Source organism: Nostoc sp. (assembly GCF_036917575.1).
Lineage (GTDB): Bacteria > Cyanobacteriota > Cyanobacteriia > Cyanobacteriales > Nostocaceae > Nostoc.
In genome coordinates this window covers 1-57671 of the sequence record NZ_JBALDC010000055.1, presented here as the reverse complement: position 1 = coordinate 57671, position 57671 = coordinate 1, and the positions used below count along the sequence as shown (strand labels likewise).

The 57671-nt window shown below is 41.1% G+C and carries 52 protein-coding genes and 3 pseudogenes (1 of these 55 running past the window's edge); 21 read left to right on the top strand and 34 right to left on the bottom strand.

All coding sequences use genetic code 11. From position 1 onward, the window contains the following. Positions 1 to 415, top strand: the final stretch of a protein-coding gene (locus V7K79_RS16900) for an SGNH/GDSL hydrolase family protein (protein ID WP_335049160.1). Its footprint begins 551 nt before the window's first position; 415 of the gene's 966 nt are visible here — the last part of the coding sequence; its start codon lies beyond the left edge, outside the window; its stop codon occupies positions 413 to 415. A gap of 10 nt (positions 416 to 425) precedes the next feature. On the opposite strand, the gene V7K79_RS16895 is transcribed toward V7K79_RS16900, so the two are convergent. Beyond that, on the bottom strand, positions 426 to 1319 hold the full coding sequence (locus V7K79_RS16895) for a lysophospholipid acyltransferase family protein (RefSeq protein WP_335049159.1): 894 nt from the start codon (positions 1317 to 1319) through the stop codon (positions 426 to 428). Between the two features lie 484 nt (positions 1320 to 1803). On the opposite strand from V7K79_RS16895, the gene V7K79_RS16890 reads away from it, so the two are divergent. Together V7K79_RS16890 and V7K79_RS16885 are read left to right on the top strand one after the other, a co-directional pair. Continuing rightward, positions 1804 to 2484 carry a glutathione S-transferase family protein gene (locus V7K79_RS16890; protein ID WP_335049158.1) on the top strand — a complete coding sequence of 227 codons (681 nt, stop codon included), beginning with the start codon at positions 1804 to 1806 and terminating at the stop codon, positions 2482 to 2484. 199 nt (positions 2485 to 2683) lie between these two features. Then, the gene (locus V7K79_RS16885; RefSeq protein ID WP_335049157.1) at positions 2684 to 3559 is read left to right on the top strand and encodes a CmcJ/NvfI family oxidoreductase; all 876 of its coding nucleotides are present in this window, start codon (positions 2684 to 2686) and stop codon (positions 3557 to 3559) included. A gap of 288 nt (positions 3560 to 3847) precedes the next feature. Here V7K79_RS16885 and V7K79_RS16880 read toward each other — a convergent pair whose 3' ends face one another. The 3 genes from V7K79_RS16880 to V7K79_RS16870 all read right to left on the bottom strand — a co-directional run bounded on the left by V7K79_RS16880 (position 3848) and on the right by V7K79_RS16870 (position 5989). Beyond that, complete coding sequence (locus V7K79_RS16880) at positions 3848 to 4471, bottom strand: class I SAM-dependent methyltransferase (protein WP_335049156.1); 624 nt, start codon at positions 4469 to 4471, stop codon at positions 3848 to 3850. Between the two features lie 47 nt (positions 4472 to 4518). Next, entirely contained in the window at positions 4519 to 5013 is a 495-nt protein-coding gene (locus V7K79_RS16875) for an anthrone oxygenase family protein (protein WP_335049155.1), read from the bottom strand. Positions 5014 to 5557: 544 nt separating this feature from the next. Continuing rightward, positions 5558 to 5989, bottom strand: coding sequence for a nucleoside deaminase (locus V7K79_RS16870; RefSeq protein WP_335049154.1), 432 nt, complete (start codon positions 5987 to 5989; stop codon positions 5558 to 5560). Between the two features lie 16 nt (positions 5990 to 6005). Here V7K79_RS16870 and V7K79_RS16865 point away from each other — a divergent pair. Continuing rightward, a pseudogene (locus tag V7K79_RS16865) lies at positions 6006 to 6206 on the top strand (nucleoside hydrolase); the annotation flags it as partial. A 5-nt stretch (positions 6207 to 6211) separates the two neighbouring features. Beyond that, positions 6212 to 6349 carry a hypothetical protein gene (locus tag V7K79_RS16860; RefSeq protein WP_335049153.1) on the top strand — a complete coding sequence of 46 codons (138 nt, stop codon included), beginning with the start codon at positions 6212 to 6214 and terminating at the stop codon, positions 6347 to 6349. Positions 6350 to 6358: 9 nt separating this feature from the next. On the opposite strand, the gene V7K79_RS16855 is transcribed toward V7K79_RS16860, so the two are convergent. From V7K79_RS16855 to V7K79_RS16845, 3 genes are all read right to left on the bottom strand, one after another. Next, on the bottom strand, positions 6359 to 6694 hold the full coding sequence (locus tag V7K79_RS16855) for a hypothetical protein (RefSeq protein WP_094351362.1): 336 nt from the start codon (positions 6692 to 6694) through the stop codon (positions 6359 to 6361). Between the two features lie 8 nt (positions 6695 to 6702). Beyond that, positions 6703 to 7086: a hypothetical protein gene (locus V7K79_RS16850; RefSeq protein WP_335049152.1), complete on the bottom strand. Its 384-nt coding sequence runs from the start codon at positions 7084 to 7086 to the stop codon at positions 6703 to 6705. A 220-nt stretch (positions 7087 to 7306) separates the two neighbouring features. Then, complete coding sequence (locus tag V7K79_RS16845; RefSeq protein ID WP_335049151.1) at positions 7307 to 7858, bottom strand: NUDIX hydrolase; 552 nt, start codon at positions 7856 to 7858, stop codon at positions 7307 to 7309. 131 nt (positions 7859 to 7989) lie between these two features. Between V7K79_RS16845 and V7K79_RS16840 the strand changes: the two genes are divergently transcribed. The 4 genes from V7K79_RS16840 to cutA all read left to right on the top strand — a co-directional run bounded on the left by V7K79_RS16840 (position 7990) and on the right by cutA (position 12183). Then, complete coding sequence (locus V7K79_RS16840) at positions 7990 to 9042, top strand: dipeptide epimerase (protein WP_335049150.1); 1053 nt, start codon at positions 7990 to 7992, stop codon at positions 9040 to 9042. After that, complete coding sequence (locus V7K79_RS16835; protein ID WP_335049149.1) at positions 9026 to 10081, top strand: DUF1611 domain-containing protein; 1056 nt, start codon at positions 9026 to 9028, stop codon at positions 10079 to 10081. The genes V7K79_RS16840 and V7K79_RS16835 overlap by 17 nt, the downstream gene beginning before the upstream one ends. Positions 10082 to 10321: 240 nt before the next feature. Continuing rightward, the gene (mnmE, locus tag V7K79_RS16830) at positions 10322 to 11716 is read left to right on the top strand and encodes a tRNA uridine-5-carboxymethylaminomethyl(34) synthesis GTPase MnmE (RefSeq protein WP_335049148.1); all 1395 of its coding nucleotides are present in this window, start codon (positions 10322 to 10324) and stop codon (positions 11714 to 11716) included. Positions 11717 to 11874: 158 nt separating this feature from the next. Next, entirely contained in the window at positions 11875 to 12183 is a 309-nt protein-coding gene (gene cutA, locus V7K79_RS16825; protein ID WP_335049147.1) for a divalent-cation tolerance protein CutA, read from the top strand. 132 nt (positions 12184 to 12315) lie between these two features. Here cutA and V7K79_RS16820 read toward each other — a convergent pair whose 3' ends face one another. From V7K79_RS16820 to V7K79_RS16810, 3 genes are all read right to left on the bottom strand, one after another. Next, on the bottom strand, positions 12316 to 13752 hold the full coding sequence (locus V7K79_RS16820) for a DICT sensory domain-containing protein (protein WP_335049146.1): 1437 nt from the start codon (positions 13750 to 13752) through the stop codon (positions 12316 to 12318). A 272-nt stretch (positions 13753 to 14024) separates the two neighbouring features. After that, positions 14025 to 15527 carry a UDP-N-acetylmuramoyl-L-alanyl-D-glutamate--2,6-diaminopimelate ligase gene (locus tag V7K79_RS16815; RefSeq protein WP_335049145.1) on the bottom strand — a complete coding sequence of 501 codons (1503 nt, stop codon included), beginning with the start codon at positions 15525 to 15527 and terminating at the stop codon, positions 14025 to 14027. A 53-nt stretch (positions 15528 to 15580) separates the two neighbouring features. Next, the gene (locus V7K79_RS16810) at positions 15581 to 15910 is read right to left on the bottom strand and encodes a glutaredoxin family protein (protein WP_335049144.1); all 330 of its coding nucleotides are present in this window, start codon (positions 15908 to 15910) and stop codon (positions 15581 to 15583) included. 231 nt (positions 15911 to 16141) lie between these two features. Here V7K79_RS16810 and V7K79_RS16805 point away from each other — a divergent pair, with 231 nt between their 5' ends. The 6 genes from V7K79_RS16805 to V7K79_RS16780 all read left to right on the top strand — a co-directional run bounded on the left by V7K79_RS16805 (position 16142) and on the right by V7K79_RS16780 (position 22257). Further along, a complete protein-coding gene (locus V7K79_RS16805; protein WP_335049143.1) occupies positions 16142 to 17155 on the top strand; it encodes a homogentisate phytyltransferase in 1014 nt (337 codons plus the stop codon). Between the two features lie 3 nt (positions 17156 to 17158). Beyond that, positions 17159 to 17632, top strand: coding sequence for a tetratricopeptide repeat protein (locus V7K79_RS16800; RefSeq protein WP_335049142.1), 474 nt, complete (start codon positions 17159 to 17161; stop codon positions 17630 to 17632). Between the two features lie 553 nt (positions 17633 to 18185). Continuing rightward, on the top strand, positions 18186 to 19412 hold the full coding sequence (locus V7K79_RS16795) for a tetratricopeptide repeat protein (RefSeq protein ID WP_335049141.1): 1227 nt from the start codon (positions 18186 to 18188) through the stop codon (positions 19410 to 19412). A 65-nt stretch (positions 19413 to 19477) separates the two neighbouring features. Beyond that, a complete protein-coding gene (gene cobA / locus V7K79_RS16790) occupies positions 19478 to 21067 on the top strand; it encodes a uroporphyrinogen-III C-methyltransferase (RefSeq protein WP_335049140.1) in 1590 nt (529 codons plus the stop codon). A gap of 45 nt (positions 21068 to 21112) precedes the next feature. Then, a complete protein-coding gene (gene coaE, locus V7K79_RS16785) occupies positions 21113 to 21709 on the top strand; it encodes a dephospho-CoA kinase (RefSeq protein ID WP_335049139.1) in 597 nt (198 codons plus the stop codon). A 242-nt stretch (positions 21710 to 21951) separates the two neighbouring features. After that, entirely contained in the window at positions 21952 to 22257 is a 306-nt protein-coding gene (locus tag V7K79_RS16780) for a hypothetical protein (protein WP_335049138.1), read from the top strand. A gap of 521 nt (positions 22258 to 22778) precedes the next feature. On the opposite strand, the pseudogene V7K79_RS16775 reads toward V7K79_RS16780, so the two are convergent. Beyond that, a pseudogene (locus V7K79_RS16775) lies at positions 22779 to 23636 on the bottom strand (putative 2-dehydropantoate 2-reductase); the annotation flags it as partial. A 168-nt stretch (positions 23637 to 23804) separates the two neighbouring features. On the opposite strand from V7K79_RS16775, the gene V7K79_RS16770 reads away from it, so the two are divergent. After that, positions 23805 to 24206 (top strand): fasciclin domain-containing protein, encoded by a 402-nt coding sequence (locus V7K79_RS16770; RefSeq protein ID WP_335049137.1) that lies wholly within the window; start codon positions 23805 to 23807, stop codon positions 24204 to 24206. A 202-nt stretch (positions 24207 to 24408) separates the two neighbouring features. Continuing rightward, on the top strand, positions 24409 to 24738 hold the full coding sequence (locus V7K79_RS16765; RefSeq protein WP_335049136.1) for a hypothetical protein: 330 nt from the start codon (positions 24409 to 24411) through the stop codon (positions 24736 to 24738). Positions 24739 to 24778: 40 nt separating this feature from the next. On the opposite strand, the gene V7K79_RS16760 is transcribed toward V7K79_RS16765, so the two are convergent. The 6 genes from V7K79_RS16760 to V7K79_RS16735 form a co-directional block, all read right to left on the bottom strand. Continuing rightward, positions 24779 to 25333: a GNAT family N-acetyltransferase gene (locus V7K79_RS16760; RefSeq protein WP_335049212.1), complete on the bottom strand. Its 555-nt coding sequence runs from the start codon at positions 25331 to 25333 to the stop codon at positions 24779 to 24781. Then, on the bottom strand, positions 25321 to 26676 hold the full coding sequence (locus V7K79_RS16755) for a UDP-N-acetylmuramoyl-tripeptide--D-alanyl-D-alanine ligase (RefSeq protein WP_335049135.1): 1356 nt from the start codon (positions 26674 to 26676) through the stop codon (positions 25321 to 25323). Before V7K79_RS16755 ends, V7K79_RS16760 begins: the two co-directional genes overlap by 13 nt. Before the next feature lie 148 nt (positions 26677 to 26824). Further along, complete coding sequence (locus V7K79_RS16750; RefSeq protein ID WP_335049134.1) at positions 26825 to 27271, bottom strand: tellurite resistance TerB family protein; 447 nt, start codon at positions 27269 to 27271, stop codon at positions 26825 to 26827. A 176-nt stretch (positions 27272 to 27447) separates the two neighbouring features. Next, a complete protein-coding gene (locus V7K79_RS16745) occupies positions 27448 to 27585 on the bottom strand; it encodes a hypothetical protein (RefSeq protein ID WP_190240853.1) in 138 nt (45 codons plus the stop codon). Positions 27586 to 28153: 568 nt separating this feature from the next. After that, a complete protein-coding gene (locus tag V7K79_RS16740) occupies positions 28154 to 29074 on the bottom strand; it encodes a histone deacetylase family protein (RefSeq protein ID WP_335049133.1) in 921 nt (306 codons plus the stop codon). A 232-nt stretch (positions 29075 to 29306) separates the two neighbouring features. Next, positions 29307 to 31943 (bottom strand): EAL domain-containing protein, encoded by a 2637-nt coding sequence (locus V7K79_RS16735; protein ID WP_335049132.1) that lies wholly within the window; start codon positions 31941 to 31943, stop codon positions 29307 to 29309. Between the two features lie 1108 nt (positions 31944 to 33051). On the opposite strand from V7K79_RS16735, the gene V7K79_RS16730 reads away from it, so the two are divergent. Continuing rightward, entirely contained in the window at positions 33052 to 34452 is a 1401-nt protein-coding gene (locus V7K79_RS16730; RefSeq protein WP_335049131.1) for a GTP-binding protein, read from the top strand. A 228-nt stretch (positions 34453 to 34680) separates the two neighbouring features. On the opposite strand, the gene V7K79_RS16725 is transcribed toward V7K79_RS16730, so the two are convergent. Next, entirely contained in the window at positions 34681 to 35925 is a 1245-nt protein-coding gene (locus V7K79_RS16725) for a hypothetical protein (protein ID WP_335049130.1), read from the bottom strand. 669 nt (positions 35926 to 36594) lie between these two features. On the opposite strand from V7K79_RS16725, the gene V7K79_RS16720 reads away from it, so the two are divergent. Continuing rightward, positions 36595 to 36852 (top strand): Calvin cycle protein CP12, encoded by a 258-nt coding sequence (locus V7K79_RS16720; RefSeq protein WP_335049129.1) that lies wholly within the window; start codon positions 36595 to 36597, stop codon positions 36850 to 36852. Here the strand turns inward: V7K79_RS16720 and V7K79_RS16715 are convergent. The 9 genes from V7K79_RS16715 to V7K79_RS16675 form a co-directional block, all read right to left on the bottom strand. Continuing rightward, on the bottom strand, positions 36849 to 37667 hold the full coding sequence (locus V7K79_RS16715) for a TlyA family RNA methyltransferase (RefSeq protein WP_335049128.1): 819 nt from the start codon (positions 37665 to 37667) through the stop codon (positions 36849 to 36851). The two genes, V7K79_RS16720 and V7K79_RS16715, sit on opposite strands and share 4 nt — an antisense overlap. Beyond that, positions 37668 to 38102 (bottom strand): DUF29 family protein, encoded by a 435-nt coding sequence (locus V7K79_RS16710; protein WP_335049127.1) that lies wholly within the window; start codon positions 38100 to 38102, stop codon positions 37668 to 37670. It abuts the gene before it with no gap. Between the two features lie 253 nt (positions 38103 to 38355). Further along, a complete protein-coding gene (locus V7K79_RS16705; RefSeq protein ID WP_335049126.1) occupies positions 38356 to 38457 on the bottom strand; it encodes an element excision factor XisI family protein in 102 nt (33 codons plus the stop codon). Positions 38458 to 38556: 99 nt separating this feature from the next. Further along, positions 38557 to 40038, bottom strand: coding sequence for a site-2 protease family protein (locus V7K79_RS16700; RefSeq protein ID WP_335049125.1), 1482 nt, complete (start codon positions 40036 to 40038; stop codon positions 38557 to 38559). Positions 40039 to 40263: 225 nt separating this feature from the next. Next, entirely contained in the window at positions 40264 to 41646 is a 1383-nt protein-coding gene (locus tag V7K79_RS16695; RefSeq protein WP_335049124.1) for an HlyD family secretion protein, read from the bottom strand. Positions 41647 to 42007: 361 nt separating this feature from the next. After that, positions 42008 to 44227 (bottom strand): peptidase domain-containing ABC transporter, encoded by a 2220-nt coding sequence (locus V7K79_RS16690; RefSeq protein ID WP_335049123.1) that lies wholly within the window; start codon positions 44225 to 44227, stop codon positions 42008 to 42010. Between the two features lie 302 nt (positions 44228 to 44529). Further along, on the bottom strand, positions 44530 to 44934 hold the full coding sequence (locus V7K79_RS16685; protein ID WP_335049122.1) for a beta/gamma crystallin-related protein: 405 nt from the start codon (positions 44932 to 44934) through the stop codon (positions 44530 to 44532). Positions 44935 to 45463: 529 nt separating this feature from the next. Next, a complete protein-coding gene (locus V7K79_RS16680; protein WP_335049121.1) occupies positions 45464 to 45793 on the bottom strand; it encodes an SH3 domain-containing protein in 330 nt (109 codons plus the stop codon). Between the two features lie 529 nt (positions 45794 to 46322). Beyond that, positions 46323 to 46682, bottom strand: coding sequence for a beta/gamma crystallin-related protein (locus V7K79_RS16675; RefSeq protein WP_335049120.1), 360 nt, complete (start codon positions 46680 to 46682; stop codon positions 46323 to 46325). Positions 46683 to 47147: 465 nt separating this feature from the next. Here V7K79_RS16675 and V7K79_RS16670 point away from each other — a divergent pair, with 465 nt between their 5' ends. Beyond that, on the top strand, positions 47148 to 47648 hold the full coding sequence (locus tag V7K79_RS16670) for a helix-turn-helix domain-containing protein (RefSeq protein WP_335049119.1): 501 nt from the start codon (positions 47148 to 47150) through the stop codon (positions 47646 to 47648). Between the two features lie 142 nt (positions 47649 to 47790). On the opposite strand, the gene V7K79_RS16665 is transcribed toward V7K79_RS16670, so the two are convergent. From V7K79_RS16665 to V7K79_RS16640, 6 genes and pseudogenes are all read right to left on the bottom strand, one after another. Beyond that, positions 47791 to 48579 (bottom strand): lipoate--protein ligase family protein, encoded by a 789-nt coding sequence (locus V7K79_RS16665; RefSeq protein WP_335049118.1) that lies wholly within the window; start codon positions 48577 to 48579, stop codon positions 47791 to 47793. A gap of 52 nt (positions 48580 to 48631) precedes the next feature. Further along, entirely contained in the window at positions 48632 to 49843 is a 1212-nt protein-coding gene (gene coaBC / locus V7K79_RS16660) for a bifunctional phosphopantothenoylcysteine decarboxylase/phosphopantothenate--cysteine ligase CoaBC (protein ID WP_335049117.1), read from the bottom strand. Positions 49844 to 49961: 118 nt separating this feature from the next. Further along, positions 49962 to 50174, bottom strand: coding sequence for a protein IsiD (isiD, locus tag V7K79_RS16655; RefSeq protein WP_335049116.1), 213 nt, complete (start codon positions 50172 to 50174; stop codon positions 49962 to 49964). A 155-nt stretch (positions 50175 to 50329) separates the two neighbouring features. Then, positions 50330 to 50950 (bottom strand): alpha/beta hydrolase, encoded by a 621-nt coding sequence (locus V7K79_RS16650; protein WP_335049211.1) that lies wholly within the window; start codon positions 50948 to 50950, stop codon positions 50330 to 50332. Positions 50951 to 51281: 331 nt separating this feature from the next. Beyond that, positions 51282 to 51410: a hypothetical protein gene (locus V7K79_RS16645; protein ID WP_335049115.1), complete on the bottom strand. Its 129-nt coding sequence runs from the start codon at positions 51408 to 51410 to the stop codon at positions 51282 to 51284. Positions 51411 to 51468: 58 nt separating this feature from the next. After that, positions 51469 to 54180: pseudogene (locus V7K79_RS16640) on the bottom strand (beta strand repeat-containing protein); the annotation flags it as partial. A gap of 875 nt (positions 54181 to 55055) precedes the next feature. Between V7K79_RS16640 and purH the strand changes: the two are divergent. Next, complete coding sequence (purH, locus tag V7K79_RS16635; RefSeq protein WP_335049113.1) at positions 55056 to 56576, top strand: bifunctional phosphoribosylaminoimidazolecarboxamide formyltransferase/IMP cyclohydrolase; 1521 nt, start codon at positions 55056 to 55058, stop codon at positions 56574 to 56576. A 526-nt stretch (positions 56577 to 57102) separates the two neighbouring features. Here the strand turns inward: purH and V7K79_RS16630 are convergent. Further along, positions 57103 to 57402: a hypothetical protein gene (locus V7K79_RS16630; protein ID WP_335049112.1), complete on the bottom strand. Its 300-nt coding sequence runs from the start codon at positions 57400 to 57402 to the stop codon at positions 57103 to 57105. Positions 57403 to 57671: the final 269 nt, after the last annotated feature.

Sequence of the window (57671 nt, the reverse complement as noted above, 5' to 3'; positions counted from 1 at the left end):
AGTGGAAGTGTGGCAGCGTTATATCGTTAAGCAAAAGTTAATTCCGGAACTCCAAGCCGTGCAAAATGAACCAGGCGATCGCGTGGGGATTAATTTGGAAGCGATCGCTAAAATTCAAGTTTTGACTCGCCAATCCAACAGCAAATTTCTGCTGGTGATGACTCCTTTGCTACGAGAAATTGGCGAACCAGGCCCCCGCGATTATGAAATAAAAGCACGTCAGCGCTTGAGTGATTTTACCAAAGCACAGCAAATTTACTATATAGATTTTTTACCGAGTTTCAATTCAACTACCAACCCGCAAGGTTTGTTTCACGACCACATTCACCTCAACTTGCAAGGTAATAAATTTGTCAGTGAAGTTATGGAGCGATCGCTTTTGGAAATACTCAAAGAAGCATCACTTCGTCACTAATATTCATGTTTTAGCTAGATTTTTGAGTATCTCTAACCAAATTATTTAATTCTTCCTGCATTTGACTTTGAACTATTTGATAACAAGCATTCACATAGTTACGATCTCTAGCTGCATCTTGACCATATCTTTCAAAAGTAATTGGCTGACAAACACGAGTGTGAATTTGCACAGGTAGAGGAATATTTGGCAGAGGCCCAATAGACAAGCCCCAAGGCAAACCTAAGTAAATTGGGAAAACACCAGGATCTATTTGATATAACCACGGCAATCCCCACTGATGCAATTGTTTGACTAAATCATAGCAATCACACAAGACTATCAAGCTATCGTGAGCGCCTACGGAGATTACAGGAATGATCGGAACTTCTTGTTTTAAAGCCAGTTTGACAAAGCCCTGATGACCAGCAAAATGAATTTTATGGCGTTGGCTATGAGGACGAAACATATCATATTGTCCTCCAGGATATACCAGAACGCTAGCACCTCGCTCAAAAGCCGCACTAGCCATTTTGGGATGTGCAAGAATTGCTCCAACTTTCTGGGCTAATCCTGCTATTGCTGGACTTACTTTCCAAGCGTAAGGGTGCATTAGACCATACACCAAACGCTCAGTTCCAAATCTAGAAAACCAATCGTACATCATCATGATTAAATCTGGAGAAGCCATGCCCCCATTATGAGAGCCAACCAGTAGTACTTTCCCTGTTGTTGGTATATGATGCCATCCATCAGTTTTTACTTGAAAGTAATAACGGTAAAACCATTCCCATACAGGCATCAGTAATTCAATAAACTGAGTATCTCGCTGTATTAATGAATGATGAATCTTTTTCGAGAATTCTGATGTTAAGCAATTGTCAGCGCTGACAGAAATTTTCTCTACCTGTTTTGGAAATTCCATAATTAGTCGCTCATCTTCCATCACTAGTCTATTTTGACCGCTAGATAATACTGTTACTGATTATTCAATAACAGTTGTTCTTTTTTTTTGGTCTATCATCGGTCGGATAAAACCTTACCGTGCAAAATGGACGGCGTGAGGATTAGGGAGTGAGGAAAAGTAGGTATACATATTTCCGAAAAACTGTATATTTTATAAAATACTGTAAATCGACCGATAAACTGTTGTATGCTATATATGCAGCATCGATACCTGGCAGTCAAATTAATTACTTAATCGCAAGAATCAACACAGTTCGTTTCTGTATTAAGTAAGTTGGCACAATAAAACTAAACTGCGTGAAGAAAAGTAAACAGGTTTTAAACCTTTTTTCCGTTTGTTAGAAAGCCCCCCGCTTTATGCCAACCGACCTATTTATTGCTTTGGTTTGAATTGTGTAATCTCAAATACTCTGTGTTCACAATAATTACAAGGAAAGGATTTCATGAGCAACATACAACTGTACTTTGCCAAAGCGTCTACCTTTTCTCAACGCACCCGTGTAGTCTTACTGGAAAAAGGCATTGACTTCACGCCGATAGAAATTGACTTACAGAATAAACCAGATGGGTATACGCAGATTTCAGGCTATGGCAAAGTCCCAGCTATCAAATATGGGGATATTGAAATCTACGAGTCTGCGATTATCAATGAGTATTTAGATGAAGTTTTTCCAGAACCACCTCTATTACCCCACGATCCTGCAAAGAAAGCGATCGCCCGAATTTGGATAGACTACGCCAATACTCGCTTTGTACCTGCATTTAACAAATTGCTCCGGGGTAAAGATACTCAAGAACAAGAACAAGGACGAAAAGAGTTCACAGAAGCACTCTTGTATCTTGAACAACAAGGATTAGGCAAACTGTCTAATGGTCATTACTGGTTAGGAGATCAGTTTAGCCTTGTTGATATCAGCTTCTATCCCTGGTTTGAACGTTTACCACTTTTAGAACACTTCCGCAAATTCACACTACCAGCAGAAACACCTGGTTTACAGGCATGGTGGAATTTGGTGAGCGATCGCGAGTCGATTCAAGCAGTAGCAAATCCTGTGGATTTTTATTTGCAAAGATTCGCCAAAATTCTCGGTGAACCTGTTCCCGTTGGGGCAGCTTCAAAATAGGGAATAATCACTAACTCTTGAGTATTGATCGAATAGTACTAAGTTAAGATACAACCCTTGCTCTGACTGCTTAAGAGCCTCTGAGAATACATTCTTAATCTTAAGACTGGGAACGAGACAACACAAACCTTTGAGCTTTTCTTAGTGCTATTCAATATTGACCATTAACAATTAACCAAAATTCCAAATGGGATAACCTATGAGCTTAAATAACCAAGTTATAGACAGACCGATTTCTCAAGAACTGCCATACGTAGAAGCTAACCTGACTTACCTAACCCCGATGGCAGAAAAACTTGTCAACTATACTTATAAACCCCCATTAGGGATTCACCGCACCAATGGAACTTATCAGACGTACAAACTGCCAATTTATAATGCTCGTTCGATTTCAGAAAATATCTCGTTAGATAGAGAAGGATTTGCCTTTACTGAACATTACAGCAATGTCCGCAACTTTTACGATGAAGACGAAATACGCCGCACCTACTACCCAGAAGCCGAGCAATTATTAAAAGAGGTGACAGGTGCAACTAAAGTAGTGATATTCGATTACACCCTTCGTAACGCTGGTCAGTCAAAGCTAGGTGAGAATAATATTAAAGAACCTGTTAAGCGTGTACACAACGACTTCACCGCCAAATCAGGCTATACTCGCGTCCATTTGGAATTAGCAGCACAGGGCATAGATAATGATGAAATTGATACACTCTTGCAACAAAGATTTGCTATTATCAACGTTTGGCGAGCGATCGCCCAACCAATCCAAGAGTCACCATTAGCAGTGTGTGATGCTCAAAGTATCGTATCAACAGACCTTATAGCAGGCGATCTTGTGTACCGCGATCGTGTTGGTGAAACCTACGCAGTTACATATAATCCCGAACATAAATGGTTCTACTTCCCGCAAATGCAAAGGGATGAGGCACTATTTATCAAGTGTTTCGACTCCGCAGAAGACGCACATGCACGTTTTGCAGCCCATACAGCCTTTGAAGATCCCACCAGCCTAGCAGACGCGCCTCCACGAGAAAGCATCGAACTACGGACATTCGTTTTTTACCCAACGCCTTAATTCTTTGTAGGATAAGTAGTGCGTTAAGCAAAACGCTTAACGCACCCTAGAAATTGGAGTCTGCATTCCTGATAATCATGAAAACAAACTATTGCAGAAACTACGCACTAAAAATATCCAGATTAATCAAAAACTATCAAATTAGGACAAATAATAAACCTGCGCTTGATGCAAGCAGGTTTAAGTTGTGTACAGGTTACTCTGTAGGATTTTGATGTGGAAAACGATACTATTCTTGGTGAGAGCGATCGCATTGCTGCACTAGCTGAAACTGAGCTAAAATTTTCTTCACTTTCTAAATAAGATTGATACAAGTCTTGGTGGTTTATTTTGATCTTGTTCGTGCCACCACTCTTGGAAGTCCTCAAGTAGGAAGCCATACTTTTTTGCTGTGTTAAAAAAGTCTGATAGATGATGCACAAATGCAGGAATTTCAATAAACTCTTCGTGTCTTTTAAAATTAGCTTTTGTTCCTTGATATTGTCTGAATGGATGAAGCTCACAGATAAAAAAGTAACCTCCTTTGACTAAGACACGAGATGCTTCTGAAAATATCAAGCTGAGGTCTTCGATGTGTTCTAAAACAAGATTACAAGTAACTAAATCGGCAGATTCATTATGATAAGTCCATTGCTTAGTAATGTCTTCTGTAACAAACACCACATTAGCTGACCTCACTTTCTCTTTCGCCTTTTCGATCATCTGTGCTGAAAAATCAATCGCATAAACTTCCAGAGCAATTTGTGAAAGTAAAAGCGTATTTTTACCTGTGCCACAGCCAATTTCCACGACTGATTTGCACCTCAAATCCATCAAGGTTTCTCTGGTGACGATTTGATCGAGATCGCGCGTCAGATTTTCGTCAGCATCGTATGTGGTTGACCAATTATTGTATGCTGCTTGAATACTCATATAGCTTCATTTTGCCGAGCAAAGGGTATCATACATATTCATCATTTCTATCTCACTGTGCGATCGCACAGTGCGAGGGTGAGTGCTGCCGCAAGTGCCGCTATTGTCCGAACATGGTTCCAGAACGTCCAATTGGTAAGATATCTAGCCCATAGGTTTGCGCCTTCAGTGCTATCCGGTTTGGCGATCGCTAAGGCATCATTCAACGGTACATTGAATGCGATCGTTACTAGAACAGTGCCAAGAAGATAGAGCAAGCTACCGATAAGCAAATAGGCAGCACCAGGTTGATGCCACTTTAACACTGAGGAAACCGCTAGAAAGATGCAAGCCACAGCCGTTCCAAAGAGTGCCAGCATGAACAATGGATTGATCGCAGTGATATTGATGGATTGCATAGCGATAATGCCCTCTTTTGGCTGGAGTCGTGCAAGGGCATTCATCACAAAAGTCGAGAAGGCAAAGAAGACGCCAGCCACCAGCCCACAGCCCAGTGCTGTGAACAGCGTCAAAGAAAAGCGCAAATTGTCAATAATTACCATTAAAGCCTCTTGTTAATTCTTTTTTTGGCATCACATCACTCTCTCTACTACCTGATTTTTAAATACCTACTTTTGAAGGTGGGAAGTAGGGGAAACATGGGCACAAGGGGGAATGGCACTAAGAAAAGCTATTTGTTGGGGTGAGGCAGGAGGCAGTTCTTGCTGGAGGCAGGAGCTTTAAATCCTTGTGCTGCAAGACTTACAGGTTTTTCTTTTCTTTTCCTTCTGCCTCCTGCCTCCTGCCTCCTGTCTTATCTTCGTGCCATTCGGCACAAGGGGATAATCTATGCCCAAATAACGCCACTAGGACTTACGCATTGACAGAAAAGCCAAAATGGCAGTTATGCTTTTCAAGGTTTTTAGCTAGATTTTTCAACTACCTTTTTGCGCTCGCAACTAACAAAGGATGGTTTGTAAAAGGCTGAAACGACCTATTTATGTTAATACACAGGATGATTCGTTTGTACAGTGCGTAAGTCCTAGCCACTTGGATCAAGCCGGAGAACATATCCAACGCAGTGGCTCCCCAATGCCCAACCAATGACTATTTACCGATATCTTCATTCCAAAGTTCAGAGTTAGTTTCAATAAACTCACTCATCATTTGTTCGCATTCGTCAAGATTAAGATCAATTACTTCCACACCGTGAGATACCATAAATTCTTTAGCACCAGGAAAAGTTCTGGATTCTCCAGCGATGACTTTTTTAATGCCAAATTGTACCACTGCCCCAGCGCACAAATAACATGGCATTAAAGTTGAATAGAGTGTTGTACCTCTGTAGCTGCCAACTCTCCCAGCATTGCGGAGACAATCGATTTCAGCGTGGGTGACAGGATCGGCGTTTTGCACGCGTTTATTATGTCCTCTGCCGAGAATTTTGCCATCCTTGACGAGAACCGAACCAATAGGAATTCCACCTTCTTGTCTGCCTTGTTTTGCTTCTTGAATTGCAGCTTCTATAAACTCATCCATATTAATTCTCCTGTTTATGTCAAAACAACTTGTATTAATGGATCGCGATCGCGGTGTAGATGATTATCTGACAACTATGCTGCTGTTAAGGATGGATCGTATTCAACTCCTTGGTGTTGCAGTCACTCCAGCAGATTGCTACGTTCAATCGGCTGTTATCGCCACACGTAAAATTATAGATTTGATGGGATTTTCTCATATCCTGGTAGTAGAAAGTGAAAAATGAGGTGGCGTGAATACTCAAACTTGCCATTGAAAACTAATGACCAAGCTCACCAAACGCAGACAACTTCTGCAACTCAACTGACCATATTGGGTCATTTTGGTGCAGAGACTTTTTTGGGTGCGGTGATTACTTAACAACGAGGATTATTCATAGCGTGCCTTTTTAGATTTAATCACCTCAATTACATCATCGTGTCTTTGCCCCTCGATAATATCCTTGAGATGAATTTGCCCATTAATATATTGAACGTGGATACGCCAACCTGAGACTTTATCGATATCAGCACGATAAATTGCCTGTTTCACACCTTTTACTTTGTGCAGTCTCGTTTTTGGAAATTTTCTTGTTCTGTGACACTCGTTATCTTCAAGCTCTGCCAAAGCTTCAAGAAAAGCAATCTTTAGCTCGTCATCTGGCAAAATCTTCATAGCTTGATAAATAATGCCGTATTCATCACACAGAGTAAGGGTTTGTGCCATAAACCAACTTACGAAATCTGGGCAGTTTCTTGATTGTGGTGGAGTAATTCTTGATATAAAGACTCTGCGACACTTTTATATGCCTTATCGAGGTCATCGTGTTTGACCACTCGAAAAAGAGTAAAAATAACCTGCCCAAAAATTGGATCTTCGTCAACTGTCAAAATCACCCTTAGTTTCTGCGAAACCCTTAGCGTGTAGAGCGAAGATTCATAGCCATTAATATCTGACGGTAGAGGAAGACGACGCAACTTGCGATAAACGTCAGCATTTTTAGTTGGGAAGAGGCTGGCGCAATCATTAATTTTTTTAACCGTTGCGGCTTTTCCCTCTTCACTCAGCCTTCCAAGATCCTTTTCAAAGCTTCTTGTTGACTCAATTAGAACATCCACGTTACAAACCGCCAATTTGAATTTAGCTACTTGCCCTCTGTCCTTAGCATAGTAACACTTATATACATAAAAATTCTGTACATCATCCTTACGAGGATATTATGTAGAAACTTTATTAATATTATTCTATACTCAAACGTCCAAAAAAAGTTGCTGTAAAAGCTTCAAAATATAATTAATTTCAAGTATTTTTTTAAATAGAATAAAGGTATAATGATTATTAATAATTAATAAAATTTAAACCTAAGAAGAGAGCCGCTACTGTTCCTGCAACAGAAATCTCTCCCTGATTAATTTTATCTAAAACTGATTCCACAGGAATAAGTACAACTTCAATCTCTTCCGTAATATCTAGTTGTTGCTCTCCAATTTTACTCACATTTTCTGCTAAAAATAAATGTATTTGATTGGTATCTTTACTCGGCTTATCGTATAGAGTTGCGATTTTTTTAAATTCTTGGGGAATATAACCAGTCTCTTCTCTTAGTTCTCTAATTGCCGCTACTTCTGCACTCTCTTTTGCAGAATCGAAATTCCCTGCTGGCAGTTCCAAGAAAAATTCACCTACGGCGTGTCTATATTGCCGGACAAAAATAATTTCTCTATTACTAGTGATAGGTAAGACCATCGCAACGTCAGGCTTAATACTGACAAAATAATCATCTATAATTTTTCCATTCGGTAATTCTATTTCATCTTGCCTCACCTGACACCAAGGATTATCTAAAACCATTTTTGATTTTAAAATCTTCCATTTCTTTAAGTTGTTCATAAACTAAGTAACAAATAAAATGTATGTATAAAAACTTTGTAACGAATGTAAAAAAGTATAACAGATACATCCGAGCATTTAAATTTTGAACTTACACTGGCTTTGGCAGTAACATAATATGTAAAATAATTATGCAAATAAATGTAAATTTATTTACAGTAAATAAAAGATTTCCGTTGACTATTAGTCGAGGTACAACGGCACAGACAACGAATGTATGGGTGAGGATTTCACAGGATAATATCGAAGGCTGGGGGGAAGCATCACCTTTTGGTGTAGGTAATCATCGGCAATCAACTGATGCAATCAAAGACGCTCTAGAGCAAGTTGTGCCACTGTTACAAACATTCAGCCCCTTACAACGTCAGGAAATTGAGCAAGTTTTAACACAAAACCAGGTTCCTTCTGCTGCAAGAGCTGCCTTGGATATGGCAATGCACGACTGGTTGGGTAAGCGCGTAGGTTTACCCTTGTGGCAACTTTGGGGACTCGATCGCAATCAAATAGTCCCGACTTCAGTCACAATTGGGATTAATTCACCTGAAGGCGCTAGGGCGAGGGCGCGAGACTGGTTAAAATTTACAGATGTCCGTCTTTTTAAGGTGAAGCTAGGTAGTCCAGATGGCATAGATGCAGATAAAAAAATGCTCTTAGCAGTGCGAGAAGAAGCACCATTACTAGAATTTTTTGTTGATGCCAACGGCGGTTGGAGTTTAGAAGATGCGATCGCAATATGCAATTGGCTGGCTGATTTAGGTATAAAGTATGTAGAACAGCCATTGCCACGGGGAGAAGAAAAAAGTTTAGCAAAACTCAAACAACACTCTCTCCTCCCCATCTTTGTGGATGAAAGTTGTTTCACCAGCGCTGATATTCCCGATTTGGCAAATTACGTAGATGGCATTAATATCAAACTAATGAAATCAGGGGGGCTAACAGAGGCAATGCGAATGGTACATACAGCACGAGCATATCGGTTGCAAGTAATGTTCGGTTGCTATTCTGACAGTTCGCTAGCTAATACAGCAGCATTACAGCTAGCGCCACTAGCTGATTATTTAGATTTAGACAGTCACCTTAACTTAATTGATGACCCTTTTACGGGTGCATTGCTAAAAGAAGGAAGAGTTTTGCCAAACGATTTACCAGGTTTGGGAGTACAACACAGTGCGTCTATCACTTAATCAACGAGTAGCTATCTTGCTGCATGAAGGGACTATTGGGACTCACGGCAAAACAGGGCTAGCAATTTTACGTTACAGTGAAGCCCCAATTGTAGCCGTAATTGATCGCGAGTGTGCTGGCAAATCCCTACAAGAATTAACAGGTATCAAGCGTGATGTGCCGATTGTGGCATCGCTAGCCGCAACCCTGGAGTATCAGCCGGAAGTTTTGGTAATTGGCATTGCCCCAGCAGGTGGTGCTGTACCAGATGATTACTGGCTGGAAATCAAAGACGCTTTAGAAGCGGGAATGTCGCTGGTGAATGGTTTACATACACCAATGGCAAGTATCCCAGAATTAAATGCACTGCTCAAACCAGGGCAACTAATTTGGGATGTGCGAAAAGAGCCGGCTAATATCAGCGTTGCTAGTGGAATGGCACGTACCCTTCCCTGTCGGCGGGTGTTGACAGTGGGAACCGATATGGCAATCGGTAAAATGTCAACTAGTTTAGAGTTACATTGGGCATCAAAACTGCGGGGCTGGCGTTCTAAATTTTTGGCTACAGGACAAACTGGGGTGATGTTAGAAGGAGACGGGGTAGCTTTAGATGCTGTGCGGGTAGACTTTGCTGCCGGTGCAGTGGAACAAATAGTTATGCGCTATGGCAAAAACTATGACATCTTGCACATTGAAGGACAAGGTTCGCTGCTACACCCTGGTTCAACGGCAACTCTACCCCTAATTCGTGGTTCGCAACCAACCCAACTGATATTAGTACATCGAGCGGGACAAGTTCATGTACGTAATCATCCCCATGTCATAATTCCACCTTTACCAGAGGTAATTCGGCTTTATGAAACTGTTGCGAATGCTGGTGGTGCTTTTGGAAGTGTTTCTGTAGTGGGTATAGCACTGAACACAGCCCATTTAGATGAGTCTGCGGCTCAAGAAAGCATCGCTCAAACAATAGCAGAAACGGGGCTACCTTGCACCGATGTAGTCCGCTTTGATGCCAATGTGCTTTTGGATGCCGTGATGAATAATTACGTGCTGTGAAATACTTTAACCCTTAATAGTTTTGCACAACACCAGAAACAACGTAGCGATCGCTTGGCGGCAAAACTGCGAGAATTAAATATAGATCCAGATACCATTTAAAGTAATTCGTAATTGATAAGGCTCTTGATTTAGACTCCAACAGGTAAAGACCACCAAATCTAAGATTTTGGTGTGGTGTTTCACCAATAATTACGAATTACGAATTACGAATTAGTAATTAGTTAATAAAGGGCGCTCATGTCAGAACTGTTTGCTACTACTGGAACTATAGCCGCGATCGCCACTGCTGTTGTCCCCCAACAGGGTAGTGTTGGTATTGTGCGGGTATCTGGTTCTCAAGCAATGGCAATCGCCCAAAGTCTCTTTCATGCACCAGGGCAACAAGTTTGGGAAAGTCACCGGATTCTCTACGGTTACATTCGCCATCCCCAGACGCAACAAATAGTGGATGAAGCTTTGTTGCTGATTATGAAAGCACCCCGTTCTTACACTCGTGAAGATGTAGTAGAATTCCATTGCCACGGGGGAATTATGGCAGTGCAGCAGGTATTACAACTGTGTTTGGAAAATGGGGCCAGACTAGCGCAACCTGGAGAATTTACCCTCCGCGCTTTTTTGAATGGACGATTGGATTTGACTCAAGCCGAAGGTATTGCTGATTTAGTCGGAGCTAAATCACCTCAAGCTGCTCAAAGCGCCTTAGCAGGTTTACAAGGAAAATTAGCTCATCCAATTCGGCAGTTACGCGCTAACTGTTTGGATATTTTGGCAGAAATCGAAGCTCGGATTGATTTTGAGGAAGACCTTCCGCCGTTGGATGATAAAGCAATTATATCAGCAATCGATAAAATTGCCGCAGAAATAACTAGGTTATTGGAAACCAAAGATCAAGGTGAGTTGCTACGCACTGGTTTAAAAGTGGCAATTGTCGGGCGTCCGAATGTGGGGAAGTCGAGTTTATTGAACGCTTGGAGCCGGAGCGATCGCGCCATTGTGACTGATTTACCTGGCACAACCCGCGATGTTGTTGAATCTCAATTAGTTGTTGGGGGAATTCCCGTACAAGTGCTAGATACAGCCGGGATTCGGGAAACAACAGACCAAGTGGAAAAAATTGGCGTGGAGCGATCGCGTCGTGCCGCCAATGCAGCTGATTTAGTCTTGCTTACCATCGATGCTTCCGCAGGTTGGACGGCAGGCGATGAAGAAATTTATCAGCAGGTGCAACATCGTCCATTGATTCTAGTTATTAACAAAATCGATTTAGTAGAAGAAAGCGAAAGAACAACTCTTCAATCTAAAATCTCAAACCCAAAATCCAAAATTGTCACAGCCGCAGCCCAAAATCAAGGTATTGATAATTTAGAAACAGCAATTTTAGAGATAGTTCAATCTGGAAAAGTGCAAGCTGCTGATATGGATTTAGCCATTAACCAAAGACAGGCAGCAGCCTTAACTCAAGCTAAAATGTCTTTGGAACAAGTACAAGCAACAATTACCGAGCAGTTACCTCTTGATTTTTGGACAATTGACTTACGGGGTGCAATTCAAGCTTTAGGAGAAATTACTGGAGAGGAAGTAACAGAATCAGTTTTAGAGAGGATTTTTAGTAAGTTTTGTATTGGTAAATAAACAGCCATAACGAGATAAAATAAGTTTACTTCTGTAAATAAGTGGACATCTGTGGAAGCTCTGGATACATATTTACTTACCCCATTTGCAAGCAATAGTAGCCAAGCTAGATGGATTAGGGCGTGTTTTTTCACTCTAATTGTAAGTTGGAAAATTTTATGAAACTCTATTATGTAACTTTAAACAATACAGATGAAGCACGCCAAATTGGTCGGGCATTACTGGAATGTAAGTTAGCAGTTTGTGTTAATTGGTTCCCAATGATTTGTGCTTATAGTTGGCAAGGAGAAATTACTGAAGAACCAGAAGTTGTTTTAATTATCAAAACTCAAGATGGTTATGCTTTAGAAATAGAAAAACTTATTCAAGAGCATATTACTTATACTAATTTTATCGCCGAAATTTCTCCGACAGCAATTAATCAGGGTTTTGCCAATTGGTTGAATGCAGAAGTTTCGCTGCGCTAACAATAGAAATTATCTAAGAAGACAGCACAAATAGAGATATACAAAGTATAAGGACAGAGAAAATGGCTTCAAACAAGAGAAGTTATAAGTTATGAGTGATGAGTTTAAAATTCATAACTCATCACTTATAACTCATAACTCATTTTCTGTAGCGATCGCTCTTGGAATATTACTAACAGTTGCCAGTTGCACTGTAAAGCTGGAACCTTCAGATAATTTACTTCTTACAGAAATAGATCCACCACAGCGCAGCAGCAATTGCTGTACAATTGTTAACCCCAACCCAGCACCACCATAATCTTCGATTACTGCTGTACGCACACGATAAAACCGATCGAAGATTTTGGGAATTTCGTTTTCGGCAATACCGATACCTGTGTCGCGGAATTCTAATTGGACATAATCACCTTGGTTACGGGCACGTACCCATACTTGACCTCCATTAGAGGTAAACTTAAGACTGTTGTGCAGCAGATTAATTACAATTTGTCTGAGCTTACCACTCACACACCAAATAGATGGGAGTTCAGTCGGTACGGTGTAGGCTAGCATAATTCCTTTTTCTTGAGCTACAGGTTGGTAGGTACTGACTACTCCAGGTACTATATCTGAGAGACGCACCAACTCCAAAGTCGTCCCCTCCAAATTCTGTTCTAGTTGCACCAGTTCCAAGAAACCAGTAATCAGAGAGTTTTGCTGATCGCACTGGGTATTTAACATCTGTAAATAACGTTGTCGCTGTGGGGGTTTAAGATTAGGGGAATTTAATAACGAAAGTGCTGTCTTCATGTGCGTCAAGGGTATACGCAATTCCTGACAAACATTTTTTAGGTATTCGTCTTTGAGTAGCTCTTTGTTGTGCAGTTCTTGATTTTGCTGCTCTAACTTATTAGTGCGTACTGTGATGATTTGACGATTAATTTCATCTTGTCGGAGGAGTTGTTTTGCCAACAGTTGATTCATCAATGCGGGTTGGGGCACGCTTGGACAAATAAAACTAGCAGGTATTGAGGATGATTCTGGTGCAATCGCTTGTTGGATAGTGTTTAATACTTGCTGAATTACTCTCCCCTCAACAGTAGTTATAATCAACAATGGCTGATTTTTATTAGTATTTACCTTCCCTAATGTCTGACTTTTGCGTTTTTTAAGTGGTCGATGAGCCAAAATTAAACTGCAAAACTGGGGTGATAATACCATCAGAAAGTTTTCCCGTCGCATTTGGCTATCCGGTGGTAGGTAAACAGGGACATAATATGGAGATGAGGGAGACAAAGTAAAATTTTCTTCCCCTGCTTCCTCTTTTCTACTCTCTTCAATATGGCAAGTATAAATGAGACTAGACGCACCTACCGAGGATTGATAACGCGTTAATTCTGATTGCCAAATTTTATCTGGTGGTAGCTTCACCCAGAGAGTGGCTACAATTTGTTGCTCAATGAGTAAGTCAATTTGCGCTCTCACCAGTGATAGCAGAGTAGCAGGACTGAGGGACAATGGTTTAGGAGGCGCTTGCACTCCCATAACCAGTTGATAAACAGACAGATCCTTAGCCAAAGAAACATTCATGAGTCAAGCACAATTTGGATGAAGCAAGAAATAACTCTGTCTTCGATTTTCACCTTTATATGTGCATTTTTTACAAAATCACCACGGAAAGAAACATTAATATCAATTCAAAATTCACGCATTCAAAATTCACGCATTAAGAAAGCCAGACAGAACAAAGGTTTGGGAGTATGTATAGCCGTAGTCACACAGGTTAGGACATTTGGAAAAAGTGAAAGAAGAGAGCTAGCAATAGTTTTACCTCCTGCCTCCTCTTTCCCAATGCCCCCAAATTAAGCTTGTACGTTAGGTCTTTCGTGTAAAGCGTCGCGTGCGTGTTCTCGGTCGTCAAAATGGATTTTTTCAGTACCGAGAATTTGGTAATCTTCGTGACCTTTACCAGCAAGCAATACTCCATCACCGGGTTGTGCTTGTAAAATAGCGGTACGAATTGCGATCGCCCGATCGCAAATTACTGTTGGCTGCACTGTGTCAGCTATTCCCGCCAAAATATCTTGCAAAATCCTTTCTGGGTCTTCAGTTCGGGGATTATCTGATGTCACCACTGCCATGTCAGCTAACTCAGCAGCGATTTTACCCATTTTTGGGCGCTTAGTGCGATCGCGATCGCCTCCACAACCAAATACACAAATTACTTTACCAGGTATAAACGGACGTGCAGCTTTCAATAAATTTTCTAAGCTATCGGGTGTGTGGGCATAATCCACAATCACGCTAATATCTTGCTCAGGACTAATTTGTACTCGTTCCATCCGTCCGGGAACTCCGGGAAACTCAGGTATTACATTTGCCACTAACTGCAAATCTAGTCCTAAGTGCAAAACTGCTCCTACGGCTGCTAAAAGATTTTCTAAATTATATTGTCCGACTAGGGGCGATCGAAAAGCCACGTCACCTTTTGGTGTATGTAATGTCCCACTAACACCATTTGGCTGGTAACTTAAATCGCTCATCCATAAATCGGCGCTGTTGTCGTTGACGCTGTAACTCCAAACTCGTTGGGAATCCAACGACGCAATTAACCGCTTCCCGTAAGAATCATCAGCATTAATTATTGCCCGTCCTTTGAGATAATTAGGACTAAACAATAACGCTTTGGCAGCAAAGTAATCTTCCATATCGCTGTGATAATCGAGATGGTCTTGAGTAAGATTACTAAATACCGCCACCTCAAATTCACAACCCAACACTCTACCTTGGGACAAAGCGTGAGAACTGACTTCCATCACCCCAAACTCACTCCCAGCCTTTACCGCCTCTGCTAGCTGCTGTTGCAGTTCCACTGCAAAAGGGGTAGTGTGGGCAGCAGTTTGCTCAAAACCTGCCCAACGAGTGTAGAGAGTTCCCATCAAAGCTGTAGCTAAATTAGCTTGCCCTAGCAGAAATTCAATTAGATGAGTAGTTGTAGTTTTGCCATTTGTACCAGTTACGCCTACCAACTTGAGTTTTCGCCCTGGATAACCGTAAAAAGCACTGGCTATCTGGGCACAAGCTTGAGTAATGTTACTTGCACTAATCACCACAGCCTGATTTGTGGGAGGATTTTTTTGTGCAGCTTCGGGAGAAACGATCGCAGCTACCGCCCCCGATGCGATCGCACTTTGCCAAAATTCCCCACCATCAACTCGTGTTCCTGGCATCCCAATAAACAAATCTCCCACACGACAAGCATGGGAATTCGTCTTTAAACCTTTGATTTCCACATTTTCCAAAGTTGGATAACTAGGCAATTGCTCAACACTGTCTACCGCTGTTAGTAATTCCCGCAATTTCATTTTGTGAACCTCGTCACATTCTCGATCTTGCGCTTATTTTGCATTATTTTTTTCTAATTGGCTAAATATTTACACAACATTTGCTCTAACTGCTGCACGCTAGCACGAGGAGAAGGACGCGGCAATGATTTCTCACTCCCTTTTGCGTCACGGACACTTTGCTCAACGGGGGGGAACCCCCGCACGCAAGTGTCCTCCTCTGTGCTTCTGCGGTTCGATAAATAAAGCACTGGTACTTCATACTGATATGCAGCAAACCAATCTTCCCGAGTCGTAATATCCCTAATTTCCAACTCGAAACTGAGATTTTGGATTTGTTCTAGCTTTTCTTGCAAGCCTTCACATAAATGACAGCCGGGTTTACTGTATAAAATTAATCGCATTCTTTATTTGAGTTGGCGCAAGAAGTTATAAGTCTAGAATAACGTAGACGCTTCGGCTGGTCGCAGTCTACCCAGAGAACACAAAAAAGAAGGGTAGACAATTTCAAAGTTCCTCTCCCAAGCTTGGGAAACGATTTAGGGTGAAAGCTCATTGAGTCATGAAAGAAGTCTAATGACCAAATTCTGTGACAATGATTAACAACCAGACAGAATACTGTATCTAAGCTACTCATGAGCCAAAGTTCTCAAAACAGCCCTTTATCAGGCAAACCTGTTCAATCATATTTCCAGTGGTTATACGCTTTTTGGAAATTTTCTCGCCCTCACACGATTATTGGTACAAGTCTGAGTGTTTTGGGTTTATATTTAATTGCCATTGCCATAAGTAGAGACACGATTAATCATATCTCTACAGACGCGATTCATCGCGTCTCTACAAATGCGATGAATCTTGTCTCTACGTATTCCCTACTCCCTGTCTTCGGTGCATGGATTGGTTGTCTGTGTGGCAATGTCTATATTGTGGGGCTGAATCAATTAGAAGATGTAGAAATTGACAAGATTAATAAGCCTCATTTACCCTTAGCGTCTGGAGAGTTTTCTCAGCAAACTGGGCAATTAATTGTCGCTTCTACTGGGATTTTGGCGCTGGTTGTAGCGTGGCTAACTGGGCCGTTTTTATTGGGTATGGTAGCAATTAGCTTGGCTATTGGTACTGCTTATTCTTTACCGCCAATTCGCTTAAAACAGTTTCCTGTTTGGGCGGCGCTATGTATTTTTTCGGTGCGCGGTACGATTGTTAACTTAGGGCTATATCTGCATTATAGTTGGGCGTTGCAACAAAGCCAAACAATTCCACCTGTGGTCTGGGTGCTAACGTTATTTATATTGGTATTTACCTTTGCGATCGCTATTTTTAAAGATATCCCCGACATGGAAGGCGATCGCCTCTACAATATTACTACTTTCACCATCAAACTTGGGCCCCAAGCTGTGTTCAATCTATCTCTTTGGGTAATAACAACCTGTTATGTGGGAATAATTTTGGTTGGGGTGCTACACGTTGCCTCAGTTAACGCCATATTCCTGGTAGTTACTCATTTGGGGCTGTTGACTTGGCTATGGTTGCGGAGTTTGACGGTAGATTTACAAGATAAAAGTGCGATCGCTCAATTCTACCAATTTATCTGGAAACTCTTTTTTATAGAGTATCTAATTTTTCCTATCGCTTGCCTTTTGGCTTAGACAATGCTAGAAACCTTTCCCACTAGTTCGATTATTGCTACCGTTGTAGTTGTTCTGAGTCTGTCAATCCTTGGCTATTTCGCCTGGAAAACTTTGATTACTTCAGATTTATTTCAAAAAGGCATCAATCTTGCTCAAGCAAAAGATTACCAAGGTGCAGAAGCCGCTTTTCGCAAAGTGATTTCCATCAACTCTACAAATGATGTAGTGCGCTTGTTTTTGGGAGACGTTTTAAACCAACAAGGACAAGTAGAAGAAGCAACACAATTATTCCAGGAAGTCATTCGCCGCAGTCCGAAAAATCCTGATGCTTACTTGCGTTTGGCGAATATCCTCATGCAGCAAGAGCGAGAAGAAGAAGCTAAAAATAACCTCCTACAAGCTAAAGATTTATTACAAAAACAGCGTCAACCTGAAAAAGCTAAAAAAATTACTCAACTGTTAGATAAAATGAGTGCTAAATCAAGCGAACCTTAACTTTAATGATAATCGCAGAGATTAAATTTCCCTGTTGTGTCTCCTAATTTTTTGCCATTCTCATTATTATAGTGAGAATGGTTTTTACTTGGTAACTTATTAGTGTGTACCATAATTATGTCTGCAATTTTCGTAAGTTTGACCACTCTCTTCATAACCATTGTTAAACTTATGGAAACAAAAGTGTCAGTAATTACCTAAAAAACAAATTTTTACTCTTAATAAAGCAACATCTCTTAAAAATCTGGTTAAAAAGAATGCAAAGAAGTAGCAATTTACATCTGCATAAGGGTTGTAAATAACGCATAATTAATTTTACCAAATATATATAGCAGTCCTAAATCATTTGTAAAAATGTATACAAATGAACAATTAAGAATACACTTGTATCAAGTTAGCTTAATCACTTATAATTACTGCTAAAATCCTGCAAAAGCTGTGTTTTTGCTCTTTGAAGAGTCAGCAAAGAGAGGCTAAGGTGAGGTGTTTTTGCAATCACAATTAGCCGCCGAACTTGATATTACATGTAAACCAAGCAGGTAAGGTAATAAAAATGCTGAAAAACAAGAATCTACTGGTAGCAGCTATTATCTGCTTGTGTTTGAGTAATGGGAATACTGCCTTTGGTAAAGATGTTGGCGTTATTTTAGCAAAAATTCAAAATACTCAGTCGGCAGTTATGCGGAACAAAAACGCAGTTACTAACTTCGAGCAAGGAAGCAATCTTTATAAACAGGGAGATTTAAAAGGAGCAGAGGCGGCTTTTCGGAAGGCAATTGAACTAGAACCCAATTTTGTACAAGCTTATATTGCTTTGGGAAATACTCTCGACGATCGAGGTAAACCACAAGAAGCGATCGCCCAATACAATAAAGCCATTAGTCTCGATCCTCAAGACTCTGGAGCATACTTTAATCTGGGTTTGACTTTAGCAAGACTAAATCAGTTAGAACCTGCGATCGCCCAATATCAGAAAGCCATCAGCCTTGAACCCAAGTATGCTGAAGCTCACTATAACTTAGGAAATGCTCTCTACGCTCAAGGCAAGCTCACAGAAGCAGTTACCGAATATACAGAAGCAATTCGCCTCAAACCAGATTATGCACCGACTTACACCCGTTTAGGAAATGCTCTGTACGATCGAGGTGAGCTAGCAGAAGCAGTTACTCAGTATAAAAAATCTATTAGCTTCGATCCTAACTATGCAGACGCTCACTATTATTTAGGAAATGCCTTGTACGCTCAAGGAAAGCCAGCAGAAGCAATCGCCAACTATACCCAAGCCATTCGTCTCGAACCGAAAAATCCAGCAGGTTACAACGCCTTGGGAAATACTTTATACGCTCAAGGTAAACTAGAAGAAGCGATCGCACATTACAAAAAAGCCATCAGCTTTGCTCCCAACTATGCAGACGCTCACTATAATTTAGCAAGTGCTTTTTACGCTCAAGGCAAGCTCACAGAAGCGATCGCTGGCTATACCGAAACGATTCGCCTCGATCCCAAACACGCACAAGCTTACACAGGTTTGGGAAATGCGATGGACGATCGAGGTAAACCTCAAGAAGCGATCGCACATTACAAAAAAGCCATTAGCCTCGTCCCTAACGATGCATTGACTTACTATAATTTGGGAATCACTTTAGGAAGAGAACAACAACCAAAAGAAGCGATCGTTAATCTCAAAAAAGCCAGAGAATTATTCCAAGCTGAGAAAAACAAGGAGATGGTTGAGCAAGTCGATCGGCTAATCCAAAAAATTAATAGCCAAACAAATTGAATAAAGGGATTGGGGATTGGGGACTAGGAAAGAAGCAGGGAAGAAGAACTATTAACAAATGACAAATGACAAATGAAAGGGGTAAAGTCTACCTCGTAGGTGCTGGGCCTGGAGATACAGCGTATCTAACAGTAAAAGCTTACAATCTTTTAGCTGCTGCTCAGGTGTTAGTTTACGATGCTTTAGTAGATGCTCAATTATTGCAGTGCGTATCAGATGATTGCCTGAAGTTAGATGTCGGCAAACGCGGTGGCAAACCCAGTACAAGCCAAGCACAAATTAACAAGTTACTGGTAAAGCACTGTCTGCAAGGAAAACAAGTTGTACGGCTCAAATCAGGCGATCCGTTGATTTTTGGGCGTTGCACTTTTGAAATTGAAGCCTTGAAAGCATCCGGTTGTGATTTTGAACTAGTACCAGGAATTTCCTCAGCCCTTGCAGCACCTTTGTTGGCAGGAATTCCCTTAACAGATCCTGTATTAAGCCGCACTTTTGCAGTGCTTACAGCTCACGAACCAGATGTTTTAGACTGGGAGGGACTCTCACGCTTAGAGACACTGGTAATTTTGATGGGAGGGCAACATCTACCAGAAATTGTAGATCAACTATTGCGACATGGGCGATCGCACTTAACACCCATTGCGATCATCCGTTGGGCAGGAACTCCCAAACAACAAATTTGGACAGCGCAACTAAGCAATATTCTAGAACAAACCACTGGATTATCTCTTTCCCCGGCGGTAATTGTAATTGGCGAAGTTGTTGGGCTACGTAAGTACTTACAACCTGAGAAAATAGATTGTCAGGTTTCGACTACAGCCAAAACTTTTAGCCCCTCTGCTATGTCAAGCAATTTCCCCCTATCTCCCCTAACTGGTAAAATAATCTTAGTGACACGTTCAGTTGGCCAATCGAGTCAATTTAGCGATCGCCTTATTGCATCAGGTGCAACAGTCATCGAAATGCCTACCTTAGAAATCGGCCCACCCTCCAGTTGGGAAGCTTTGGATCGTGCGATCGCTCATTTATCTGACTTCGACTGGTTGATTCTCACTTCTACCAATGGCATAGACTACTTTTTTGAAAGGCTAACTACCCAAGGTAAAGATAGCCGTGCCTTAGCTGGGATTAAAATTGCCGTCGTTGGTGAGAAAACAGCCCAAAGTCTCAAACAACGCTCTCTGCAAGCAGATTTTATTCCCCCTAACTTTGTTGCCGATTCTTTAGTGGAAAATTTTCCAGATAAATTAGATGGTAAAAAGGTTTTATTCCCCAGAGTTGAAAGCGGCGGCAGAGAAGTTTTAGTTAAGGAATTAACTCTCAAGGGAGCAAAAGTGATAGAAGTTGCGGCATATCAATCTTGTTGTCCTAGTAGTATTCCACCTGCGGCAAAGTTAGCTCTCCAAAACCGCAAGGTAGATGCGATCACCTTTGCCAGTTCCAAAACTGTACAGTTTTTCTGTCAACTTACTAATGATATATTTTCCAGCAACTCTGAACCTAGCCAATTCTTAGAGGGAGTTTGTATTGCCTCTATCGGCCCTCAAACCTCCAAAACTTGCCATGATTTATTTGGACGTGTGGATATAGAAGCTCAAGAATACACTTTAGATGGTTTAACCCAAGCACTGATCGTATGGGCGGCAAATTCTTAGATGAGGCAGGGGGAGCAGGGGAGAATAACTAATGACTAATGACTAATGACAAAACGTATAATCGGCTTAACTGGAGGTATTGCCTGTGGCAAAACCACTGTCACCAATTATTTAGCTAGCACTTATAACCTGCCGATTTTGGATGCAGATATTTATGCTAGAGAGGCAGTATCTTTAGGTTCGCCGATTCTGGGAGCGATCGCTCAACGTTACGGCGAACAAATTTTACTACCAGATGGCAGCCTCAACCGCCAAAAGTTAAGTGAAGTTATCTTTAATCATCAAGATGAACGCAACTGGATAGATAATTTGATTCATCCTGATGTGCGCGATCGCTTTCTCAAAGCAATTGCTCAGTCTTCCTCACAAATACTGGTGTTAGTAGTACCTCTATTATTTGAAGCTAAGATGACTGATTTGGTAACAGAAATCTGGGTAGTGCGTTGTTATCAAGAGCAACAACTACAAAGATTGATACAACGAAACCATTTAAATACACAACAGGCACGAGCCAGGATTAACAGCCAGTTATCCATCGAAGAAAAAGTGGCTCAAGCAAATGTTATTTTAAATAACTCTTCTACTATAGAAGTACTACTGAAGCAGATAGATGTAGCTTTAGCCACTACAAGTAGTGACTAGATTTCATTGATATTAAAATATATACATATATAACATTTTCAAGACATAAAAAGCTTATTAAATAATACTAGATAAATAAGCAAAAAACTTATATTTCACCAAATCTCGTCCAACAGTTAGGTGATTTTACAGTTGAATTTGCGATTACTAGTACTGTAAATTTAAAAGAATCGGCTTTTAAATGAATTATAACTTCTATTTTTTAATTTTTTTTTATTGCCTTCTCTTCAATCAGAACAGGTATGAACTTAAGTTTTAGTTTTTTAAATAAATTAGCTCTGGTTATCTCTCCAGTAACAGAATTAAAACAAAAAAATAAAATCCATGATTACAGACAACAAGTTTATGGAGGCGACTACATATTTGAGCGCCTTAATGAAGGTACAATCGGGTATATGACTGGAGTAGGGAAAAGCGTTAAAACCTGTGATCGTATTATTTTACGAGAAGGTTGTGAATCTTATCAATATCAAGTTGAAGAAATTGATTACTACTCCGCTCCATCTGATATGTGGATAGCTTTACTCAAGCAAATACCGAATGACTAAATATTAAAGTCAACTAGTTGCTTCAATTATAAAGTTCAATACAGTTCAGAATAAGCAACAAAATACAGATGTAGAGACGCGATTTATCGCGTCTTGAAAGACCTATTATCTATGCTATTATCCTTTTTTTACTAGATAAAAGTATTTTTAATCAGTATTAATTCTCAATTAGAATATCTTTTAAAAATTTTTTATTAATGATAAGGAATTGACTAGATAATCGACATTAGATAATTCTTGTAGTTTTACACTCATCTGATTATCAACTCTCTTGTCTCCCCCATCTCCCTCACTTTTCCCTGGTATCTAAAAACGTAAGAATTCAGAATCCCGAATCCAGAAGTCAGAATTAAGAAGACTTTAATACCCAAACTTAATAATTTTAATAAAATCAAGAAGTTATTACACTCTTAATTTTACAATTATTCTGGCTCCTGACTTCTGACTGCTGAATTCTTACTTAAAAACTTCAACTGGTGGTATAAACAGCTAATCTGTATTAAATCCACACCTACTGCTTAGGCTTTTCGTAATGGGTTGCCGAAAATTGCTTCTATCTCCAAAGGACGATGTTCATCGTAGTCAATTTTCATACTGGGGCGGTAAGGTGTCATTTTGACAGTATAATCGAGCATTGTTTGAATGAAGCGATCGCTAATAATCCGCCCATAACTTTTCGCCCCCGCCGCGACTTCATACATCAACTGTTCAACTAACTTGCTAGTGTACTTATGCGCCATTAATTCATCTGTTCTAGCGTTGAGAATCACAGAAAGCCCATTGTACGGGATATTCCACACCAACTTTTTCCAACGTGCTAGTAGTAAATCTTCAGCTAATTCAATTGAGATACCAGCGCTTTCAAAGTCATCAGCAATTTGCTGCATCCTCTCAGTTATCCCACTAGGCTGATAATTAGGGGTATATTCACTGAAAGTAATTTGCCCATAGTCTAGGTGGTGTATATGCCCTGGCCCCATCTTGTTAGAACATAAAAAGCACAATCCACCGATAACAGTTACATTATTAACAATTTCAGCGACTTTCTCTTCTACACCAAGTCCATTCTGTAATACCAACACCACCCCATTATCTTTAACTACAGGTGGCAACATCTTTGGTAGTAAATGGTTTTGCGTCGTCTTCAGTGCCACCACCACCACATCGCATTGTGGCATCTTTTCTACGTCGTTGTAGGCATGGACTTTGGGAAGGTTAAAGTCACCGTCTTTGGACTCTACCACTAAACCATATTTCTTTACCTGTTCGTAATCACTCTTGAGCAAAAAGTGGACATCCAACCCAGCTTTTTGCAGTCTAGCGCCATAAAATCCACCTAATGCTCCAGTTCCCAGAATGGCATACGTGCGATCGGACATTTTTTCTATAACGGAATTTTCCTAGAAACATCATAAGGTGATGTCTGACGGAAGTACGCGTCTAGGTGTAGTTTATTCAACGCCTGATTTTAAAGTTATTTTCTTTAATAAAACTTAAAATAGGTTTATTATCCTTTAAAATCTTTTGCAGAGATTTAGGTAAAATATATGGCTGATATTGTTGATATTGCAGTTACGTCTGAGTCGTTTCAAACACTAGTGGCAGCTGTACAGGCTGCTGGTTTAGTAGAAACATTAAAAAGTCCTGGGCCATTCACTGTCTTTGCACCAAATGATGATGCTTTTGCCAAGTTACCAGCGGGAACTATTCAAACTCTGTTACAAAACATTCCCCAGCTAACGCGTATTTTAAAGTATCATGTCGTTCCAGGAAAGCTACTACAAACTGATTTGGCACAACTCGGTACGGTTGATTCTGTAGAAGGTTCACCCATTAAAATTAATTATACTGATGGTTTTGAAGTTAAAAATGCCACAGTCTTAGTAGCAGATATTGAAGCTGATAATGGTGTGGTACACGTTATCGATACAGTGATTTTACCGGGTTAATTCAGCTAGGGTGGATATTTTCCACCCTACTTATCCAAAATCTTTATAATTAACTAACTATTGAGTAGTATCAAAACGCAATTCAATATTTTAATTTATGTTATGTTTGCAATGTGAGTACTCACTCATCTGTTAATGTAAATTTAGTTATTTTAAAATAAATTAAGTTCTTGAAAAGCTAACATCTATCCCAAGAAAGTTAATGCTCGATTTTAACACCTTAGTAGAGTTCTCTCGTGGCAACTGTGTAGGTATTTGTGCGTTTCTCGTACCAGTAAACTTGATTGTCACAATTTTAACGATGAGCCTAGTAGCTTTACGTCGTCCATCGTATCAGGTGTGGCAATCTGCTGGAATTGCCGGCTTTTTCGCTTCTGTAATGATACTGCACGTATATACTTGGTTCATGATTGGCGTGGTGATGGCTCCTACTTATATCTTGATGTGGCTAGCAATTAGCTGTTTAGTGACTAATTTGGCAGCAATTGTTTTTCAAAGACGCTACAGTAACTGTCCTAGTCTTTCCAACTGAAGTCTATCGGGCGTCTATAGATGATATTTTCCGAAAATGATCATTTGACGCCTCTCCATTCATGCTCAAGAATGGCATAGAGCCAAGAGTCTCGCCATTCTCCTTTAATCCAATGGTGTTCTCGCAAATATCCTTCTTGTAGCATTCCAATTTTTTGCATAACTCGTGCTGAGGCAATGTTTTCTGGATGACAAGTTGCAAAGATACGATGTAAGTCTAACTGCTGAAAACCAAAGGATACAACTGCTTTTACAGCTTCAGGTGCATATCCTTGTCCCCAAAATTCCTGAGTTAAACAGTATCCAATAGAGCCTATTTTATTATCAGTATCCTGAACTGATATGCGACAGATACCAATCAATTGCTTTCGGGGTTTTAAAGTTACTGCTAAGGCAAAATGTTGACGAGGTTCTTTCCCTTGCAATGAAATCTCTGTTTGCAAAAAGTTTTTGGTATCTTCTTCGCTATTTGGCCCAAAGGTTAAATAACGCACAACTTTAGGATCGCTAGCGTATTTATGAACTGCTGGCCAATCTGATTCTACAAAGTCTCGCAGTATGAGACGTTGGGTTTCTATCGGTATCACTTGGGAAATTCTGCACGTAACTGACTGACTACCCGATCCAGTCCTACAGAATGGGCGGCTTTGAATAATAAACGATCGCCTGCTTGTAAAAATGTCTTCAACCTAGCCACCAACTCGGCATGAGTCGCAAAGCACTCTGATGGGATACCCTCGGCACTAAGAGCGATCGCTTCGGCATCTTGTCCATCTACCAAAACCAACAAGCCATCTAAATTCAACTTTCGCACTGTTTCTCCCACTCGCTGGTGCAACTGCTGCGATCGCTCTCCCAATTCTTTCATTGCACCCAATACGGCAATTTTCCGGTTTCCGGGTGTGTCTGCCAATAATTGCAACGCTGCAATCATAGCTTCTGGTGCAGCATTATAAGTTTCATCTAAGATTACCACATCATTGGGTAAAGTAAATCGCTGCGATCGCCCGGTGGGCATATCCACCGTTAAACCTGCTTTTAAGGATGCCCAATCGATCCCTAACACCTTTGCCACCGCCAAAGCTGCCAAGAAATTACTAGCATTATGACGGCCTGGTAAAGGTAGAGGTAGTTGGATTCCTGCGACTTTTACCTGGTCGTTATCAATTAACTGCCCTTGAATATCCCCACCAGAAAAGCCGTAAGTTAAAACTTCTCCGTGCCAAACTTTTGCTGCTGTGGCCATTAATAGGGGATTGTCGTGGTTGAGAATTGCTACGCTATCAGCAGGCATTTCGACTAACAACTCACATTTTGCCTCAGCGATCGCTTCTTCTGAACCTAGTAACTCAATATGTGCTGTCCCGACATTGGTAATCACTCCAATTGTTGGCCGCGCTATTTGTGTGAGTTCGGCAATTTGTCCTCTACCCCGCATTGCCATTTCAATCACGGCGTAGTCATTTTCGGCGCCAAGTTCTAGGAGAGTTTTTGGAACACCGATTTCGTTGTTGTAATTTCCATAAGTTTTGTGAACTCGTTTCTTTGTTCCTAAAACTGCGGCGATCAATTCTTTGGTTGTAGTTTTACCCACGGAACCAGTTACACCAATTACAGGAATGTGAAAGCGATCGCGCCACCATCGACCAAGTTTTTGATATGCCTTGAGAGTGTCTTTTACCTGTAATACCGGAAATCCCGGATTTTCGTATTCAAAATCTACGATTGCAGCTATTGCACCCTTGGCGATCGCAGTTGGTACAAATTCATGTCCATCAAACTTGTCACCTCGGAAAGCGACAAATATTTCACCTGGCTTCAAGGTACGGCTATCTGTTTGGATACCGTTAATTACTTGTGTTAAAGCAGTTTCAGATAAGTTTACAGAGTGGGCCAAAATAATTTCAGCTAGTTGAGTTAGAGTCACAGAACAAAGCATAAGCAATTTATAATTTAAAGTTCAAAATCATAAAAGCAAAAAATAGTGGCAAAGAAGTTAAACTTCCGTGCCACGCTTTATTTATAAGCTACTTATACAGTTTAATCAAGTAAAGGACAATGGGCATAACGAGTTATATTCAATCGCCCTATGCACGATTTTTAATCAAGATTACTTGCACAATTTTTATTGCTATCTCACTTGAAACCCCTAAAGCTTGATATAAATCAATTAAGAAGTTTTTTTCTTCTTCAGGTATAATACCTTCAGCTAGGACCAAATCGGTGGCTACTGCAAAGGCTGTTTCCCGCAAATCTTGAGATAGAGAATCTTTTGCTGCATTAAACAAAGCATTAAAGTCATCACCTTGGAGAATGCCCAAAATTTTTTCAAACAACCTGTTCATCATTTCATTAGAATAACTTTTAAAAAGTTTCATCCGAGACAGCACAGAAATGATAGAATTTGCTTGCTCAACAGAAAGATAACCGTCTGAAGCCATTGCCGTCAATATAATGACAGCAAAAGCTTCCCCTGGACTGAGTGCTGCTTGGGCTTGGCTTTCTGTGCCCAATACAGCGTCGAATAGACCCATTGTAGTAGCTCCTTGGTTAGAGTCCCGATAGCGTTACAGTTACCTGTATGTTTGGTAGATTTACAGGAAAGACTGTAATGCTTGAGACTTTCATCCTTTAGTGTTCCCAGGATTTATTCACGGCGAACACTTATATCCAATGGTTTTTGGCAGGAACTACATTGCCATCTATAAACTTAGCGTTCTCCTGTCTTTTCTATTGTCTCAATTACAGCCAAACCTATACCAGAAGCTGCCATTAACAGTACTACTGATATCAAATAGGCGTTGGTCAGCATTCGTAAAGCTTCATCGAAAAAAATATAGGTGGTCATTGCTTCACCTTTTGAACTTTTTGCTGCTAGTGCTTTTTATTTCTCCACACCTCGATAGGTGAATTCCCTTGAGAAATTGCTAGCAATTGCATCTTAACAAAACTTTAGCTCTTCAGAACAGCATTCAAACTTTTTATTTCTGAAGATTTGATGAATTTTAGAAAGCTTTTGTAAAAGAAATTACTTGGTTTTAGTTTAGTTCGCAAGTTATGTCACCTTAAATTTACGTAAAGATAGTTGTTAAATATGTCAACTAACTCACAAATAATTCTGAGAATAAACATCTATAAAATGCCTATTTTGGCAAACTATATTCTATATATAAAAGAAAATTCCCAATTTCTGAAATAATTTGGGAATCTGAGCTACAAATCAAATAGAATTACTACCATATCAGTGCATATACGAAAGTTATTCAATTAAGAATTGCGAGGTTTCACTTAAAAAAAAGGGCGTTACAGAACAGTGGGATAAATTGGGGCAAGCTTTTGAAGCTCTTGAAGCAGAGGGTGAATTTTAGAAGTCCCCAAATCATCACGCTTTCTGTGCAAAGCCAAAAAAGAAATGCCTAAAATAAACAGCGTTTAATTGTCGCTACAACAGATTGAGAAAGAGAATCAAAATCGTAACCACCTTCTAAGCCAAACAGAATTTTACGAGTTACCCCTAGACAATAATCAGTAAATAAAGCGTAATCTTCTGGTTGCAAATTAATACTTGCCAAAGGATCTGCGGCATTGCCATCATAACCAGCACTCACAATCAGTAAATCCGGTTGAAAGTTAACTAAAAATGGTACTACCTGTTTTTCAAATAGTGGCTGATATACTGCAATATCACTACCAGGGCGTACTGGTAAATTTAATACATTATTGTGAAAGCCGCGTTCTGTGGATCTTCCCGTACCGGGATAGCATGGATATTGATGTAGAGAACAATAGGCAATGCGTGCTTCAGTTTCAACGATCGCCTGAGTACCATTACCGTGATGTACATCCCAATCGAGGATGGCGACGCGGTTAATTCCAGGTTGTTCTAAAGCAAATAAAGCGGCGATCGCGGCATTAGAAAATAGACAAAATCCCATCCCGGCATCACTTTCAGCATGGTGTCCTGGAGGACGCGCTAGTACAAAAGCTGGATTAGCCGACTTTAAGACAACCTCAACTCCATCTAACCATGCACTGACTGCCAACAATGCCACATCATAACTGCGCGGGGAAACTAGTGTGTCTCCATCCAAGGGACCACCGCCACTAGAAGCGATTTGCCACAGTTTTTCGATATAGGCTGGGGTATGTGTTCTAACCAACGAAGACATCAGTGATGGCTGTTCTGATGCTGGTGTAGGCGATCGCCAGCTAATTTTATCTGCGAATGTAGCTGTTTTTAGGGCATTGGCGATCGCACTCAAACGTTCTGGTTTTTCGGGATGGTATTTTCCAGTCTTGTGATCTAAAAATTCCTCAGAATAAATGACTGGCAACATAGGACGAAAAAGGTCGGCAGCAGGACAATGAATTTTATTGTATCCTTACTGGTACAAACAGTTTTCCCTTGTACTAGTAGTCTGCCAACCCAAAGATGCGCTTTTTCGGGCTGGGGAAAGGGGAAAGGGAAAAGGGTAAGGGATTTAAAACCTTTCCCCCTGCCCCTTATCCCCAGAGGGGGCCCCACCTTCCCCCTTACCCAATAAATAGCCAAGTTCACTTGGCGAACTACTAGATCGTTGGCCGTGTACTTTCGAGGACTTCTGTTGCTTTGTGTTCAGTAAGTGGGCGGTAAAATAAAAAGCCTTGTACCTCCTCGCAGTTGATAGATTTCAAGAATTCCAATTCTTCTTCTTTCTCTACCCCTTCGGCTGTTAACTTCAATCCCAAGCTGTGTCCCAAGGTAACTATGGCTTGGATAATATGAGCTACTTTAGTATCCTGCGTCAAATATTGAATGAAAGATTTATCTATTTTCAGATTGTGGAGTGGCAAAAGTTGTAGACGTGAGAGCGAGGAATGACCTGTACCAAAGTCATCAATGGAGATGTGAACACCCATCTGCTGTAGCTCTTCTAACACCTTTGTGGTAAGTTCCAAGTCTTCAATCGCTGTGGTTTCCATAATTTCTAGTTCTAAAAAGCGCGGCTCTAGACCTGTTTGTTCCAAAACCTTGGCTATAGTCTCTACCAATTTGGGTTGGCGGAACTGCTTTAGAGAAAGATTGACAGCGATCGTAATCGGTGGCAATCCAGCATCTTGCCATGCTTTATTTTGGCTACAGGCGGTCTGTAGCGTCCATTCGCCGATGGGGACAATTAATCCACTTTCTTCGACCAGGGGAATGAACACACTGGGAGCGACTAATCCCATCTCTGGGTGCTGCCAACGCAACAGAGCCTCCATACTAGTAATTTTTCCGGTAGCAATGTTTACACGAGGTTGATAGTACAACGTAAATTCATTCCGTTCTAAGGCATAGCGCAAGCTTTTTTCTAAAGTCAGGAGTTCAGGATTTTTAGCACTCAGGGAAACACTATAGAATTGGTAGTTATTCCGTCCTTTGTCCTTGGCGTAGTACAAAGCGGCATCTGCGTGCTGGATTAGTGTTTCCGCGTCAGGACTGTTATTATCAAATAAGGCAATACCGAGGCTGGCAGTCACATAAAGTTCATGCTCTTGGAGATGAAAAGCATCCTCAAAGGCTTGTAAGATTCTCTGCGCCACCAAAGTTACCTCTTTAATATCATCAACTCGTGGGACTAAAATAGTAAACTCATCGCCTCCCCAACGGGCTACAGTATCTCCGCCTCTAAGTGAGTCTTTTAATCTTTGAGAGACACTTTGTAACAATTGGTCTCCCAGAGTGTGCCCCAGAGTATCATTGATGACTTTGAAGCGATCTAGATCGAGGAAGATTACAGCTAAACTTTCGTCATTTCTAGTGGCGTTGGGCAGAGTTTTACTGAGCAGCTCATTAAATAGTAGACGATTGGGCAACCCTGTCAGCAAGTCATGGAGGGCTTGATAGCGAATCTTTTCTTCTACTTGCTGACGCTGCCGTGCGCCAATGATACTGGCGGCCATCGTCAAAAGAGTAGATTCTTCGTGCTTTGACCAATGACGCTCAAAGGTGCAGTCTGCCAAGCCAAGATACCCCCAAAAATCATTATCCAAACGAAGAGGCACTAAGAGAAGAGATTGAATGCCATCTCGAATCAAGAATTCTTGTTCTGCGATCGGAAATTTTTGAGTGATACCGCTAATCGACTGACCGTTAGAGAGAACTGTGTACCAACGGGCTAATCCAGGAGCTTGATAAGGCTGATTCTGCCAATGGTTGCGGGTAGATTCAATACAAGATTGTGTCCATTCAAACCGTAGGCTGACTGCTATTTCCTCTGTAAGAGGATGGGGATGGTTCTCAAACAGATAGGCACGATCTGCCAAGGCAGCTTCGCCCAGTACAGCTAGAGCTTGAGCAATACCAGTTTCGTAATTCATTTCTCCAAGCAAATAATTGGCAGCTTCTGCAACTGCTTGTAACAAGCGATCGCGCTGCTGTAATTCGGCTGTAGCTTGCTTTTGCTCTGTAATATCCCTAATAATAAAAGTTCTAATTAAATCACTTTCAGGAAGATAGAGAACAGATTGTTCAAAAACTTCTGTACCTACTTCCACCTCCCGTACAAAAGAATTGTTTTCTAGATTCTTAACTCCAATTAAAAGTTCCGTTAAGATTGGGTGTTCTGTCCCAGCTTCCCTAAGATTGGGAAACTTGATCGCTGCGGCTGGATTGAGATAAGTAATTCTTCCCTCGAAATCCATTTCAATAATTGGATTGGGGATGAGTTCAGGGAAGGATGCTAGGCGAGCTAGGGCAGACTCACTAGCTGCTTCAAAGCTAGGATCGATGGCTAAGGTTTGAAAAGGATTGGCAGGACTGGCTTGCTCTGATAAGAAACCAGATAAGTCTTCAACATCAAAAGATTCAGAAAATGCTTGTTCTGAAATATTGGAAATAGCATAATATTTAGCCTGAGCTTTATTACTGCCAAAAGCAATAGTATCTCCATGCCTAAGATTATGAGAAAAGCATTTGTTACCATTTACAAATAAGCCATTAGTACTTGCTTTACCCTTATAGTTGCCATCAATAATCTGGAAGCCGTATCGGTCAGTTTCTGGAACAGTTACTCGCAATAAAATTGCATGTTGCATTGATACTGACCGGGAAGCCAAGACAATAGTGTTTGCAGGATGCCGCCCCAGAGAATAAGTAGTCTCTCGTAAGGGGACAGTTCGCCGTCCTTCCATATCTTGGATGACCAATAGATGGCGTATTTTTTCCCGCTCATTTCCTTGCATGGCTATTCCTCAATTTTTTATATAATTAATATTTATGTCTTAGTCTAAAAAAGACTGCTCTTATACAGCCGTAGTCATACAGGTTAGGACATTTGTAAAGGGTGAAAGAAGAGATTTAGCAATAGTTTTACCTCCTGCCTCCTGCCCTCTGCCTCCTGCTATAAGTCCAGAATTTCAGGCTGCACTTATGTAAAATTTGCTTCACAAAATTTATCAACTATCTGCGTAGGCTAGCAAAAACCACAGGCATCGTAAAATTCGTACAAGGGTGTAGATCAGCTTTTACCTTCATGATTGACCGCAAGCACTCTTCTTTTTATGGAATGAGTTGGCTAATTGTTAAATCAGTTTTTTTAGTAGAAATTCTAGTTGTTTTCTCTACTCATACATAAGTTATAAACTTTGTTCCTTTGTCTATATCATCTAACCTTGTCTTCTTAGGATACCCAGATCAAGAATTCAAAATTAAAATTTTAAAATTAGACCTTTGGCATAAGTCGAATAGACCCCCCTTTATCCCCTCGATATATTGGGGGGAAACTTGAAATCTTACCCCCTCCCCAACATATCAAAAAGGGTTGGGGAGGGGTGATTCAAGGATTTTTGCAAGAGGTCTATTGTACTTACAGAGAAGTAAGTTAGGCGTAGCATCACGTCAAGCCTACGGCATAGCTACGCTTAGGGCGAGCCTCTTGTCAAGAAGAAAGTTACATGAGGGAATTTCAACCCTGACTAAAACTGAACAAAGTCGGAGCCAATTCGCCTTTGAGCTAAGTATAGATGTTGGCGTTAGCCTCTCTGTTTAGGAGCTAGTTATCCATTAGTCATATCTTTACTTAAAATTTATAAAACACCTAATTTTCAATATCATAAAGTTAGGGATTTTTTATGTCTTATATATAGGGTATTAGTTCAACAACTTAGGGATAATAGAGAGGTATGTTTAACTTTTCCTTCCCCTGGTAATGGGGTTGATAAAGTGAATATTAATTAAGCATGGTTAATGAGTATGAATTCATACCTATTATTTACGATCAAATGCTGAAAGTAAGTGTTTTGAGCATTGGATAAGTATTTTAGAGAGAGTGAAGGCTGAAGTGTTGATATTATGTCGGTTTATCGTAATCTGCAAGAAACTCACTTAAATCGTGCCCGCGCCAGTCTCAGACAAGCGCTTTCTTGGTATGGATATCTTCGCAAGTCAGGACAGCTTTCATCTAACCCAGAATTTATAGGTTTGGTGAAACCAGAATTGGAAGCTTTGAGAGCCACACTCAACAAGCTGGATTCAAACGTCATTAGAATAGCCGTTTTTGGTTTGGTGAGTCGAGGAAAGTCAGCAGTTTTAAATGCTTTACTGGGAGACAAAATTCTGCAAACCGGGCCCTTAAATGGTGTCACTCAATGGCCGCGTTCCGTGCGATGGCAGCCCAGTGATAAGGTACTAGTAGAGTTAATTGATACGCCCGGATTAGATGAAATTGCGGGTGAGTCACGGGCGGATATGGCACGAGAAGTAGTACATCAGGCGGATTTGATTTTGTTTGTTGTGTCTGGTGATATAACACGTACTGAGTATCAAGCACTGCTGGAATTAAGGCGATCGCAAAAACCCCTGATTTTAGTGTTTAACAAGATAGATTTATACCCAGATACCGATCGCTCCACGATTTACCAAAATTTACAACAACTCGGTACTGGGAATCACGCCACGTGCTCCACTTGGGGAAACCCCAAGACCGCAGTGGCTCCCCAAGCAAAGCCTCTACTACCCGATGAAATTGTGATGGTAGCGGCGGAACCAGCAGCAATGGAAGTGCGGGTTGAGTGGCCTGATGGGCGTGTCAGTTATGAATGGGAAACACCACCACCGCAAGTAGACGAACTCAAAGAGACAATTCTGAATATTCTCAATCAAGAAGGGCGATCGCTTCTAGCTTTAAATGCACTGATCCAAGCACGGGATGCAGAAGCCGCGATCGCTCAAAAAACCATCGATTTACGCGAAAAAGAAGCCGAAGAAATTATTTGGCAATTTACCAAATATAAAGCTTTGGCAGTAATGCTCAATCCCATTGCCTTCTTAGACATCCTTGGGGGAACTGTTGCTGATTTAGCTTTAATTCGCGCTCTCGCTAGATTGTATGGTTTACCGATGACTAGCTATGAAGCCGGGAAAATTTTAAAAACGATTTTATTCAGTTCTGGTGGTTTACTACTGGGAGAATTAGGTAGTAGTTTTATTTTGGGTTTAGGTAAAAGTACGGCTGCAATAACTAGTGGTGAAAATCCCAGCAATATTACTGCTTTTGCTGGCAGTGCGATCGCTCAAGCTGGTATCGCCGGTTATGGTGCATATTCCGTTGGCAAGGCCGCCCAAGTCTATCTCGAAAAAGGCTGCACTTGGGGACAATTGGGCGCTAGCAGTGTCATTCAAGAGATTGTCTCTCAAGTTGACCAAAACACAATTATCTATCGTCTGCGACAAGAATTAAATCTAAAGTATTAAGATTTTCGAGTTGTGTGCCGAAAAGTTTCTATTGACTTAAATTAACCAGAAAGTAGAAACTACCGTATTATATCGTGTCCGGTTAATTAGTTATAATTCCCGTCATCTATGCAGAAACCGGAAAACCCTCTTTCCCCCTGCCCCCTGCGTTCTTAATAATAAGTCTTTCACTGAACACGATATTAAACTCGCGAACACGGCAGTTATAAAATAGTCGAAGTTGTGAGTCTAGACTATACCTTTAGCTTTACCTTGCTGCTTAGATTTTTTGTCCAAGAATATACCAAAAGCACTAGCTATCAATGAACCGAATATGATTGAAGGTTCTGGAACAGAAGTCGGTTTCAAAACAGGTGTCAAAAGAAAAGCATGAACAGGGTAATTACGTATAGGGTCTTGAATAGTACCAGTACCGACAATTTGTCCAGAGTTGTTGATCCCGTTTGCGTCTTCCAAAACCCAACCAGTATTAGCAGGAATGAGGTCGTTTAAATTACTCATTTTACCGTCACTATAGAAGAAGGGAACGGTGATAGTAGACCCCTTGATATAGCCTGCATTACCAACTACCTGTCCAAAATCATTAATATCAGTAGCATTGCTGTTTGGCCCCCCAAGTGTGCCTAAGTCTTGTAGTGTTCCACTCCCACTGTAAATGAAGGCGTGGCTAACATTACAAGGGCATTCTTTTGGCTCGTCTGGTTGAAAAGTTGCTCCAGTGTCTGCCGTACCAACGACCTGTCCAAAGTTATTGATAGCAGAAGCTACACCTTCTTTACCCCCAAGTGTGCCTAAGTCTTGTAATGCTCCATTCCTACTGTAGAGGAAAGGGTGATTTTGTCCCGACTGAGTTTGTTTGGAGCCAACTATTTGTCCTAAGTCGTTAATATCATTTGCAGAGCTTGATCCCCCAAGGGTAGTTAGGTCTTGTAATGCTCCACTCCCACTGTAGAAAAAGGCGTGGAATTCTCCTTCCTTGGTTTTTGCCGAGCCAACGACCTGTCCTAAGTTATTAATAGCATTAGCGACGCTGGTATCTCCCCCAAAGGTTCCGAGATTTTGCATTCCAGTAGCATCATTCCAGAGAAAAGCATATTGAAATCCATACACAGACTTGTTTGAGCCACCAACTACTTGACCAAAGTCATTGATTGCGTTGCCACTGCTTGAGTTACCACCTAAAGTACCTAAGTCGTCAGTTGCTGGATTAATTGCACTGTTAGGAGCCGTGCGAAAGGCGTGAGAGCGGAAAACATTAGTATTAGGAAGAATTGAGCTACCAACCACTTGACCAGCATTGTTAATATCGTATCCTGGACTATAAGCATCAAAGCCAGTAGCAGTAGGGTTTAAGGAACCAAGATCGGTAATAGAGTACAAAGATATAGCAACAGCCTGCTGGGGAATTGTAACTTCTCCAATGATTAAGGCGATCAGCCCGATACCTGTAGCGCCCAGAGTATACTTCAACATATTGTTATTAAAGTTTTACCTTTATATATTTATCAGTATTTGCTCTACTTAAACGCTCAAAAAATATACTTTTTTTAAAGAATATTCATGTTGGTACTTGTGTAATAGTAGCTGCTTAGAGACTAGACTTCTTGGCATTGTCTGGAAAAGGGGGAAAGGTTTTGTATTTTCCTCCGCCCCTTGTCCCCAGAGGGGGCCCCACCTTCCCCTTTAACATGCATCCCTTTGACCACAAGAGTGCAAAAAGCACTTTTGCAAGAGGTCTACTGTACAACCTTATGAATTGAGTAGTTAGTTGTACAGATGATTAGTTATTTAGGGAGTTTTGAGTTACTACAGACACAAGTGTTGAGAATAAATAAAAATTGTTTCGCCTTTCTTACCATTTATAAGTGTTTATCAATTTCTATCAATATCTTCTGACAATTGACTGACATTTCCAATTTGGGATGCAAGATTGAGAACATGACCCTCTCTACTAGTAGAATTCCCATACCTTTTTGAATCTAAAGATGACAAGAGGGTAATCACACTCAATTTTGCTAAAAAGATGGCGGTGTTTACCACTACCTCTTGTGGGAAGCCTATTTAAACTAGAAATGTGAGCATTTTAAGGTGATTGAAAGCTCATAGTTAATATCTATCTCTGTAAACAAAGGTAAAAGTATCATGACAAGTACCATAAACTCATTTGAAACTGCTGGGGCAGCAAATATTGAACAAGCCATTACTGACGCCATTACTGAAGCCCGCACAACTTGTGAGCTAGATGGCAATTCTGCTGATTGTGCCGTAGCCTGGGACATTGTGGAAGAATTGCAAGCTGAGAAAGCTGATCGACAGCAAGCAAAATCAAAGAAAACCTCTTTGGAAAATTACTGCGATCGCCATCCAGATTCCGTAGAATGTTTAATCTACGACCTTTAACTTTTTCGTAAATCAGTTATTGCTGATTGTGTTATTTGCTTAATTGCTTCTAAATCAAGTGGTGGTGTTTCACTTTCCATTGCCAACCACAATAGATATTCGATATTCCCAGCAGGGCCAGTGATCGGCGACCAAGTTAAGCCTTTGTATTTCCACCCTAATTCCTGGGCGGCTTGCAATACCTGGAAAATGGCATCAGCTTGGTCGTTTGGATCGCGCACAACACCTTTTTTACCCACACGGGATCTGCCGACTTCAAACTGTGGCTTGACTAACAACACAGCTTCTCGGTTAGCTTGAGTTAATTGCCACAAAGCAGGCAGAATCTTGGTTAAAGAAATAAACGATACATCGACCACCGCTAAATCAGGAATCGCGTCATCGTCTTTATATAACTCATCTGGTCGTAGTTGGCGTAAATTGGTGCGTTCCCACAAAATCACTCGCGGATCGTTTCTTAAGAGCCAGTCAACTTGTCCGTAACCGACATCAATACCGTAAACTTGTTTTGCTCCAGCTTGCAAGAGACAATCAGTAAAACCACCAGTAGAAATCCCACCATCTAGACAAATACGGTCTACTACGGGAATGGCAAATACTGACAAAGCTTTGGAGAGTTTTTTACCGCCTCTAGAGACAAAAGGCGATCGCTCTTTAATATTGATTTGAGCCGAAATATCAACTTCAGTACCAGGTTTATCAACTAACTGCTGATTAACAGTAACTTCTCCCGCCTGAATTAACCGTTGTGCTAAGGCGCGAGAAGAACATAAATTTAGCTCTACTAATAGTGTGTCGAGTCGCTGTTTAGCCAATTAACTAGACTCTCCTGGTAAGATTAAAACCAAAGCACGATTGATAATTTCTTCTTGTTCAACCAGCTTTTCTAATTCTTGGACTTCATAACGACCTTCTTCTACTTCTAGAGAAGCCTCATCAATGGCATTTAAATAGGCTTCTGCTAAGGTTTCTAGCAATTCTTCTGGCGTGAGATAATAGCCCCCAGCTTTGCGCTGCTTATTTTCACGTTGAATTTCCCGAACTGAATTCCGAATAGAGACTTCCCAAGAGCGAGTCGTGCGATTTTCAGCTTGTTGTTTAATCAAATGCAATAGCAAAATCACTGCATAGCTACGAATCGTCTTGATAATGTCATTTCGGCTCATTTCCTCTAATTCTTCAACTATAATTAATGCTCCTTGAACATCGCCCTTAACAAGTAAGTCTTTCAGATTTAATAATTCTTCCATAATCAGCGCCTCAAAGCTCGGCAACTTCTATTGTGGCTGATGACGGTTCTAGTTCAAATAACATAAGCTAATGTGTTTAATCTAGCGATCGCTACTTAATGTATTATTCTTTGGAAATAAATAGATAAGTCGCCGTAAAATTTGTCGTAGGGATAGAGCAGGAAACCGTATAGAAAAGGGTTTTAGTCTAGTTTATCTTTCTTCACATAGTTTAGTTTTATTGTGCCAACTTACTTACAAAACATCAAAAGAATTAAGATACAGCAAAATCCGTGTATTGCCGTAGTTCAACTGGATGGAAACCCAAGGCAATATCTTTGTGCAGAATACCCGCTTCTAATATAGTGATAGTCATGCTGGCACTTTAATTCAGAGAAAAAGCTGCAACTCATAACAATAAATTGTCTGATTAAACTCTCTTCATCTGATTTTAGTGCCAGCATGACTTAGAGTACTATCCTATTCCCAAACGCCCAGCCAAGCCGGGGGTTAGGGGTAGGAGAGTGGTAATCATTAAAAATAGAGCCAAAAGACCTAAAGCAGCTCTGGCATCATCAGGTTCGCTGATTTCATTCAAGCTAGGGCGTTCTAGATCCCGTTGTAAGAACAGAATCACGATCGCCCAGTATAAAGCAAGAGAATTACCAAGAGCCACTAGTACTAACACAACTAAAGTCGCAAAAGTTGCTTGCCCTGCGGTTTTGCGCCCGTAAATTGCCTGGACAATGCGACCACCATCTAGTTGTCCTGCGGGCATTAAGTTTAAAGCGGTTATGACTAACCCCAGCCAACCAATTAATACTAGGGGATGAACATCTACTAAAGACGATTGCAAAGCCGAACCGAGAACAACCCGCGCCAAGCTGCCCACCAAAATCGAACCTTGGAAAAACTGATTGGGCACCTGAAATAAACTCCCTGTGTGGGAGAGTAACAAGCCGACAATTAGTGTCAATAAAGAAACGATACCACCGACGGCTGGGCCTGCCAAAGCAATATCAAACAGTACTTTACGATTGGGAACCAAAGATTCAAAGCGTGTCACCGCACCAAAAGACCCGATTTGTACAGCAGGCAAAAAGAAAGGCCAGCTGAGGCGGACTTGGTGACGACGTGCAAGTATCCAATGACCGATTTCATGAGCTACTAAAATCGCAAATATGCCAGCGCCTATGGGCAAAGCTTCCAGAAACCGCTCAGGACTGGCGAATAAATCAAAATTCAGCAGTAATCCCGCAGCTTCTAAATTTGTGGCTATGGTCGCTACTAATAGAATACCTGCAAAAGCTTTTTGCGATAACTGCATCGGCCGCGGATCGTTGCGACTGGGTAAGACAATCATCACAGGTTTACCATCTGTATTTTCGACTAAAAACAAGCGATAGCGATCGCCTTGGCGTTGCTGCAAACTTGTAGTTAGACGGTTGTGGATCTCTTCTGGTTCTCCCCGCAGATTACCTTTGAAAATTGCTCCATCTTGGTAGGGGATGGTTTCTGTGGCGAAAAATGTATCAATACTGAAAATACTTTTAATTGCATTCAAGTCATCTTCTGGAATCGGTGATATCTGGGCTTTGAGTTCTATTTCTGTTGGTTGTGTGGAATTTTCTTCTGGTAAGGACTCAACGGCGAGTCTTTGGGTTGCCCGCTGCTTGAGTATGGTATCTTGTCCAGCTGCGCGTAACTGTTTGCCCAAGTAGATGTACAATCCAGCGGAAGCCACAACTAAGAACAATATACCTGCTATGTTGATGTAAATCCCTGCGGCAAATAATCCAAAAAATAGTAGCCAGGGAGTCATCAACACCACCGACTGTAACCAGGCCAAGATTCCTAGCTTTCCAAAAGGTCTGGCGCGATAAAAGCCCCAACCCAAAATGCCTAAAGCCACTAGCAGGATTGCCGCCAAAATAGAAGTTTCTGATGAAGTAAACATCTCCAAACCTTTGCTATTGAGACTAAGCCAGAACAAGTCCGGTATTGCAGATACACTTATTAATGTATAACGTCGCCCGTCCTCTGCCCAAATTATCCCGCTTGGGGTAGTGATAAAACTTTATATCAGCTACGCTGTTGTTCTTATTTATGTAGGACTAGCCCTTTCAAGATAGGTAAAGATTTTGCCGCTAGAAATAGTTACGAATAGTTACAATGCGATCGCTTACAAGTCTGCAATCAACCTTGCCTTCCTCAAAAAGAATTGCATTACAGTCTCTTCTCTAGAAATAATATCAACTGTACCTTCCATTCCCAATTGCAGCGCACACAAGTGTTTGTCCCTACCTAGAGAAAGGCTTTCTGGCTGAATTGTTACCCCATAGAACCCACCAACGGCTGCCATTTTTTGGTTGTTAGATGTAGTGTCGGTGGCATTAGTAGCATTCCCTTGAGGTGCAATTGCATCTGGGGAAATCGTCTTAACCTGGCCTTTGAGAGTACCATAATCTGGATAAGGACAAGCAGAAACCCGCATTTGTACCTTTTGGCCTTGTTTCAACTTATTTTTATCCTGAAGTGCTACTGCTGCCTTAATCTCTAAGGGAACATCACCGGGGACAATTTGGGCAATCTCCTGTCCAGCAGGCACTGTTTGACCAGAGTTTCGCAGGTTTAATTTAGAAATAATTCCGTCTGCTGTGGCAGTAATTTTAGTTTGGCTGAGGTCGATATTTACTTGTTGCAGTTCGCTCTTGTCGGTCTCTAGCTGTTTTTGGATTTCAATTCGTTGCTGGATTAGAGCAAGGCGTTCTTTATTTAAAGTCGCAATACTGGCTTGACCTGTAGCTTTTTCTTGGGCAATGCGATTATAAGCGATCGCTACTTGTGCATTACTAGGATTGAGGGCAGTTTGAACATTTTGTAATTTGGCTTTAGCTGCCTGGAAAGCTTGTGATTGCTGGCGAACAGCTAGTTGTGCTTCCTCAAATTGATCTTGAGACAAGGCTCCGGCTTTGGCTACAACTTCATAACGATTTCGCTTTGACTGGGCAGCTTTGAGACTAGCATCCGCAGCTTTGACATTGGCATCCGCTTCTTGGACATCAGTAGCGGTAGTAATAACTTTATTTTGATAGTCCCGGCTGCGATCGCTTAATTCAGCTTCAGCACCAGCAATAACCCGGTTGATGCGCTCAGTTTCAGCTAAAACCTGGCTATTAATGGCGTTAATCTGGGCATTAATTTGAAACAGTTGTAAACGACTTTGCCCAATGTTACTTTGCAGTTGGCTCTTTTTGGTTTGCAACTTTGAGTTGTCAATAGTAGCAATCACATCTCCTTTTTTGACAACTTGATTTTCTGTAACAAAGACCCGCGTCACCTGACCTTCGGTAGCAGCTTGCACCAGCCGCAATTCACCAGCAGGGCGGACAACAGCTTGTCCTTTAACTGTCACTTTATATTTGATAACAGAAGCGAGTGGAACAGCTAGCCCCACAGCACAGACAAGAACTAGTCCGCCCCAAGTAGTCCAACGACCAAGTGGCGGGAGAAACTCGTTGTCTTGAATGGGGGGCAGGTAATCTGAGTTGGAATAGCTAACCATAATGATTAAACTTACGTATTTACAAAATTTATAGCCGTAGTCACACTCTTTAGGACATAAAGATGGGGTGAAAGAAGAGAGTTAGCAATAGTTTTACCTCCAGCAAGAACTGCCCTCTGCCTCCTGCCTCCTGCTATACATACTGGTAAAAAAGCTGAAGACTTCTGCGGATTAGCGTAGGGTAATTTTGCGTACTTCTATTTCCGCGTAAGCGTAAGGGTCAGTTTCGTATTTATTAATCGTAAAAGATAGCTTTGAAAATTTTGTATTCATTCTTTAACCTCTGTTGAATGTTGAACAATGAGTTGTTATTTAGAATTCATGGATGATATTTTTTGTCAATGCGTAAGTCATAGATGATTTATTTGCTGATTGCGCTGAATTTGCCGTTAGAGTGATTGGAGGATTTAGCTACTAAACTATTTGTGAATGGGTCAACGCTGTCTAAGAAATCTAAGTGTTCGCCAGACTGATGGCGTAGAGATTCTGGAGTGCCTTGGATTTTCAAACGTCCTTCTTCAAGAAGTACAATCCAATCAGCCCGCCCGATGACTTTGGGGCGATGGCTAATCATAATTGTGGTTTTGCCTTGTCGATGAGACAGCAGTCTATCTAGCAGTTTGGCTTCACTCACTGGGTCGAGAGCGCCAGTGGATTCATCTAAAATTAATATCGGCGGATCAGTAACTATAGCTCTAGCGATCGCTAATCTCTGTCGTTGTCCACCAGAAAGATTCGCGCCAAATTCCCCTAAAACAGTTTGATATTTATCGGGCAGTTTACTAATAAACTCATCTGCACCAGCAATCTCGCAAGCTTGCACAATTTGTTCAAAGCCAATTTGAGGATAGCTGAAGCGGAAATTTTCAATAATTGAGCGACTCCAGAAGTGAGGTTCTTGAGGTACTAGCACCACCTGTTGCCGCAGACATTCCATAGAGAGGTCTTGCTGATTATAGATGCCATAGCGGATATTGCCAGATTGAAGGAAATATAAACCTGCAAGCAGTTTGGCGAGGGTACTTTTACCACAACCGGATTTACCAATCAGCCCAATGACTTGACCACCAGGGATAATCAGCGAAAAATCTTGCAGCAAGTCAACTCTACCTGCGTGGTGGAAATTAAGGTTAGTGCAAGTAATACCTATATTGCCCTTCAGTTCTGCCCAAGGCTTTTTCTCGTCTTTGTCATCTTCTGGGGTAGCATCAATCACCTCTGTTAGGCGTTGGATGACAATCTGGGCAGTGATGAACTCATCAACTAAGCCGATAACTGAACTCAAAAAGCCGAGAAAGTTACCACTCATGCCAGTAAATGCTAGCAACTGACCGATGCTTAAGGTGCGATTAATTACTAAATACGAGCCTAACCACAGTAAGGCAATACTAGTAAAAGTAGAAATAATATTAGTAATTGTGCCACTGTAAAGCCCCAACTTCATCATACTCCAGCCCAAGTTAGCCAGCCGACCATAATTTGCCTGATACTCTTGCCAAGCTTGGGGAGTGGCTTGGGTAGTTTTTAGTACCTGGACACCGCGAAAAGTTTCAACGAGAAAGCCTTGGTTTTCTGTACCTAAGACGATCGCATTCCGGGTTTTCTGGCGCAAAGCTGGGAGAAAAAGCAGATTGACGAGGGTAACAATCAGAAAGGCAGCCAAGGAAGCCAAAGTCAGTCCCCAACTGTAAAAGAGCATGAAGCCCAAGGAAACCAAGGCGATAAAAAATTGGCTGGGTAAACCGAGGACAATTTGAGAAACTAGCTCATTGATGTGATTCACATCGGCAATCCGACTGACTACTTCCCCACTGCGCCGTCCTTCAAAATACGAGAGGGGCAAACGCAACAGTTGTCGTCCGTATTCTAGAATCAGTCCTAATTGCAGGCGTTGACCAAAGTGACCAATTAGGTGAGATTGTACCAAACCGATCGCACTGCTAAATAGATTCATCGCGATCGCTCCAATTGCCACCACGGTTAGCAGTTGGGTATCTCCCCGCACTAACACGTCATCAGTGAGCAATTGCATCATCAAGGGAGAGACAAGGGAAAGTAGTCCGATGACGATGTTAATTGCGATCGCTTGAATCAGAATAGCGCGATAGGGTAAAACCCGCATCAGATAACGCCCAAAGCCGCCAATTTTATCATCTGATTGCTGATAAAAACGGCTATCGTCTGGCGTTAGCAGCAGCATGATGCCATTGCCCCACCCTTCGCTCAACTCCTCGCGGGTGAGATAGCGGATGCCTACACCAGGGTCAGCAATTACATATTTTCTCCCCTTTTGCCCGTATAAAACGACCCAGTGGTAGCCTTTCCAGTGAATGATGGCGGGTAGAGGGGCTTTATGCAAAGAGTCAAGCAGTTGTGGAGAGGCTTTAACTTGACGCGTATTAAATCCGAGAGTTTCTGCACCCCGCCTCAAACCCAGCAGGCTGGTTCCCCGTGATCCTGTACCAACTACTTCCCGCATTCGACTAATGGCAAAGGTGCGTCCGTAGTGTTTGGCGACAGTGGCGAGGCAGGCAGCACCGCAGTCTTCTTCACTGTGTTGAAGTACAATTTGGTATTTCATTTCTCCGCTGGAACCTTTTTTGTTTTCGCTTAATTTGATTGAATGAAAAGGGCGATGCTCTATAGGAACCCTTTAAGGGGCGATCGCGCTCCGGGAGTAGTTTATATATTAACAAGGCTCATAGCAGTGGAGTTTGGTTCAGTCTACTCGTTGAAATATTAAACTAGGGGATAAAGTTTATAGCTGCTCGCTTACACGAGCAGCAATAGTTAACTAGGATATTCAACTGCTTGAGAGCATCTGCTCCCAAGCAGTTGAATATCTAGACACCAATTTTTAGAACAGTTACAGTCAGCCTAGAGCTAACCTACCCGTATAATCCCAGTCAATGAGTCGTTTGGAAGACCAAATGCTTTGGGATTAGGGTAGGATCCTGGCTTCAGCGTTACGACTGTACCCTTATACCCACTGTCTCTGTATATCTTCCATGTTCCTCTTATTACTTTAATGGACGAAGTCCTGTTATTCCAACCGCTACCGATGGCGCTGTTGTCAAGGTTAGAATCACCACCATACAGTTCTGCATTGATTGGCAATGCTGCTTTTGATCCAAAATTTATGTCGTCATATAAAATCACATCTGGGTTACTCCCACCGGTATAAAATTTAGGAGCTCCACCACTACAGGTAGCAGCAACCTCATTGTCAAGTTCCTTGACAGCTAGAGTTACATCAAGTTGATTGAAGTTTTCTTTGGTGTTTGACATTATCGTTTTCCTTTTTCAGAATGATGTTGATGTGGAATTAGTAATGTCTTGTCTAATTCCATTGAAATCTTCTGATATTAACTTGATAAAAACAATAGGTTCAAAGTGATTTTTTACGCATAACTCAAGTACTTATGTTTTCATTATTCAAATCTTTTATATAAAAAAATACTTTGATTTTCCAAATTTTGTTTTTGAGCATAAAAAATTTCATGTAGAAGCGATTGTTGTACGCCCCTACAAATGTCATGTATATGGTTTTGGAAAGTGTAATCAGGTTATTTTCTCAGATTAGAGCTAGGGTTCAGCTTTTAGATTTTCGAGTGTTTGCCTTGCCTACTCAATACCTAGACCTATCTTGGGGAGAAAGTTCGGTCGGAGCAACTGCTCTGCTCCAACCAAAGTGAGTGTTCAGCTTGTCTGATCAGACTACTAGGCGTTAGGCTACCGCCGCAAAGCTGTCATTTAAACAATGAAAATTATTTAGCTTGGTTAGTAACTCCTCGTGCTTTGATTTAGCTACTTGACTCTAAGTTAATTTTATAAACCCAGCTGAAGTTTTCAAGACGCGCCGGGTGAATTCAGCTGACACCCATCCTGCTCGTTCTGAGAGTTTGCGGAACCCGTTCGTGACTTTAGCTGACGCCTCAAAGACGTCCCCAGGTAGGAAATACCCGATCTTGTCGGATTTGGTGGTGGGACGCTCACGAATATTCAACCTGGTGGTGACTCTTTCCGTAGTGTACAGAAAGCCTCCCTCGACGGTAGCTGCTGCTTCGGGAGTCAACTCGGTGAACAATAGTTCTTGTTGAATAGTGTCCATTTCAATTTGTTTCAAGTTTTCTTTGGTGTTTAACATTGTCGTTTTCCTTTTCTAGATTGATGTTGATATGGAATTAGTGATGTCTTGTCTAACTCCATTGAAATCTTCTGATATTAACTTGATAAAAACAATAGGCTTAAAGCGATTTTATACGCATAATTAAAGTACTTGTATTTAAACTTTTAAATTTAAAATTAAAGGTATTTTTGTCTTGTAAATTAAAGTATTTTGACGCTTTGAGATACTCCAAGTCACCCACCTTGATAGTGAAGCTATATCTTTGATTTCATCGTCACTTTTTTATCGCTAATTTGGTATCGCATCTTCAAGACCTGTACCTATAAATAGTTCGCTATTCGGACAGAGTGTAAATTTTTCTATTACAAGCAAACAAAAAATAGGGACGAAACATGTCTCGCCCCTACTAGTTCAGAGCTTATATGCTCAACAAAAGTAAGTGCTTAGCCCAGAGTTATCCTCTAGAAGGACTGGAAACTAAGATCTCCAACTTCCAGTTACTTTGTGAGATCACCCTAACTGGAATTGGAGCGTTCAAAGTGCTCGCTCATCCGATTCGTTTGAAAGATGAGATATTGTCATTCCAAGATCTAATACCCAAAAAGCCAAACTTATATGAAGTAAGGTCGTAGTTTCCCGGTCCAAAGTCTATGGCTGCACCCTTGTAATTCGCATCCTCGTAAAATTTCCATCTACCTTCGGTAATTCTAATCGAGCTAATCTCATCGTTTGCACTTGCACTCAGTCGACCCTTGCCAATGTTGAATTCGCCTAGCTGATTTGCAAGACCGACGTCTTGGTAGACTGTCAATGCCGCACCACCTTGAATAGCAGCAGCAGCCTCATTGTCAAGTTCTGTTACCGCAATTGCATCAAGTTGATTAAAATGTTCTTTGGTGTTTGACATTATCGTTTTCCTTTTCTAGATTGATGTTGATGTGGAATTAGTGATATCTTGTCTAACTCCATTTAAATCTTCTGATATTAACTTGATAAAAACAATAGGTTCAAAGTGATTTTATACGCATAAATCAAGTACTTATGTTTTCATTATTTAAGCTTTTTAAATTTCAAGTTAAAGGTATTTTTGTCTTGTAAATTAAAATGTTTTGACGCTCTGAAATACTGCAAGTCACCCACCTTGATACTGAAGTTATATCTTTGATTTCATCGTCACTTTTTTATCGCTGCTTTTGACCAGTCACAGCATCAACGCTTGAAAAGCCTAACTTCTGACCATTCACATGAGAATTATGAACTTTTGTAACTAGTTGTGGAATTCCTGGACTTTTGATTCTGATAAGTAAGCAGAGGTTCGCAAAGAAGATAAACGAACTTCCAAAGAGTGCAAGTTCTACCAAGAGGAATCGTTATGGAAAATCCAGGTCTTTGCTTAACACCCTTTCAGCGCAGATACCTACTGAAAAGCTTAGAAACTGATTTACGTCCAGAATACCGCCGTCGCATTGAAATTATGCTGCTTTGCGATGCAGGTAAATCTCAGGCTCAAATTTGTGAAGCTTTGGGATGTTCTCAAGAGACTGCACGCTACTGGATTACGATCGCCCAAACAGGACAGGCTCACAAATGGAGCGATCGCTTGATGGGACGGCCTAAAACTGTGAGTGAGCAATACCTCGTTCGCTTGAAAGAATTGGTAAGCCATAGTCCGCGCCTTGTTGGCTATTCATTTGAACGCTGGACAGCACAATGGTTAAGCAAGCATTTGGGAAAAGAATTAGGAATTAAGGTCAGCAGTTGCCACATTAACCGTTTGCTCAAGGAAATGGGGCTTTCTACCCGACCAAAAGGCAATACAACTAACCAAAAAACCTCACACCAAAAAGATTTTAGCATCGCATACCGAGCCTAGAGGTAGGGTGTTGACTTTGTAGGGAAATTGCTCAATAAAACTTCCAGGACTTACGCAACTGGCACAATGCGATCGCAACTTTATATTTGTAAGACTTTTGTAGTATGTACAAAAGTCTTACAAAGAGGAAGTTTAGGAAGTACTAAAGTTTTGAAATAGGCGATTGCACTTCATACAGCGAGCGCAATTTGAGAATATCTTGCCATTCGAGATCAGTAAATGGTTGGGTAACTAGTTCTATACCAAAGTACCGTTTTGCCGTCTCTGTCAGTGTATCCACAATCTTTGCAATCCAGCCATCCTCTTGGTGTGTGTTGCAAAGTGAGGTATTCCACGGAGCCGATTGTTCAAAGACTTTCTGAAATAAACCTTTGTCTGTAGACAAAATCATCGAGCCGTGTTGAAGAATAGTATTTCTTCCCTTCCGTTGAGCACTACCAATAAATTTACTTCCATCGACTGTAACTAAATCAGCTGCTGTTGCTGTGTTGAAGCAACTGGGATTGTGAATGTAACCCCGTCTAGCAGAACCATAATTTAATTCAATACCCAAGGTTTGCCAGCCTTGGATCAAAAAGTTACAGATGTTTTCATAAGTACCCCAGCTTTTTCCAGTACTAGCTCTTGTAATCAGGGCGTAGCTTAAATCTCCTTGGTGGAGAACAGCTCTACCTCCCGTTGGACGACGAACTAGATTGAGTGGCTGTCCCTGGTAAATCAGATTATGCCATTCGGCAGGCCATTGTTTTTGCAGATGTCCCAAGGAGAGAGCATAAGGATACCAATTATAAAAACGCAGGGTAGGCGGATGTTGTCGATTTTCGCATTGGTTGAACAACCAAGCATCGATCGCCATTTGCACTGCTCCTGATGTCTGAAGCGTTGGGATGAAACGCCAGGTGGCTGATGATTCGGTTGCTAGTTGTTTCATCTCTTCATTGCAACGTTTCTACTTTTAGCAAAATTTAAAATCTATTTAAAATCTAAAATTTGGACGCAAGAAAATCAAATAATTGATGTGCCATTTCTAATTTAGAACAAGGTGCAATTTCTAGCTGATTTCCTTGATTATCTAAAAATATCGCTTGATTATTATCACTCCCAAAACCACTATCAGCTTGATCTATAGGATTAGCAACGATCGCATCTAATTTTTTCTGAGCTAATTTTTCTAACGCAGGCTTGACAATATCTCCAGTTTGTGCAGCAAAACCAATTAATATTTGATGTGGTTGTTTCTGTTCTGCTAACTGGGCGACTATATCCGGTACGGGTTCTAAAGGTAAAGCTTGGGGGAGCGATCGCTTAGGTAATTTCTCTATACTATAATCTCGTGGCTTCACATCTGCCACGGCTGCTGACATCACAATTAGATCAGCGTTGGGTAAACATTCCACCATGACGTGCTGCATTTCGTCGGCGCTAACAACGGGAATCGCTTGTACGCCCAATGGTACATCCCAGTTAGCTGGGCCATGTACTAGAGTAACACTTGCCCCTCGGTGAAGTGCGGCTTGAGATAGCGCCAATCCCATTTTACCCGTGGAAGGATTACCAATAAACCTCACTGGGTCAAGATACTCTCGCGTTCCTCCAGCGCTAATTAAGACTCGTTTACCTACTAAATCTCGTTTACCTTGAGTATGTAACAAAGATTGGATGTAAGCGAATATTTCTGGAGGTTCTGCTAATCTACCAGCACCGATGCGATCGCACGCTAATAACCCTGATGCTGTACTCATTCCATGATATCGGCTATCTGTCAATAACTGTTGCCAATTTCGCTGCACTGATAACTGTTCCCACATATCCGTATTCATTGCGGGTGCTAACAGCACGGGACAAGTAGAAGCGAGTACGGTATTTGTGAGTAAATTATCTGCCATCCCATAGGCTAACTTTGCTAATGTATTAGCTGTCAAAGGGGCAATTACCATCACATCTGCCCATTCACCTAACTCAATATGCAACGGACGAAAGTGAGTTGGTTGCCAAAAATCATCATCTGTGTAGGCAGGATGACGAGATAGAGTTGCCAAAGTCAGAGGCGTGATAAATTCTTGCGCCGAACGAGTGAGAATGACTCGAACTTCCACTTTGGTTTTAAACAGCGTCGAAACCAGTTCACAGATTTTGTAGGCGGCGATACCGCCACCTACACCAATTAAAACCCTGTTCAATTTTGGATTAGTCATGGTAAAAAGTTAGGAGTAAGTAGTAACTTAGGAGCAAGTGGTTACGAATATTAATTTCCCACTCCTAATTCTTGTACAGACAAGGGTTAATCACGTCTGTCCTAACTCTTAACCTCAACTACGCTTCATCATAGGGTTCCAAGTCTAAGAGGTAGATGTAAGGTTCAACTAACTCTGGACGCTGGAATGCGATCGCTCGCAATAAATGCCAATCATCTAAACCCTCAAAAGCATTACTATAATTATCCAGTTCCAGACGTGTAGCTAATTCTTCTACTTCTACTGCATTCATGGCAGCAATTTCTTTTTGGGAAATGCTTAGAGTTGTCATAATACTTGCCCCTCCCTTATCCAGCACTCGCCTTCAGCATGGGTTAAGTTGCGCTCTTTCGCAGCCACCCAATATATATTACTCATTAGAAGTCATTAAGTTCGTGAAAATTGTTAGAATTTGTACCAGAATTTATAAAAAATTCGTGATCCTGACTAAGCAATTGTATTCACAACGAAATTTCGTAGTACCTCTAAGGTTTTTGGATCTATTTCATGCCCCATATCAAATTCGTGGTATTCTACTGCCACTCCTAGAGACTTTAGAGTTTCTTGTGCCTTCAAAGCAGCTTGTAAGGGTACAACTTCATCATATCTACCATGAGTGATTAAAGTTGGCGGAATCCCTTTTTGATTTGCCATTACTGCATCAGGATGTAAATACCCGCTCATGACAACTAAACCTGCTAAAGGCAATTTTGAGCCGACATCTAAAGTCATTGCTCCACCTTGAGAAAATCCACTTAAAATGGTACGTGACAAGGGTATGCCAGTGGTACTTTCTAAAGATTCCAAGAAATCTGTTAGCAGTTGCCGACTTTCTGCCAACCCTTGATACATATTTTCTCCCCGCAGGTCATACCATGCCCTCCCTATAGAGGAATAGGGATGAGGATAAGGTGCGTTGGGTAATACAAATTGGTAATCGGGTAAGTTGAGCAAAGGTAACAAAGATGCTACATCCTCAGCATTAGCACCCCAACCATGTAAAGTGACAATTAAGCCTGCGGGGGGTTGAGAAGTTGCTGTGGGAACGGTGATAGCTTGTAAAGACAGAGGTTTTCTCCTAAAATTCTACTTTTGTACATATAGCCGTAGTCACACAGGTTAGGACATAAGGATGGGGTGAAAGAAGAGAGTTACCAATAGTTTTACCTCCTGCCTCCTGCCCTCTGCCTCCTGCCTCCTGCTATAGATCCTATCTCTTCAAGTGGACTTAATATTTAGCGGCATTTGCTGCTTGCCTAAAGAATACCTACGTCGTCAAGTAATTTATGGAAAATACAAATCGGCAGTTTTGAGTTAACCGCGATTCACACCGATGATAGTGGTGAAATCATGAGCGGCCAAGAAGACTTTTTAAAGCCAGCCAATGAAGCTTCTGTAGTTATTCGCACCTGAAGGTTTTTAAAACGGTGATGCCAATATTGTTGACAAACTTTCTCTGGGAAAGAACTCCAGACGCGATCGCTATAATTGCATTGATAAATCGGATGCGAGTTACTATTTTAGACACCTCGCAATCCGACCATTTTCGATTTTCTATACTTAGAGTTATAGAGCGCTAATCACGATTAAACAACCACAAAATTGTTTTTGGTTAGTGACAACCCACTCAAAAGTTGTCCAAATTGTACCTGAGTAAAAGCACTCGCACTGCCATCTCGATCAAAGAACAATGCACCTGTAACATCGTTGTAAATAAATCGCTGAGTGCTGGTGGTTGCAGATGCTCCGATGCTAAACTGACTTGTCTGAAGTGAACCTGCTGATAATCCGCCACCAAAACCAGCAGATGATACCCGAATCAGTTCATTAGTAGTGTTGAAATCATCTAGTTTATCAATGCCTTCATTGAAATTATTGAAAGCAAAGGTATCAGTACCAGATTCTCCATAGAGTTTATCATTACCCTTGCCACCTATGAGGATATCATTGCCAAGACCACCCTTGAGAGTATCATCCCCATTGCCCCCCACAATCAAATCATCGTAATTTGTACCTATGACATCTAATCGTTCGATATTCTTGTAGATAACCCCATTTGTCCCCGCCGTAATTGAGCCAGTGTTAGTGGTGGCATTGAAAGTCGAAGTGATTCCCTCGCTACCAATGCCGTTATGGACGATCAACAAATCGTCACCTGCGCCCCCATCTATTGTGTCATTGCCACTAATAACCTCAACCGTATAAGGTTCACGATATCCGGCATTGAAAGAATAGTTTCCTATTATCGTATCGTTGCCATTGCTCCCCACAATCAAATCATCGTACTCTGTACCTGAAATATTTAATCGTTCAATATTCTTGTAGCTAACCTGATTTGTGCCTGATGTAATCGAGCCAGTATTAGTGCTAGTATCGAAAGATGAAGTGATTCCCTCGCCACCTTTGTAGGACAACAAATCATCACCTGTGCCCCCATCTACCGTATCATTTCCATTCGTGCCCGGATCGAGCGTATCATTGCCATTGCTCCCCACAATATTGTCAGCGTAGGATGTACCTAAGATATTTAATCGCTCGATATTCTTGTAGCTAACGCGATTCGTGCCTGCCGTAATTGTTCCAATATTAGTATTTGAATTGAAAGTCGAAATGATTCCCCCGGTAGCATCAGTAAAAAAGCTCAACAAATCGTCACCTATTCCCCCATCTACCGTATCATTTCCACTCGTGCCCGGATCGAGGGTATCATTGCCATTGTTCCCCACAATATTGTCATCGTATTGTGTACCTTTGATATTTAATCGCTCAATATTCTTGTAGTTAAATAGTCTCGTACCTGCCGTAATTGTTCCAATATTAGTAGTAGGATTGAAAGTCGAAATAATTCCCCCGGTAGCACTTGTGTCATCGAGGTTCAACAAATCGTCACCTGTTCCCCCATCTACCGTATCATTGCCACTCAAGCCCGAATCGAGCGTATCATTGCCGTTGCTCCCCACAATCAAGTCATCGTACTGTGTACCTTTGATATTTAGCTCTATATTCTTGTAGTTAACCAGTGACGTGCCTAACGTAATTGAGCCAATATTAGTAATAGGATTAAAAGTCGAAGTTATTCCCTTGCTAGTGCTATCATAGTAAAAATTGTTTTTGGTGTTATAGTACAATAAATCTTCACCTTTACCTCCATCAATCGTATCATTGGGACTACTGCCATTGTAGTCGTAGGAGAAGTCGTAGAAGAATGTATCGTTGCCGTCATCACCATTCAGCAAGTTATTGCCTTTTGAAAAGTTAACAATCAGGTAATCGTCACCAGCGCCACCGTTGAGAGTGTTGTTACCAGAGGAGTAATTGTTCATATCGTAGCGGTTATCGTAGCCTGAGGCAGAGAGAGTATCGTTGCCATTATCTCCAGAGAGCAGGTGATTGCCTCCTACAAAAAAATCAAGATTTGAGGAACCAACATCCAGGCGATCGTCACCACTACCACCAAAAAGGGTGTCATTGTCCGTACCACCAAAGAGGTTATCATTGCCTGCATCACCCCACAAGAAGTCATCCCCTTCACCACCCTGAAGTGAGTCATTTCCTTCACCACCTTTAAGTAAGTCATCCCCTTCACCACCCTGAAGTGAGTCATCCCCTTTACCACCGATGAGAGTATCATGGCCCGTACCACCGCGTAACAGGTCGTTACCACTCAAGCCATCGATTTTGTCATTACCCGCCTGACCATTCACCACATCATTTGAGTTGTCTAAACCTATAATGTTGTTGTCAAGGTCATTGAGGAATGTCACAGTGTTCTTGTTGAACAAGTTAGTTTGAGTAGAGTTGGCATTAAACACATCAAAACTGTCGGTGATGCTAGTTTGTCCATCAAACAGAATATTGCCAATAGCAGGTCGTGAAGAAATTGCTGGCAGATTATCCAGGTTTTCTAATTTGAAGTTTTTAAGAATGATTTTTGGAAAAGCGTACGCTGAATAAGCGCCCACTTCAAAGGTGATTTCCAGATTGCTGCCATTCTGAGTAAGCAGCAGATTTTGGGCAGTAAAACCATCGCCGAATTGGATGGTATCCACTTCAGCAATAACTGCTGCTGAGGGAGTTATGCCCTTACCCACGCCACCGAAATCAGTAATAGTATCGATGTTGCTATTAGACAAAGGATAGCTTAAGTTGTAGATAAATTTATCCTTGCCACCGCCACCAGTCAGAAGATCGTTGTCCTGATCACTTGAGGTAGTAGTATCACCATTACCGTTAATTGTATCGTCGCTGTTAGTCCCTAGTAGGGTATCATTCCCGTTGGTTCCAATGATATTTGCCATAACTTTTTCTTACCTGAATTGATTTTTTGAGTAAATTAAGTTCTCAAGTTGTAGTTAGTGCTGTTTGAACGCACGAAAATCCGCCAAATGTTGACGTTTCAACATTCTTTTATGTCACCCTTGAGGTTGCGAATTTTCCTCTGAAGATTCTCCGATGAGTGGCTTTTACGTAGCACTTATCTAACCATCTCGGACTATCTCAGTCTTAGGCATCGTACAAATTTATGAGCGTGGGGATTCAGAATAAAACTAGTTTCAGGAGTATTTCAATGATCTTTCATCAGTAGCGTAGGTCAGTAAAAACCGTAAGTACCTCTGAAAATTAGTATAAAAATCAAGATTGAATGCCTGAAAACCACGTATCATAATTTAGTTGATTTGTCAATGCGTAAGTCTTAATAGCTTAAAAAATAGGGAACACTTAATAGAGTAGAGGATAGAGAATCTTTATGTCCTCTTCTGGGTTATTGCTGGTGGATGTTTAGCTTGAAAACAGGAAATATCTAATATAATCCTACAATGAATATATACCAAATATTTACTTAGATATCTATATTTCAATAAAAATCTTTGCATACCCTTCATATTATTTGCTGATAAATGTATACATTGAGAGCCTATCCGAAAACCAAAATGGGTTTAAAAGTAATCCAAGCACAAGCGAAATATCATATCACTAAGTAGTTATCTACCTTTTTCTCCTTGCTAGCTCAGACTATTCAATGTTAACGGAGGTACAGAGAACCGTGTCCAACTCCTTTTGTTGTCACGCCACTACGCTATCTCAGAATAATTTCTAATACTCTTGAAGTGAACCAAGGCTTATGTAAAACTTAAGATCCTTTGCTTCTGGCCTACTTTTAAGGAATTGATCGATGGTGCGTCTAGCCCTGCTGAGTGTATCTAACAAAACTGGTTTAATTGACCTAGCCCGTAGCTTGGTTGAAGAATTCGACTTTGATTTAATCAGCAGTGGGGGAACAGCCCAAGCCCTCAAAGATGCGGGACTGCCTGTTACCAAAGTTGCAGATTACACAGGTTCACCAGAAATTTTAGGTGGTCGAGTCAAAACCCTACATCCCCGAATTCACGGTGGAATTTTGGCCAGGCGAGATGTTCCCGAAGATATTACAGATTTAGAAAATAACCAAATTCGCCCGATTGATTTAGTGGTGGTGAATCTATATCCTTTTGAGGAAACGATCGCTAAACCAGGGGTAACATTATCCCAGGCGGTTGAACAAATTGATATCGGTGGCCCAGCAATGCTACGAGCATCATCGAAAAACTTCGCCCATCTCGCTGTATTATGCGATCCGGCACAGTATGACGAGTATTTGGAAGAATTGCGGCAAAATAACGGCGAAGCATCCCTAGAGTTTCGGCAAAAGGCAGCATTAAAAGGGTTTTCGCATACTGCTAGCTATGATCAAGCGATCGCATCTTACCTCGCCCAAGCACAGCAGTACACTTTTAGCGGCACACAATTACAATCTCTGCGTTACGGCGAGAACCCTCATCAACCCGCCGCTTGGTATCAAACTGGTTCTACTCCAACGGGATGGACAGCTGCGACAAAACTGCAAGGCAAAGAACTTAGTTATAATAATTTGGTTGATTTAGAAGCTGCACGCCGAATTATTGCTGAATTTACTGATACCCCAGCCGCAACGATTATCAAACATACAAATCCCTGTGGTACGGCACTGGGAAGCACAATTTATGAAGCTTACCAAAAAGCTTTCAATGCAGATTCTACTTCCGCCTTTGGTGGGATTGTTGCACTCAACCGCCCAATTGATGCAGCTACAGCTAGCGAGTTAACTAAAACATTTTTAGAATGTGTGGTTGCACCAAGTTGTGATGCAGAAGCTCAAGAAATCCTGGGCAAAAAATCTAACGTGCGGGTTTTGACTCTAGCAGATTTGAGCAGTGGCCCTAATGATACAGTAAAAGCGATCGCAGGTGGTTTCCTCGTCCAAACTAGCGATGACATCATTGCGGATACCAGTCAATGGCAAGTAGTCACCGAACGTCAAGCAACACCTGACGAATTAGCCGAATTGCTGTTTGCTTGGAAAGTTTGCAAACACGTTAAATCGAATGCCATTGTTGTGACAAGCGATCGCACTACACTAGGAGTAGGTGCTGGTCAAATGAATCGCGTCGGCTCAGTTAAAATAGCTCTAGAACAAGCCGGGGAAAAAGCCAAAGGTGCAACTCTCGCCAGCGATGGATTTTTCCCCTTTGATGATTCAGTCAAAACAGCCGCAGCAGCAGGAATTACAGCCATTGTCCAACCAGGGGGAAGTTTACGCGATAAAGATTCTATCATTGCTGCTAACGAACTGGGTTTGCTGATGGTCTTAACTGGTGTACGTCATTTTTTACACTAAATTATTGACTGTAAAATGTGCACTTTCAAAAGTGTCACTCAATATACTGACCCTTTGATAGAAGCAGTGATATTCTTGATTTGTGTGTGAGGAGCAAGTTAAAAATAAAAAGCGTCTGGGGTGGAAACACGGCAACACTCCCAAGCGCTTTTTAATTGGGCAAAAATTAAATCGCTTGTATATTTTTGAAAGTTTTAATCAATATACTTGACCTTTGATAGAGGTAGTGATATTGTTTATTCGTGTGTGAGGAGCAAGTTAAAAGTAAAAAGCGTCTGGGGTGGAAACACGGCAACACTCCCAGGCGCTTTTTAATTGGGCAGAAATCAGATTACTTGTGCAGTTTTGAAAATATCGCTCAATATACTTGCCATTTAATGGAAGTTGTGGTATGGTTTATTTGTGTGTGAGGAGCAAGTTAAAAATAAAAAATGCCTGGGGTGGAAACACGGCAACACTCCCAGGCATTTTTTAATTTTTGTATGGAAATTAGAAAAATTAACGATTCCAAAATAATTTCATATTTTTACTTCCAGTTAAAGACACGAATATTGTTGAAGTTAATCACGTCAACTTCTACACTCGGAAGATAATTTGCAAGCTTAAAGTCATCAGTTAGTACAAGATACTTTCTTTTAGATAAAGTTAGAATTCCACTATCAGTAAGTCCGAATTTTAAAAATTTTTCAGTATTAACAGCATCTAAGCTTTTTACATAGTATTCATCCAACATATCAACATTTTGAACAAATAGAGCGAATATTGCAAAGCACTGAGAACGTTCAGGTTCAACAAGTTTATCGACAAAGTTAGAGAATTCAGTCAAAATATTTGGGGTTGTTACAAGTTTCCGAAATTTGCTAATGATTTTTAGCAAAAGATCATAATCTTCTGGTATAAATTGCTGTGTTCGATTAAATCGGGTTATTCTTTCTCGATTGACCGTCCCAACAAAGTAAAGAAGTAGGATATTTGTATCAATTAAAATTCCCTTTTGGTGATAAGCTGTTAGGCAGCTAGATTGTATAATAAGAGATTAAATAATTAATTTAGTATCAGCCACTTATGCCAGCCAAAAATCACCTTTCTGAAGAG

Excerpts from the sequence above, each read along its gene's own strand:
- V7K79_RS16770 (WP_335049137.1), top strand. The coding sequence starts at position 23,805 with ATGGCTGATATTGTTGATATTGCAGTTACGTCTGAGTCGTTTCAAACA.
- isiD (WP_335049116.1), bottom strand. The coding sequence starts at position 50,174 with ATGACAACTCTAAGCATTTCCCAAAAAGAAATTGCTGCCATGAATGCA.
- V7K79_RS16805 (WP_335049143.1), top strand. The coding sequence starts at position 16,142 with ATGAGCCAAAGTTCTCAAAACAGCCCTTTATCAGGCAAACCTGTTCAA.
- mnmE (WP_335049148.1), top strand. The coding sequence starts at position 10,322 with ATGTCAGAACTGTTTGCTACTACTGGAACTATAGCCGCGATCGCCACT.
- V7K79_RS16840 (WP_335049150.1), top strand. The coding sequence starts at position 7,990 with ATGCAAATAAATGTAAATTTATTTACAGTAAATAAAAGATTTCCGTTG.
- V7K79_RS16765 (WP_335049136.1), top strand. The coding sequence starts at position 24,409 with ATGCTCGATTTTAACACCTTAGTAGAGTTCTCTCGTGGCAACTGTGTA.
- coaE (WP_335049139.1), top strand. The coding sequence starts at position 21,113 with ATGACAAAACGTATAATCGGCTTAACTGGAGGTATTGCCTGTGGCAAA.
- V7K79_RS16890 (WP_335049158.1), top strand. The coding sequence starts at position 1,804 with ATGAGCAACATACAACTGTACTTTGCCAAAGCGTCTACCTTTTCTCAA.
- V7K79_RS16720 (WP_335049129.1), top strand. The coding sequence starts at position 36,595 with ATGACAAGTACCATAAACTCATTTGAAACTGCTGGGGCAGCAAATATT.
- V7K79_RS16815 (WP_335049145.1), bottom strand. The coding sequence starts at position 15,527 with ATGAAATTGCGGGAATTACTAACAGCGGTAGACAGTGTTGAGCAATTG.
- V7K79_RS16810 (WP_335049144.1), bottom strand. The coding sequence starts at position 15,910 with ATGCGATTAATTTTATACAGTAAACCCGGCTGTCATTTATGTGAAGGC.
- V7K79_RS16675 (WP_335049120.1), bottom strand. The coding sequence starts at position 46,682 with ATGTCAAACACCAAAGAACATTTTAATCAACTTGATGCAATTGCGGTA.
- V7K79_RS16750 (WP_335049134.1), bottom strand. The coding sequence starts at position 27,271 with ATGGGTCTATTCGACGCTGTATTGGGCACAGAAAGCCAAGCCCAAGCA.
- V7K79_RS16705 (WP_335049126.1), bottom strand. The coding sequence starts at position 38,457 with ATGACTATCACTATATTAGAAGCGGGTATTCTGCACAAAGATATTGCC.
- purH (WP_335049113.1), top strand. The coding sequence starts at position 55,056 with ATGGTGCGTCTAGCCCTGCTGAGTGTATCTAACAAAACTGGTTTAATT.
- V7K79_RS16740 (WP_335049133.1), bottom strand. The coding sequence starts at position 29,074 with ATGTTGCCAGTCATTTATTCTGAGGAATTTTTAGATCACAAGACTGGA.
- V7K79_RS16665 (WP_335049118.1), bottom strand. The coding sequence starts at position 48,579 with ATGAAACAACTAGCAACCGAATCATCAGCCACCTGGCGTTTCATCCCA.
- V7K79_RS16870 (WP_335049154.1), bottom strand. The coding sequence starts at position 5,989 with ATGGATGAGTTTATAGAAGCTGCAATTCAAGAAGCAAAACAAGGCAGA.
- V7K79_RS16855 (WP_094351362.1), bottom strand. The coding sequence starts at position 6,694 with ATGGCACAAACCCTTACTCTGTGTGATGAATACGGCATTATTTATCAA.
- V7K79_RS16820 (WP_335049146.1), bottom strand. The coding sequence starts at position 13,752 with ATGAATGTTTCTTTGGCTAAGGATCTGTCTGTTTATCAACTGGTTATG.
- V7K79_RS16875 (WP_335049155.1), bottom strand. The coding sequence starts at position 5,013 with ATGGTAATTATTGACAATTTGCGCTTTTCTTTGACGCTGTTCACAGCA.
- V7K79_RS16685 (WP_335049122.1), bottom strand. The coding sequence starts at position 44,934 with ATGTCAAACACCAAAGAAAACTTCAATCAACTTGATGTAACTCTAGCT.
- coaBC (WP_335049117.1), bottom strand. The coding sequence starts at position 49,843 with ATGACTAATCCAAAATTGAACAGGGTTTTAATTGGTGTAGGTGGCGGT.
- V7K79_RS16895 (WP_335049159.1), bottom strand. The coding sequence starts at position 1,319 with ATGGAATTTCCAAAACAGGTAGAGAAAATTTCTGTCAGCGCTGACAAT.
- V7K79_RS16735 (WP_335049132.1), bottom strand. The coding sequence starts at position 31,943 with ATGCAAGGAAATGAGCGGGAAAAAATACGCCATCTATTGGTCATCCAA.
- V7K79_RS16780 (WP_335049138.1), top strand. The coding sequence starts at position 21,952 with ATGAACTTAAGTTTTAGTTTTTTAAATAAATTAGCTCTGGTTATCTCT.
- V7K79_RS16700 (WP_335049125.1), bottom strand. The coding sequence starts at position 40,038 with ATGTTTACTTCATCAGAAACTTCTATTTTGGCGGCAATCCTGCTAGTG.
- V7K79_RS16690 (WP_335049123.1), bottom strand. The coding sequence starts at position 44,227 with ATGAAATACCAAATTGTACTTCAACACAGTGAAGAAGACTGCGGTGCT.
- V7K79_RS16745 (WP_190240853.1), bottom strand. The coding sequence starts at position 27,585 with ATGACCACCTATATTTTTTTCGATGAAGCTTTACGAATGCTGACCAAC.
- V7K79_RS16880 (WP_335049156.1), bottom strand. The coding sequence starts at position 4,471 with ATGAGTATTCAAGCAGCATACAATAATTGGTCAACCACATACGATGCT.
- cutA (WP_335049147.1), top strand. The coding sequence starts at position 11,875 with ATGAAACTCTATTATGTAACTTTAAACAATACAGATGAAGCACGCCAA.
- V7K79_RS16800 (WP_335049142.1), top strand. The coding sequence starts at position 17,159 with ATGCTAGAAACCTTTCCCACTAGTTCGATTATTGCTACCGTTGTAGTT.
- V7K79_RS16725 (WP_335049130.1), bottom strand. The coding sequence starts at position 35,925 with ATGTTGAAGTATACTCTGGGCGCTACAGGTATCGGGCTGATCGCCTTA.
- V7K79_RS16885 (WP_335049157.1), top strand. The coding sequence starts at position 2,684 with ATGAGCTTAAATAACCAAGTTATAGACAGACCGATTTCTCAAGAACTG.
- V7K79_RS16730 (WP_335049131.1), top strand. The coding sequence starts at position 33,052 with ATGTCGGTTTATCGTAATCTGCAAGAAACTCACTTAAATCGTGCCCGC.
- V7K79_RS16860 (WP_335049153.1), top strand. The coding sequence starts at position 6,212 with ATGAGGTGGCGTGAATACTCAAACTTGCCATTGAAAACTAATGACCAA.
- cobA (WP_335049140.1), top strand. The coding sequence starts at position 19,478 with ATGACAAATGAAAGGGGTAAAGTCTACCTCGTAGGTGCTGGGCCTGGA.
- V7K79_RS16680 (WP_335049121.1), bottom strand. The coding sequence starts at position 45,793 with ATGTTAAACACCAAAGAAAACTTGAAACAAATTGAAATGGACACTATT.
- V7K79_RS16710 (WP_335049127.1), bottom strand. The coding sequence starts at position 38,102 with ATGGAAGAATTATTAAATCTGAAAGACTTACTTGTTAAGGGCGATGTT.
- V7K79_RS16695 (WP_335049124.1), bottom strand. The coding sequence starts at position 41,646 with ATGGTTAGCTATTCCAACTCAGATTACCTGCCCCCCATTCAAGACAAC.
- V7K79_RS16845 (WP_335049151.1), bottom strand. The coding sequence starts at position 7,858 with ATGAACAACTTAAAGAAATGGAAGATTTTAAAATCAAAAATGGTTTTA.
- V7K79_RS16670 (WP_335049119.1), top strand. The coding sequence starts at position 47,148 with ATGGAAAATCCAGGTCTTTGCTTAACACCCTTTCAGCGCAGATACCTA.
- V7K79_RS16755 (WP_335049135.1), bottom strand. The coding sequence starts at position 26,676 with ATGCTTTGTTCTGTGACTCTAACTCAACTAGCTGAAATTATTTTGGCC.
- V7K79_RS16795 (WP_335049141.1), top strand. The coding sequence starts at position 18,186 with ATGCTGAAAAACAAGAATCTACTGGTAGCAGCTATTATCTGCTTGTGT.